The organism is Pseudomonas sp. RIT623, from assembly GCF_004519305.1.
GTDB lineage: Bacteria > Pseudomonadota > Gammaproteobacteria > Pseudomonadales > Pseudomonadaceae > Aquipseudomonas.
On the sequence record NZ_SOZA01000015.1, the window covers coordinates 1 to 56,483 of the forward strand.

50 protein-coding genes and 1 tRNA gene (1 of these 51 running past the window's edge) are annotated in these 56,483 nt (G+C 64.7%); 24 read left to right on the forward strand and 27 right to left on the reverse strand.

The window, feature by feature from the left end:
• Nucleotides 1–65 precede the first annotated feature (65 nt).
• The 3 genes from dusA to E3U47_RS12370 all read left to right on the forward strand — a co-directional run bounded on the left by dusA (nucleotide 66) and on the right by E3U47_RS12370 (nucleotide 4,183).
• On the forward strand, nucleotides 66–1,004 hold the full coding sequence (dusA, locus tag E3U47_RS12360) for a tRNA dihydrouridine(20/20a) synthase DusA (protein ID WP_256660268.1): 939 nt from the start codon (nucleotides 66–68) through the stop codon (nucleotides 1,002–1,004).
• A 213-nt stretch (nucleotides 1,005–1,217) separates the two neighbouring features.
• Nucleotides 1,218–2,138 carry a transaldolase gene (tal, locus tag E3U47_RS12365; protein WP_134691723.1) on the forward strand — a complete coding sequence of 307 codons (921 nt, stop codon included), beginning with the start codon at nucleotides 1,218–1,220 and terminating at the stop codon, nucleotides 2,136–2,138.
• A gap of 191 nt (nucleotides 2,139–2,329) precedes the next feature.
• On the forward strand, nucleotides 2,330–4,183 hold the full coding sequence (locus E3U47_RS12370) for an alkaline phosphatase D family protein (protein WP_134691724.1): 1,854 nt from the start codon (nucleotides 2,330–2,332) through the stop codon (nucleotides 4,181–4,183).
• Nucleotides 4,184–4,207: 24 nt separating this feature from the next.
• Here E3U47_RS12370 and rssC read toward each other — a convergent pair whose 3' ends face one another.
• On the reverse strand, nucleotides 4,208–4,690 hold the full coding sequence (rssC, locus tag E3U47_RS12375) for an anti-sigma factor antagonist RssC (RefSeq protein ID WP_134691725.1): 483 nt from the start codon (nucleotides 4,688–4,690) through the stop codon (nucleotides 4,208–4,210).
• Nucleotides 4,687–5,871 carry a two-component system response regulator RssB gene (gene rssB, locus E3U47_RS12380; RefSeq protein ID WP_134691726.1) on the reverse strand — a complete coding sequence of 395 codons (1,185 nt, stop codon included), beginning with the start codon at nucleotides 5,869–5,871 and terminating at the stop codon, nucleotides 4,687–4,689. Before rssB ends, rssC begins: the two co-directional genes overlap by 4 nt.
• 270 nt (nucleotides 5,872–6,141) lie before the next feature.
• Between rssB and E3U47_RS12385 the strand changes: the two genes are divergently transcribed.
• Complete coding sequence (locus E3U47_RS12385; protein WP_134691727.1) at nucleotides 6,142–6,441, forward strand: PilZ domain-containing protein; 300 nt, start codon at nucleotides 6,142–6,144, stop codon at nucleotides 6,439–6,441.
• 145 nt (nucleotides 6,442–6,586) lie between these two features.
• Here the strand turns inward: E3U47_RS12385 and E3U47_RS12390 are convergent, their stop codons facing one another.
• Entirely contained in the window at nucleotides 6,587–7,294 is a 708-nt protein-coding gene (locus tag E3U47_RS12390) for a VacJ family lipoprotein (RefSeq protein WP_134691728.1), read from the reverse strand.
• A 188-nt stretch (nucleotides 7,295–7,482) separates the two neighbouring features.
• On the opposite strand from E3U47_RS12390, the gene E3U47_RS12395 reads away from it, so the two are divergent.
• Nucleotides 7,483–8,034 carry a phosphonoacetaldehyde phosphonohydrolase-related protein gene (locus E3U47_RS12395; RefSeq protein ID WP_134691729.1) on the forward strand — a complete coding sequence of 184 codons (552 nt, stop codon included), beginning with the start codon at nucleotides 7,483–7,485 and terminating at the stop codon, nucleotides 8,032–8,034.
• A gap of 123 nt (nucleotides 8,035–8,157) precedes the next feature.
• On the forward strand, nucleotides 8,158–8,421 hold the full coding sequence (locus tag E3U47_RS12400; RefSeq protein ID WP_031315272.1) for a DUF4404 family protein: 264 nt from the start codon (nucleotides 8,158–8,160) through the stop codon (nucleotides 8,419–8,421).
• 32 nt (nucleotides 8,422–8,453) lie between these two features.
• Here E3U47_RS12400 and queF read toward each other — a convergent pair whose 3' ends face one another.
• Nucleotides 8,454–9,284 carry an NADPH-dependent 7-cyano-7-deazaguanine reductase QueF gene (queF, locus tag E3U47_RS12405; protein ID WP_134691730.1) on the reverse strand — a complete coding sequence of 277 codons (831 nt, stop codon included), beginning with the start codon at nucleotides 9,282–9,284 and terminating at the stop codon, nucleotides 8,454–8,456.
• 68 nt (nucleotides 9,285–9,352) lie between these two features.
• Nucleotides 9,353–9,871 carry a plastocyanin/azurin family copper-binding protein gene (locus E3U47_RS12410; RefSeq protein WP_134691731.1) on the reverse strand — a complete coding sequence of 173 codons (519 nt, stop codon included), beginning with the start codon at nucleotides 9,869–9,871 and terminating at the stop codon, nucleotides 9,353–9,355.
• 268 nt (nucleotides 9,872–10,139) lie between these two features.
• Here E3U47_RS12410 and E3U47_RS12415 point away from each other — a divergent pair, with 268 nt between their 5' ends.
• Both E3U47_RS12415 and E3U47_RS12420 read left to right on the forward strand, forming a co-directional pair.
• A complete protein-coding gene (locus E3U47_RS12415) occupies nucleotides 10,140–10,820 on the forward strand; it encodes a heavy metal response regulator transcription factor (protein ID WP_134691732.1) in 681 nt (226 codons plus the stop codon).
• Nucleotides 10,817–12,163, forward strand: a complete 1,347-nt coding sequence (locus tag E3U47_RS12420) for a heavy metal sensor histidine kinase (RefSeq protein WP_134691733.1) — start codon at nucleotides 10,817–10,819, stop codon at nucleotides 12,161–12,163. The genes E3U47_RS12415 and E3U47_RS12420 overlap by 4 nt, the downstream gene beginning before the upstream one ends.
• A 32-nt stretch (nucleotides 12,164–12,195) precedes the next feature.
• Here E3U47_RS12420 and E3U47_RS12425 read toward each other — a convergent pair whose 3' ends face one another.
• The 3 genes from E3U47_RS12425 to E3U47_RS12435 form a co-directional block, all read right to left on the reverse strand.
• Nucleotides 12,196–13,440, reverse strand: a complete 1,245-nt coding sequence (locus tag E3U47_RS12425; RefSeq protein ID WP_134691734.1) for a lipoprotein-releasing ABC transporter permease subunit — start codon at nucleotides 13,438–13,440, stop codon at nucleotides 12,196–12,198.
• A 62-nt stretch (nucleotides 13,441–13,502) separates the two neighbouring features.
• The gene (lolD, locus tag E3U47_RS12430; protein WP_177414226.1) at nucleotides 13,503–14,186 is read right to left on the reverse strand and encodes a lipoprotein-releasing ABC transporter ATP-binding protein LolD; all 684 of its coding nucleotides are present in this window, start codon (nucleotides 14,184–14,186) and stop codon (nucleotides 13,503–13,505) included.
• 7 nt (nucleotides 14,187–14,193) lie between these two features.
• On the reverse strand, nucleotides 14,194–15,444 hold the full coding sequence (locus E3U47_RS12435; RefSeq protein ID WP_134691736.1) for a lipoprotein-releasing ABC transporter permease subunit: 1,251 nt from the start codon (nucleotides 15,442–15,444) through the stop codon (nucleotides 14,194–14,196).
• Nucleotides 15,445–15,537: 93 nt separating this feature from the next.
• On the opposite strand from E3U47_RS12435, the gene E3U47_RS12440 reads away from it, so the two are divergent.
• Nucleotides 15,538–16,122, forward strand: coding sequence for a PilZ domain-containing protein (locus E3U47_RS12440; RefSeq protein ID WP_134691737.1), 585 nt, complete (start codon nucleotides 15,538–15,540; stop codon nucleotides 16,120–16,122).
• A gap of 31 nt (nucleotides 16,123–16,153) precedes the next feature.
• The gene (locus E3U47_RS12445) at nucleotides 16,154–16,870 is read left to right on the forward strand and encodes a glycerophosphodiester phosphodiesterase (RefSeq protein ID WP_134691738.1); all 717 of its coding nucleotides are present in this window, start codon (nucleotides 16,154–16,156) and stop codon (nucleotides 16,868–16,870) included.
• A gap of 48 nt (nucleotides 16,871–16,918) precedes the next feature.
• Here E3U47_RS12445 and sthA read toward each other — a convergent pair whose 3' ends face one another.
• From sthA to E3U47_RS12460, 3 genes are all read right to left on the reverse strand, one after another.
• Complete coding sequence (gene sthA / locus E3U47_RS12450) at nucleotides 16,919–18,313, reverse strand: Si-specific NAD(P)(+) transhydrogenase (protein WP_134691739.1); 1,395 nt, start codon at nucleotides 18,311–18,313, stop codon at nucleotides 16,919–16,921.
• 203 nt (nucleotides 18,314–18,516) lie between these two features.
• Complete coding sequence (locus E3U47_RS12455; RefSeq protein WP_134691800.1) at nucleotides 18,517–19,515, reverse strand: FAD:protein FMN transferase; 999 nt, start codon at nucleotides 19,513–19,515, stop codon at nucleotides 18,517–18,519.
• A 104-nt stretch (nucleotides 19,516–19,619) separates the two neighbouring features.
• Nucleotides 19,620–21,083 (reverse strand): glyceraldehyde-3-phosphate dehydrogenase, encoded by a 1,464-nt coding sequence (locus E3U47_RS12460; protein WP_134691740.1) that lies wholly within the window; start codon nucleotides 21,081–21,083, stop codon nucleotides 19,620–19,622.
• Nucleotides 21,084–21,251: 168 nt separating this feature from the next.
• On the opposite strand from E3U47_RS12460, the gene mfd reads away from it, so the two are divergent.
• From mfd to E3U47_RS12475, 3 genes are all read left to right on the forward strand, one after another.
• Nucleotides 21,252–24,701 (forward strand): transcription-repair coupling factor, encoded by a 3,450-nt coding sequence (gene mfd / locus E3U47_RS12465; RefSeq protein ID WP_134691741.1) that lies wholly within the window; start codon nucleotides 21,252–21,254, stop codon nucleotides 24,699–24,701.
• A 9-nt stretch (nucleotides 24,702–24,710) separates the two neighbouring features.
• A complete protein-coding gene (locus E3U47_RS12470) occupies nucleotides 24,711–25,271 on the forward strand; it encodes a CsiV family protein (RefSeq protein ID WP_134691742.1) in 561 nt (186 codons plus the stop codon).
• A 415-nt stretch (nucleotides 25,272–25,686) separates the two neighbouring features.
• Nucleotides 25,687–28,596, forward strand: coding sequence for a DEAD/DEAH box helicase (locus E3U47_RS12475; RefSeq protein ID WP_372239504.1), 2,910 nt, complete (start codon nucleotides 25,687–25,689; stop codon nucleotides 28,594–28,596).
• Nucleotides 28,597–28,657: 61 nt separating this feature from the next.
• Here E3U47_RS12475 and nagZ read toward each other — a convergent pair whose 3' ends face one another.
• Entirely contained in the window at nucleotides 28,658–29,656 is a 999-nt protein-coding gene (nagZ, locus tag E3U47_RS12480; RefSeq protein ID WP_177414228.1) for a beta-N-acetylhexosaminidase, read from the reverse strand.
• 170 nt (nucleotides 29,657–29,826) lie between these two features.
• Complete coding sequence (locus E3U47_RS12485; RefSeq protein WP_134691745.1) at nucleotides 29,827–30,531, reverse strand: TetR/AcrR family transcriptional regulator; 705 nt, start codon at nucleotides 30,529–30,531, stop codon at nucleotides 29,827–29,829.
• A 219-nt stretch (nucleotides 30,532–30,750) separates the two neighbouring features.
• Here E3U47_RS12485 and lexA point away from each other — a divergent pair, with 219 nt between their 5' ends.
• Together lexA and sulA are read left to right on the forward strand one after the other, a co-directional pair.
• Complete coding sequence (lexA, locus tag E3U47_RS12490; protein ID WP_134691746.1) at nucleotides 30,751–31,359, forward strand: transcriptional repressor LexA; 609 nt, start codon at nucleotides 30,751–30,753, stop codon at nucleotides 31,357–31,359.
• 13 nt (nucleotides 31,360–31,372) lie between these two features.
• Nucleotides 31,373–31,849 carry an SOS-induced cell division inhibitor SulA gene (gene sulA, locus E3U47_RS12495; protein WP_038705746.1) on the forward strand — a complete coding sequence of 159 codons (477 nt, stop codon included), beginning with the start codon at nucleotides 31,373–31,375 and terminating at the stop codon, nucleotides 31,847–31,849.
• 51 nt (nucleotides 31,850–31,900) lie between these two features.
• On the opposite strand, the gene E3U47_RS12500 is transcribed toward sulA, so the two are convergent.
• The 7 genes from E3U47_RS12500 to E3U47_RS12530 form a co-directional block, all read right to left on the reverse strand.
• The gene (locus E3U47_RS12500) at nucleotides 31,901–32,134 is read right to left on the reverse strand and encodes a hypothetical protein (protein WP_023630868.1); all 234 of its coding nucleotides are present in this window, start codon (nucleotides 32,132–32,134) and stop codon (nucleotides 31,901–31,903) included.
• 51 nt (nucleotides 32,135–32,185) lie between these two features.
• Complete coding sequence (locus E3U47_RS12505) at nucleotides 32,186–32,701, reverse strand: DUF6586 family protein (protein WP_134691747.1); 516 nt, start codon at nucleotides 32,699–32,701, stop codon at nucleotides 32,186–32,188.
• A 140-nt stretch (nucleotides 32,702–32,841) separates the two neighbouring features.
• On the reverse strand, nucleotides 32,842–35,451 hold the full coding sequence (gene topA, locus E3U47_RS12510) for a type I DNA topoisomerase (RefSeq protein ID WP_134691748.1): 2,610 nt from the start codon (nucleotides 35,449–35,451) through the stop codon (nucleotides 32,842–32,844).
• Nucleotides 35,452–35,551: 100 nt separating this feature from the next.
• The gene (locus E3U47_RS12515) at nucleotides 35,552–35,803 is read right to left on the reverse strand and encodes a DUF1653 domain-containing protein (RefSeq protein ID WP_134691749.1); all 252 of its coding nucleotides are present in this window, start codon (nucleotides 35,801–35,803) and stop codon (nucleotides 35,552–35,554) included.
• Between the two features lie 78 nt (nucleotides 35,804–35,881).
• Complete coding sequence (gene fadA, locus E3U47_RS12520; RefSeq protein WP_134691750.1) at nucleotides 35,882–37,057, reverse strand: acetyl-CoA C-acyltransferase FadA; 1,176 nt, start codon at nucleotides 37,055–37,057, stop codon at nucleotides 35,882–35,884.
• Nucleotides 37,058–37,088: 31 nt separating this feature from the next.
• A complete protein-coding gene (gene fadB, locus E3U47_RS12525; RefSeq protein WP_134691751.1) occupies nucleotides 37,089–39,236 on the reverse strand; it encodes a fatty acid oxidation complex subunit alpha FadB in 2,148 nt (715 codons plus the stop codon).
• Nucleotides 39,237–39,714: 478 nt separating this feature from the next.
• Complete coding sequence (locus E3U47_RS12530) at nucleotides 39,715–40,152, reverse strand: hypothetical protein (RefSeq protein WP_134691752.1); 438 nt, start codon at nucleotides 40,150–40,152, stop codon at nucleotides 39,715–39,717.
• Nucleotides 40,153–40,261: 109 nt separating this feature from the next.
• Here E3U47_RS12530 and E3U47_RS12535 point away from each other — a divergent pair, with 109 nt between their 5' ends.
• Entirely contained in the window at nucleotides 40,262–40,702 is a 441-nt protein-coding gene (locus tag E3U47_RS12535) for a universal stress protein (protein WP_134691753.1), read from the forward strand.
• A gap of 74 nt (nucleotides 40,703–40,776) precedes the next feature.
• On the opposite strand, the gene E3U47_RS12540 is transcribed toward E3U47_RS12535, so the two are convergent.
• The gene (locus tag E3U47_RS12540) at nucleotides 40,777–42,705 is read right to left on the reverse strand and encodes an ATP-binding cassette domain-containing protein (RefSeq protein WP_134691754.1); all 1,929 of its coding nucleotides are present in this window, start codon (nucleotides 42,703–42,705) and stop codon (nucleotides 40,777–40,779) included.
• A gap of 207 nt (nucleotides 42,706–42,912) precedes the next feature.
• Between E3U47_RS12540 and E3U47_RS12545 the strand changes: the two genes are divergently transcribed.
• The gene (locus E3U47_RS12545; protein ID WP_134691755.1) at nucleotides 42,913–44,841 is read left to right on the forward strand and encodes a transglycosylase SLT domain-containing protein; all 1,929 of its coding nucleotides are present in this window, start codon (nucleotides 42,913–42,915) and stop codon (nucleotides 44,839–44,841) included.
• A 107-nt stretch (nucleotides 44,842–44,948) separates the two neighbouring features.
• On the opposite strand, the gene E3U47_RS12550 is transcribed toward E3U47_RS12545, so the two are convergent.
• Entirely contained in the window at nucleotides 44,949–45,752 is an 804-nt protein-coding gene (locus tag E3U47_RS12550) for an MOSC domain-containing protein (RefSeq protein ID WP_134691756.1), read from the reverse strand.
• Nucleotides 45,753–45,807: 55 nt separating this feature from the next.
• Nucleotides 45,808–46,743 (reverse strand): chemotaxis protein CheV, encoded by a 936-nt coding sequence (locus E3U47_RS12555; RefSeq protein WP_134691757.1) that lies wholly within the window; start codon nucleotides 46,741–46,743, stop codon nucleotides 45,808–45,810.
• Nucleotides 46,744–47,081: 338 nt separating this feature from the next.
• On the opposite strand from E3U47_RS12555, the gene E3U47_RS12560 reads away from it, so the two are divergent.
• From E3U47_RS12560 to E3U47_RS12570, 3 genes are all read left to right on the forward strand, one after another.
• A complete protein-coding gene (locus E3U47_RS12560; RefSeq protein ID WP_134691758.1) occupies nucleotides 47,082–47,594 on the forward strand; it encodes a histidine kinase in 513 nt (170 codons plus the stop codon).
• Nucleotides 47,595–47,961: 367 nt separating this feature from the next.
• Nucleotides 47,962–48,858, forward strand: a complete 897-nt coding sequence (locus E3U47_RS12565) for a sensor histidine kinase (protein WP_134691759.1) — start codon at nucleotides 47,962–47,964, stop codon at nucleotides 48,856–48,858.
• Nucleotides 48,848–49,507 carry a response regulator transcription factor gene (locus tag E3U47_RS12570; RefSeq protein ID WP_134691760.1) on the forward strand — a complete coding sequence of 220 codons (660 nt, stop codon included), beginning with the start codon at nucleotides 48,848–48,850 and terminating at the stop codon, nucleotides 49,505–49,507. Before E3U47_RS12565 ends, E3U47_RS12570 begins: the two co-directional genes overlap by 11 nt.
• On the opposite strand, the gene yegS is transcribed toward E3U47_RS12570, so the two are convergent.
• Entirely contained in the window at nucleotides 49,491–50,378 is an 888-nt protein-coding gene (yegS, locus tag E3U47_RS12575; RefSeq protein WP_134691761.1) for a lipid kinase YegS, read from the reverse strand. The two genes, E3U47_RS12570 and yegS, sit on opposite strands and share 17 nt — an antisense overlap.
• Before the next feature lie 272 nt (nucleotides 50,379–50,650).
• Between yegS and E3U47_RS12580 the strand changes: the two genes are divergently transcribed.
• Complete coding sequence (locus E3U47_RS12580; protein WP_134691762.1) at nucleotides 50,651–52,105, forward strand: mannose-1-phosphate guanylyltransferase/mannose-6-phosphate isomerase; 1,455 nt, start codon at nucleotides 50,651–50,653, stop codon at nucleotides 52,103–52,105.
• Nucleotides 52,106–52,168: 63 nt separating this feature from the next.
• Nucleotides 52,169–53,404, forward strand: a complete 1,236-nt coding sequence (locus E3U47_RS12585) for a glycosyltransferase family 4 protein (RefSeq protein WP_134691763.1) — start codon at nucleotides 52,169–52,171, stop codon at nucleotides 53,402–53,404.
• Here the strand turns inward: E3U47_RS12585 and glp are convergent.
• Nucleotides 53,393–54,580 carry a gephyrin-like molybdotransferase Glp gene (glp, locus tag E3U47_RS12590; RefSeq protein ID WP_134691801.1) on the reverse strand — a complete coding sequence of 396 codons (1,188 nt, stop codon included), beginning with the start codon at nucleotides 54,578–54,580 and terminating at the stop codon, nucleotides 53,393–53,395. The genes E3U47_RS12585 and glp overlap by 12 nt on opposite strands.
• A gap of 22 nt (nucleotides 54,581–54,602) precedes the next feature.
• Nucleotides 54,603–55,142 carry a molybdenum cofactor biosynthesis protein B gene (gene moaB / locus E3U47_RS12595; RefSeq protein ID WP_134691764.1) on the reverse strand — a complete coding sequence of 180 codons (540 nt, stop codon included), beginning with the start codon at nucleotides 55,140–55,142 and terminating at the stop codon, nucleotides 54,603–54,605.
• A 177-nt stretch (nucleotides 55,143–55,319) separates the two neighbouring features.
• Here moaB and E3U47_RS12600 point away from each other — a divergent pair, with 177 nt between their 5' ends.
• Nucleotides 55,320–55,541, forward strand: coding sequence for a YgdI/YgdR family lipoprotein (locus E3U47_RS12600; RefSeq protein ID WP_134691765.1), 222 nt, complete (start codon nucleotides 55,320–55,322; stop codon nucleotides 55,539–55,541).
• Nucleotides 55,542–55,623: 82 nt separating this feature from the next.
• Nucleotides 55,624–55,700: transfer RNA gene (locus E3U47_RS12605), tRNA-Pro, on the forward strand.
• Between the two features lie 45 nt (nucleotides 55,701–55,745).
• On the opposite strand, the gene mqo is transcribed toward E3U47_RS12605, so the two are convergent.
• Nucleotides 55,746–56,483, reverse strand: partial view of a malate dehydrogenase (quinone) gene (mqo, locus tag E3U47_RS12610; RefSeq protein ID WP_134691766.1) — the 3' end only. The gene runs 837 nt beyond the window's last position; the window shows 738 of its 1,575 coding nt (coding positions 838–1,575); its start codon lies beyond the right edge, outside the window; it ends in the stop codon at nucleotides 55,746–55,748.

Sequence of the window (56,483 nt, forward strand, 5' to 3'; positions counted from 1 at the left end):
ATTCTCAAGCCGTTACACCCACAGCCCCGCGCCCCGAGCCCTCCCGCCGCTTCTCCGTGGCGCCGATGATGGACTGGACCGACCGCCACTGCCGGTTCTTCCTGCGCCTGCTCTCCCAGCACGCCCTGCTCTACACCGAAATGGTCACCACCGGCGCCTTGCTGCACAACGACGCCCAGCGCTTCCTGCGCCATGACCAAACCGAGCACCCGTTGGCCCTGCAACTGGGCGGCAGCGTGCCGGCGGACCTGGCCGCCTGCGCGCGCCTGGCCGAAGCGGCGGGCTACGACGAGGTCAACCTCAACGTCGGCTGCCCCAGCGACCGGGTGCAGAACAACATGATCGGCGCCTGCCTGATGGGCCACCCGGCGCTGGTGGCCGACTGCGTCAAGGCCATGCAGGACGCCGTGAGCATCCCTGTCACGGTCAAGCACCGCATCGGCATCAACGGCCGCGACAGCTATGCCGAGCTGCGCGACTTCGTCGGCCAGGTGCGCGACGCCGGGTGCCGTAGCTTCACCGTGCATGCGCGCATCGCCATCCTCGAGGGCCTGTCGCCCAAGGAAAACCGCGAAATCCCGCCACTGCGCTATGACGTCGCGGCGCAGTTGAAGGCCGACTTCCCCGAACTGGAACTGGTGCTCAACGGTGGCATCAAGACCCTCGACGAATGCCGCAACCACCTGCAGACCTTCGACGGCGTGATGCTGGGCCGCGAGGCCTACCACAACCCGTACCTGCTGGCCGAGGTGGACCAGCAGCTGTTCGCCAGCACCGCGCCGGTGGTCAGCCGCGCCGAGGCCATGGAGAAACTGCGCCCTTATATCGTCGAGCACATGCAAAGCGGTGGCGCGATGCATCACATTACCCGGCATATCCTCGGCCTGGGCCAGGGCTTCCCGGGGGCGCGGCGCTTCCGCCAGTTGCTGTCGGCGGATATTCACAAGGCCAGCGAGCCACTGCAGGTGCTGGACCAGGCCGCCGAGCTGCTGCAAGGGCGCTGAGGGAACCTGGACCGGGGTTGGCACTCGAAGGGAGAGCCTTTCACGGCAGGCCCGGCGTTATAGCCGGCCTGCTTTGCAGCCCATCGCGGGGCACGTCCGCTCCTAGCGGGGCGCGTTGCCCGCGGGGGGCTTTCCCGATCTGCCTGCGACGGGCCTTGAGTGGTCGTCGGGGCTCGGGTAATGTCGAGTCATTGCACAGGACAGAGCACGCCCATGACCTCCAAGCTGGAACAACTCAAGCAATTCACCACCGTGGTCGCCGACACCGGCGACCTCGACGCCATCACCCGCCTCAAGCCGGTCGACGCCACCACCAACCCTTCGCTGCTGCTCAAGGCGGCGGCCATCCCGGGTTACGCCGACCTGCTCAAGCAGGTCAAGGCCGACGCCAAGGGCAATGTCGACCTGGCCTGCGACAAGTTCGCCGTGGCGGTGGGTTCGGGCATTCTCAAGGTCATCCCGGGGCGCATCTCCACCGAGGTGGACGCACGGCTGTCGTTCGACGAGCCGGCGCTGCTGAAAAAGGCCCGCCAGTTGATCGAGCTGTACGACGCCGCAGGTATCAAACGCGACCGCGTGCTGATCAAGCTGGCCTCCACCTGGGAAGGCATCCGCGCCGCCGAGCAGCTGGAAAAGGAAGGCATCCAGACCAACCTGACCCTGCTGTTCTCCTTCGCCCAGGCCCAGGCCTGTGCCGACGCCGGGGTGTTCCTGATCTCGCCGTTCGTGGGGCGCATCTACGACTGGTACAAGAAGAGCAGCGGCAAGGACTACGTCGGCGCCGAGGATCCGGGCGTGCAGTCGGTCACCCGCATCTACGACTACTACAAGACCAACGGCTACGACACCGTGGTCATGGGCGCAAGCTTCCGCAACATCGGCCAGATCGAACAGCTTGCCGGCTGTGACCGCCTGACCATCAGCCCCGAGCTGTTGCAGCAGCTGGCCGAAGACCAAGGCGCGCTGCCGCGCATCCTCACCCCAGGCAATGCCGGGGAGGCCAAGCAGGTGCTGAGCGAAAGCCAGTTCCGCTGGGCGATGAACGAAGACGCCATGGCCACCGAGAAGCTGGCAGAAGGCATCCGCCAGTTCGCCCGCGACCAGGAGAAGCTGGAAGCGCTGATGGCTGGCTGACAAAACCTGATACATCTTCGGCTTGATCGACGGGCGGTTAATGCAGAGCATTTCCGCCCGTTTTCATTGGGTGGCCGATGATGCCATCGCAGGGCAAGCCCGCTGCCACAATGAACTTGCCGCATTCCCCATAACCTGTGGGAGCGGGCTTGCCCCGCGAGGGCGTAATAGCAGACAAAGCCGAGCCTTAGATGATCCCCAGCGCCACCCTCCCCCTTGTCCTTGCCGGCCCGCTGCTGCGCCGTCTGGAGCCACAACGCCTGGCGATCTGGCTGGTCGGCTCGCAACCGCTGCAAGCCGAATTTGTCCTGGATCAGGCCGGCATTTGCGCCACCGTGCAGTGCAAGGTAATCGCGGTCGGTACGCACGCCTTCATCCACCTGCTGGATATCCACTTCGATCAGCCGCTACCCTGCGACGTGGCCCTCAATTACGACCTGCGCCTGGCCAATGGCCAGGGCATCGCCGACTGGGCCTCGCACCTGCTCTACCCCGGCGCCAGCCGCCCCAGCTTCGTGCTGCGCGAGCGCCTCGACCAGGTGCTCCACGGCTCGTGCCGCAAGCCCCATCATCCGGCTGCCGACGGCCTGCTGTGCGCCGACCGCCTGCTGGCCGCCGGCCCGCGCCCCGAGGAGCGCCCCGCCGTGTTGTTGATGAGTGGCGATCAGGTGTATGCCGACGATGTCGCCGGCCCCATGCTGCGCGCCATCCACGGGTTGATCGAGCGTCTGGGCCTGTTCGACGAGGCACTGGAGGGCGCCCTGGTCGACAGCGGCGCCGCGCTCTACCAGCATCCGGCCTGCTATTACCACCGCGCCGACCTGCTGCCGGCGCAGGAAAGCAACGAAACCCTGCGCGAGCGCTTCTTCGGCGGCAAACGCAAGCCGATCTTCTCCTCCAGCAACGCCGACAACCACCTGGTGACCTTCGCCGAAGTCATGGCCATGTACCTGTTGGTCTGGTCACCGCTGCCCTGGTCGCTGGTGGGTATGCAGATGCCATCCGGCCTCACCGACAAGCGCCAGGCCCGCTACCGCCACGAACTGCCGCTGATCGAGGCCTTCCGCGACAGCCTCGGCCAGGTGGCGCGAGTCATGGCCCACCTGCCCTGCCTGATGATCTTCGATGACCACGACATCACCGACGACTGGAACCTGTCGGCGCAGTGGGAACAGACCGCCTATGGCCACCCGTTCTCACGGCGCATCATCGGCAACGCCCTGCTCGGCTACCTGCTGTGCCAGGGCTGGGGCAACGACCCGGACGGCTGCGCGGCGCTGGTCGAGCAATGCCTGCAGTTGAGCGATGAGCGGGACGTGCTGATCGGCGAACTGCTGCGTTTTCAAGGCTGGCAATACACACTACCGAGCAACCCGCCACTGCTGGTGCTGGACACCCGCACTCGCCGCTGGCGCAGCGAGAGCAACCTGGCCAAGCCCTCGGGCCTGCTCGACTGGGAAGCGCTGAGCGAGTTGCAGCAGGCACTGCTGGACCACCCTTCGGCAATCATCGTGTCACCGGCGCCGATCTTTGGGGTCAAGCTGATCGAGACCGTCCAGCGGGTGTTCAGCGCCCTGGGCTATCCACTGCTGGTGGATGCGGAGAACTGGATGGCACACCGCGGCGCGGCGCAGGTGATCCTCAACATCTTCCGCCATTCGCGCACGCCGGGGCATTACGTGGTGCTTTCGGGCGATGTGCACTACTCGTTCGTCTATCAGGTGCTGATCCGCCATCGCCAGCGCAGCCCACACCTGTGGCAGGTGACCAGCAGCGGTATCAAGAACGAGTTTCCGCGGCGCCTGCTGGATGTACTCGACCGGCTCAACCGCTGGCTGTATTCGCCGCGCTCGCCGCTGAACTGGTTCACCAAACGCCGGGAGATGGAGGTGGTGCCGCGCATACCGAGCCGCAGCATGGCCGGGGAACGGCTGTGGAACAGCGCCGGGTTGGGGCAGGTGTTCTTCGATGACCAGGGGCGACCGACGCGAGTGTATCAGTTGAATGCCGATGGTTCGCCGGCGACGGCGTTCATCCAGGACTGACGCCAGCGCCGGCCACGATGAGGATCAGGACCGCTCCAGCGCATGCACCAGGTCATGGAAGGCTTCGCGGTTGGAGTCGTTCAAGCCCATGAGGATCTTGTGCGCCTCCAGCACCTTGGAGCGCACCACGCTTTCGTCCTGGTCCTGCGAGGGCAGGTCGGTCAGGCACTCCGGGCATGGCACCGGGCGGTCGACAATGTTGAACACCTGGTCGAAACCCATGGACTGCAGCAGGCGGGAAATGTCGGGGTTGGTGGTCACCACGGTCGGCAGCAGGCCGACCTTCTGCCGGGACAGGATCGACAGCTTGGCCAGCAGGCCCAGGGTAGTGCTGTCGATGCTCTCGGTTTCGGTCAGGTCGATGACGATGGCCGAGAAGTTCAGCGCGGTGAAGATCTTCTCGATCGTCGCATCCAGCGCCGAACACAGGGTCAGGCGCACTTCACCGACAAATTTCAGAACGAAGGTCCCGCTTTGTTCGGCGAACTGGATTCTACCGGTACTCATTCAAGGTTCCTGCTCAACACCAATAGGGCGATATCATCCGGCATCTCCCCAAGCGTAGCCAATTCGAATCGTTGGCGCAGCCCCTCCAGGCTACCCCCCGCTGCCTTGACGATTTCCGGCAAGGTCGCTTCCTTATCTTTGAGTGTGTGCCCCGGCAAAAGGTCCAGAATGCCATCGGACATCAGGGTCAGGCTGAACTGCGGCGGCAGCTCCAGCACCTGGTCCTGGTAGCTGGCCTCGTCGAACAGCCCGACCGGCAAGCCGCGGCCTTCGAGGTAGCGGGCCTGGCCCGGGGTGTACAGCACCGGCAGCGGCAAATGGCCGCCGACGCTGTAGGTGAGCAGGCCGGTGTCCTCGTCGATGACCCCACCGACCATGGTCACATGCTTGCCCAGCTTGCAGTTGATCAGCCCGCGGTTGATGTGGCTGAGCACCTGCGAAGGCTTGAACTCGCGCATCTTGCCGCTGCGCTTGAATTCGAACAGCAGCCGCGTGGTCATGAACTTGAGCAGCACCGTGACGAACGCCGACGAGGCGCCGTGGCCGGACACGTCCGCCAGGTAGAACGCGATGCGTCGGTCATCCACTCGGAAATAATCGGCGAAGTCACCGGACAGGTACAGCGACGGGATGATCTGGTGCTCGAAGGCGAACTCGCCGGCCACCCAGGGGTTTTCCGGGAGCATGTTCATTTGCACCTGACGCCCTGCGGTCTGGTCTTCCTGCAACAGGTGCAGGCTGGCTTCCAGTTCGCGGTTGGCGGCCTCGAGTTTGTCGCGGTAACGCTGGTTTTCCAGCACCAGGCGCGAACGGTCGAGCGCGCGGCGCACCGAATGCTCGAGCACGGCGAGGTCTTCCAGAGGCTTGATCAGGTAATCCGCCGCGCCCAGGCGCAAGGCCTCGACCGCATCGCTCATCACCCCGGCACCAGATACCACGATCACCGGCAATTGCGGCGCCAGCTCGCTGATCCGACGGATCAGCTCGAGGCCGCCCATTTGCGGCATGCGCAGGTCGCAGATCACGAGGTCGGGCTGGTGTGCTTCGAAGACCTGGAGCCCCTGCTGGCCGTTACCGGCCTGGAGGACGCTGAAACCGCTGTCTTCCAGATAGGCGGCGAGGCTGGCACGGACCACGTCGTCGTCATCGATGATCAGCAGCGTTGCACTGGTTTTCTGCATGTGGGCGAACGGCGCCAGATTTGGGTTGGCGTAGCGGCTGCGGAACGACCGACAGACGGCTACTGGAATGCTCTCTAGCCACTCTCTATCTGAGTTGTAGGACAAGAAAACTGGTCCGGCAAATAGTGAGGTGCCCTGTAAGGCGCTGACGGTACTCCCATCCGCCTGGCGTTTCAAGCATGGGCAGGTAGACTTCCCTGCACTTTACAGGGCAAATCACCCGGCGTTATAAGAAAGCCGACCCGCGCAACCTGAAGAAAGGATGCAAGCATGTCCCAGCACCCCGTGGATTACAGCGAAAAACGCGATTTCATTCGCATGCGTGTCGATGCCGAGGTCCAGCTGCTGCAGGCCGACCAGGTGATCAGCGCCGTGTGCATCGACCTTTCCAGCAGCGGCATGCAGGTGCAGGCGCCGCAGCGTTTCCAGGTGGGTGAGCGCCTCGAAGTGCGCATCGACTCCGAGCACGCGGCCCTCGCCGGGCTGCATGCCAGCACCGAAGTGGTGTGGATCGCCGACCAGCCGGGCGGCGCGCAGCGCTTCGGCTTGCGCATCCTGGCGATGCATTAAGCCGTTACACATTCACCCAGAACAAATGGGGCCGCCCTGCGGCCCATCGCCGGCAAGCCGGCTCCTACAGGCGTAGACGACCCTCTGTAGGAGCCGGCTTGCCGGCGATGGGCTGCAAGGCAGCCCCATGACCCGACCGACGGGGTCAGAAGTCGTCTTCGACCTGCCCGTCCTTGACCTTGAACTCACGGTTCTGCAAGTAGGCGTTGCGCAGGAAGATGTACTTGTCGCCCTGCACCAGTTTCTCCGCCGACAGCAGGCTGGCGCGGGTGTCGATCACGTCCAGGGCGAAGATCGAGTTGCGCGTCGGCACGTGGTCGATGTAGCGGTAGGGTTCGGTGTAGGTGTCCGGGTACTTGGCCAGGCCGTCACGCACGGTGCTGGGGCCCAGGAGCGGGATGACCACGTACGGCCCGCTGGGCACCCCCCAGTAGCCGAGGGTCTGGCCGAAATCTTCGTCATTGCGCTGCAGGCCCATCTTGGTGCCGACATCGAAGAAGCCGCCCAGGCCGAAGGTGGTGTTGACGATCAACCGCGCGGTGTCGACGCCCGCCGCGTGCGGTTTTAGCTGCAGCACATTGTTGGCCAGGTTGGTGACATCGCCGAGGTTGCGGAAGATGTTGTGGATGCCGTCCTCGAGAAACTGCGGGGTGATCGCCTGGTAACCCTGTGCCAGCGGCTTGAGGGCATAGGTGTCGAGGGTATCGTTGAACTTGAAGATCGGTCGATTGACCGACTCCCAGGGGTCTTCCTCGCTGGCCGCCTGGGTGGCCGCCACGGGCGCCAGCAACAAGCTGGCGCAGACACAGGCCTGGGTGACTCGCTCGAGCACTCCGGCACCGAACCTACGCATAGATGTTTCTCCATCGGATTTCACGGTGCAACGGCCGTTGGCGCGTTGCTGAATTGGGCGCAAGTATAATGGCTTACTGGCTGGAGCGTAGTTTTACATATCTCGGTCAAGATTATGTGAACAAGTGTTGCGGTCATCTGCCGGTAACAATCGCCGGCTAGCGTGGAAGCTATTTCAGGGACGCTGCCATGCAAGAAGCACCCGCCTTCACCGCCGTGCTGTTCGGCCTGCGCGGCTGCCTGGTCCAGGCCGCGAACGGCACGGCCCTGCCCACACCGGGCGCCCTCGACTTACTGGCGCGCCTGCGCACCCGGCAAATTCCGTGCATCTGGCTCGACGACCTGAATGCCGCCCAGGGCAAGCGTTTGACCCGTGTGCTGCCCGACTGGCTGCCGGGGCATCCGCTCAATGGCAGCAAAGGGCCTGCGCCCGATGCCTGCTGGCAGGCGCTGATGAGCCTGCAAAGCCAGCGCCTGGATGGCTGCGTGCTGGTTAGCGGCGAACCCCTGCTGCTGCAATCGGCCTTGAACGCCGGCTTGTGGACCGTGGGCCTGGCGGCCTGCGAGCAGGCTTCACCGCACTGGCAGGCACTGAACCAACAGGAACGGGAGCGAGCCCGCGGCAAGGCGACCTTGGCGTTGTTCGGGCTGGGCGTGCACTCGGTGATCGATCACCTCGAAGCTCTCGACGCCTGCCTGGCGGACATCGCCCAGCGCCGGTACAAGGGCGAGAAACCCTGATACATCCAGCTTGATGCGGATCATGCAAAGCGCCGACAGGTGGATTACGCTTGAAGGCAGGCCAGAACCTTTGCCGTTTCGCTGAGGTCCATGGTTTGCCAAGCCATTGATGGAGTACGAACAATGCCTGCCCGCGAACTGCAAGAGCGCCTGAATAGCCTGCGCGAGCAACTGGATCGCAATGTGCCGCTGTCGGAAGAGGAGCTGGCCAGCCTGCATGAAGAAGCCCGGCAGATCGAAGCCCAGCTCAAGCTCGAGGAAGCCACCCCGGACAACAACCTGGTCGATGGCGTGAACCTGGCCATCGAACGCTTCGAGGCCGAGCACCCCGACCTCACCGCCACCCTGCGCAGCATCGCCAACTCGCTGCACAGCATGGGGATCTGAACCCGACGGGGCTGTGTTGCAGCCCCGTTACATTACTGCCGCACCAACCGCAGGTTCTGCGGGCTGATCGCCCCGGTGCTGCGATACGGGTTGATATCCAACCCACCCCGGCGCACATACCGTGCATACACCGTCAGGTGCTCAGGCTTGAGCAGGTTCTTCAGGTCCAGGTAGATCCGCTCCACGCATTGCTCGTGGAAGTCGGCATGCTGGCGGAAGCTGATCAGATAGGTCAGCAGGCTGGCAGGGTCCAGCGCCGGCCCCTTGTAGGCAACCACCACGCTACCCCAGTCTGGCTGGCCGGTGACCGGGCAGTTGGATTTGAGCAGGTGGCTATGCAGCGTCTCTTCTACCACGCGCTCCGAGGAGCAACGCAGCAGCTCCGGTTGCGGCTGCTCGTAGTTGCTGATGGTCACATCCAGCGCGTCGATGCACTGGCCCGGCAAGGCGGTCACGCCTTGGCCTTCGACCTCGGCCAGGGTGCTGACCTTGACCGCGACTGCCTTACCCGCGGCGGCGGACAGGTCTTTTACCAGGCACGCCTGCAACTCGGCCAGCGAGGCGAACACGGTCTGGTTCAGCGAGTTGAGGTACAGCTTGAAGGACTTGGACTCGATGATGTTCGGCGAATCGCAAGGGATGGCGAACTCGCCGATGGCCACCACCGGCTTGCCTGAAGGCAGCAGCCACGACAGCTCGAAGCAGTTCCAGAAATCCACGCCCTGCCACGGCAGCGCCTCGCCACTGACGCCCAGCTCGGCCCACTTGGCCAGGCGTGGGATGGGGAACAACAGCGCGGGGGTGTAGGTGGCAATGTATTCGCTGGACTTGCCCAGCGGGGAGTGTTCGGCGGCGGGATGCATGGAAACTGACCTGAAGGTTCGAAATTGCCCCTAGTCTACCGGTTTTGCACCCCGCCTTGGAGCCGATGTCACTCGATGGTCAACGGCCCGACCATGCCGGCCTGGTAATGGCCCGGCACGTTGCAGGCGAACTCGATGGGTGCTGACTTGCGGAAGGTCCAGGTCAGCTCCGCGCGCTGGCCAGGCTGCACCAGCACGGTGTTGCCGGCATCGTGGCCATGGCCGCCGTCCATCATCTGGCTGTGGTCCATCTGGCCATGGTCCATGCCTTCGTGATTCATGCCGGCGGTGAAGATCTTGCCTTGCATGGCGACCATTTCCTTTTGATGCTCGGCGTGCATGGCTTTGTCGCCCAGGTTGAACTCGTGGGGCAGCTTGCCTTCATTGACCAGCACGAAACGTACGGTTTCGCCGGCCTTGACCTTGATGCTCTTGGGTTCGAAGGCAATGTCCTTGAGCACCACCTCGACGGTGCGGGTGGCCTTGGCTGCCGGCGCCGGTTCGCCAAAAGCGAAGGGTTTGGCTTCGCCAGCGAAGGCGGGCAGGCTGGTCAGGGCAAGCGCGGCGGTGAGGAACAGGTGTTTCATGGGTGACTCCAGATCAATACAGCGAAGATGGCGCCATTGTCGAAAAGGCAGGCTGGCAGCTGGCTGACGGGAAGATTACAACTTTGTCAGCTTGGGCAGGCCGCCAGATCGTCACGTATCATTTCCTCGACGTATGGGGGCAGGCTTTGGGAGAGCGGGCTTGCCCCGCGATTGCACTCGCCCAGGCGACCCTCTCGCGGGGCATGCCCGCTCCCACGAAAACCGTTCCACAGCGCACGCCACAAGCCACATCACTACAAGGACTGTCATGAAACTGCTGATCGTCGAAGACCAGGCCAAGACCGGCCAGTACCTGAGCCAGGGCCTGAGCGAGGCCGGCTTCGCCACCGAGCTGGCCAGCGACGGCGACAGCGGCCAGCACCTGGCGCTGACCGGCGACCACGACCTGCTGATCCTCGACGTGATGCTGCCGGGGCGCAACGGCTGGCAGATCCTCCAGGCGGTGCGCCAGGCCGGGCTGGACACACCGGTGCTGTTCCTCACCGCCCGCGACGCCGTCGAGGACCGCGTGCACGGCCTGGAGTTGGGCGCCGACGACTACCTGGTCAAGCCCTTCGCCTTCTCCGAGCTGCTGGCCCGAGTGCGCAGCCTGCTGCGCCGGGGTGCCAGCGCCAGCCAGGACACCAGCCTGGGCTTGGCCGACCTGCGCCTGGACCTGATCCGTCGCCGCGCCGAACGCGGCGGGGCACGCATCGACCTGACCGCCAAGGAGTTCGCCCTGCTCGAACTGCTGCTGCGCCGCCAGGGCGAGGTGTTGCCCAAGTCGCTGATCGCCTCGCAGGTGTGGGACATGAACTTCGACAGCGACACCAACGTCATCGAGGTGGCGATCCGCCGCCTGCGCCTGAAGATCGACGACAGCCACCCGGCCAAGCTGATCCATACCGTGCGCGGCATGGGTTACGTGCTTGAAGAGCGCCAGGACTGATGCGCCGTCTGTCCCTTGGCAGTCGCCTGGCCCTGCTGTTCGCCGCCTGCACCGCCGCCGTGTCGCTGGGCGCCGGCTTGCTGTTCAGCCGCGCCAGCGAGCAGCATTTCGTCGAGCTCGACCAGCAACTGCTCAGCGGTCGGCTGTCGCTGATGCGCAGCCTGCTCGACGGCGTAGACAGCCAGGCGCAGCTGGCCACGCGCCTGCCGGCGCTGCTCAACGAATTGAGCCACCAGTCCGACCTGGCCTTGCGCGTGCGCGGCGCCGACGGCACGCCCTGGTTCGCCAGCCGTGGCGAGTTGCCGCAGACATCAGGACACGGCGCACTGGCCACGTTGCATAGCCAGGGCGTGGATTACCGCAGCCTGAGCACCCCGCTGGCCGACAATCAACCCACCTCGCCACAGCTGACGCTGTTTCTCGATATCACCCACCACCAGCACTTTCTGCAAGGCATGCAGCGCCTGATCTGGTTCACCGTCGGGTTGTCGGCGCTGGTCACCGCGCTGCTTGGCGCCTGGGCCGCGCGCCGCGGCCTGCAACCGTTGCGACAGATGGGCAAGATCGCCGCCAGCGTCAACGCCCGTTCGCTGACCACCCGTCTACCGGCCGCCGAAATGCCCGAGGAGCTAGCCGAGCTGGCCGCCACGGTCAACGCCATGCTGCAACGCTTGGACGATGCCTTCCAGCGTCTGTCGGCATTCTCCGCCGATATCGCCCACGAATTGCGCACGCCGTTGTCCAACCTGCTCACCCACACCCAGGTCACCCTCACCCGCCCGCGCAGCCTGGAGGAGTACCGCGAAGCCCTGCACGGCAATCTCGAAGAGCTGCAATGGATGGCCCAGCTGGTCAACGACATGCTCTACCTGGCCAAGGCCGATCACGGCCTGCTGATGCCCAGCCGCCAGTCGCTGGACCTGGCCACGGAGGCCGATGCGTTGCTGGAGTACTACGCGCCGCTGGCCGAGGACGCCGAGGTGCGCTTGCTGCGTGAGGGCCAGGCCCATACCGAAGGCGACCGACACATGCTGCGCCGGGCGCTATCCAACTTGCTGGACAACGCCCTGCGCTTCACCCCCGCCGGGGGTGAGATTAGGATAAACCTGGAGCCTGGGCTGCGCATCGTGGTGGCCAACACCGGGCCGGCGATTGCGCCGCAACTGCTTGAGCGATTGTTCGACCGCTTCTACCGGGCGGATCCGTCGCGCCAGGAAGGCAGCAGCGAGCATGCGGGGCTGGGGCTGGCGATCACCCGCTCGATCGTGCAGGCACACGGTGGGAAAATTCGGGCGGAGCGTGAAGATGGCTGGACGCGGTTCGTGATCGAGTTGCCCGCGTAGGGGCGCAAAGCGCCCCCCGGTGTTGCAATGTCTTACTCGTAACGCAAGGCCATCGCCGGTTCGATCTGCGAAGCGCGGTAGGCCGGGTAGATCGTCGCCAGGAAGCTCATCACCAGCCCCGCCACACAGATGATCGCCACGTCGCCCCACTGCAGCTCCGACGGCAGGCTGCTGATGAAGTAGATGTCGGAGGTGAAGATGTGCTGCCCGCTGACCCGCTCGAGCCAGCCGACCACCGCGCTCACGTTCAGCGCCAGGACCACACCCAGCACACCGCCAAGCAAGGTGCCGACGATGCCGATCAGGCTGCCCTGGACCATGAACGTGCCCATGATCTGCGCCGGCGTGGCGCCGATGGTGCGCAGGATGGCGATGTCGGCGCCCTTGTCGTTCACCACCATCACCAGGGTGGCGATGATGTTGAAGGCCGCTACCGCGATGATCATCATCAGCAGCAGGCCGATCATGGTCTTTTCCATCTTCATGGCGCTGAACAGGCTGCCCTGGGTGTGCGACCAGTCATCGGCGCGGTAGCCCTGGCCAAGGCCCGCGGCGATCGCCTTGGATACCTGCGGCGCGGCGTACAGGTCGTGCAGCTTCAGGCGCACGCCCTGTACCTGGCCTGGCGCCCAGCGCTGCATCTGGCCAGCGTCGGCGACATGGATATAGGCCTGCGAGCCATCCAGCTCGGCACCGACCTTGAAGATACCGACCACCGTCAGGCGCTGCATGCGCGGGGTAATGCCCCCCGGCTCCTTGCTGATTTCCGGCACGATCAGGGTCAGCTTGTCGCCGGTGTTCAGGCGAAAACGCCGGGCCGTCAGCTCGCCGATGACCACGCCGAACTCGCCCGGCACCAGTGCTTGCAGACTGCCCTGAACGATGTGCTGGGTAACGATGGAGACCTTGCCCTCCTCGACCGGATCGATGCCGGCGACCTGGATCGGCTGCATCGCCCCCTTGTACGAGAGCATGCCTTCCATTTCGGTGAGCGGCGCGGCGGCGATCACCGCCGGGTTGCCCTCGGCGGCGCTGGCGACCTGGCGCCAGTCGTCCAGCGGCTGCTCGCCGAGGATCGCGGCATGCGGCACCAGGCCGAGCACGCGCGAGCTCATCTCGCGCTGGAAGCCGTTCATCACCGACAACACCGTGATCATCGCCAGCACGCCCAGCGACAGGCCGATCATCGAGGTCATGGAGATGAACGAGATGAAGTGATTGCGGCGCTTGGCACGGGTGTAGCGAGCACCGATGAACAAGGGCAAGGGTCTGAACATGTACAGGTACACCCAACAGAGAAGTGAACCGGGGCGCCCTCACGGCGCCCCGCGCAGGCGATTCAGATCGCCACCAGATGCCCGTCTTCCAGGCGCAGCACACGGTCCATCTGCTGCGCCAGGTTGAGGTCGTGGGTCACCACCAGGAACGCCGTCTGCGAGTGGCTGGACAGCTCCTGCATCAGCTCCTGGATACCCTGGGCAGTGTGGTGGTCGAGGTTGCCGGTGGGCTCGTCGAGCATCACCAGGCCCGGGCGGTTGACCAGGGCGCGGGCAATCGCCACGCGCTGGCGCTCACCACCGGACAGCTCGGCCGGCTTGTGATTGAGGCGATGGCCCAGGCCGACGCGCTTGAGCAGCGCCTCGGCGCGCTCGCGGGCTTCGCTGATCGGCGTCTTGCCGATCAGCAGCGGCATGCAGGCGTTCTCCAGGGCGGTGAACTCCGCCAGCAGGTGGTGGAACTGGTAGACGAAGCCCAGCGCGCGGTTGCGCAGCAGGCCGCGGGCCCGCTCGCCCAGCGCCGACAACTCTTCGCCGGCCAGCCAGACGCTGCCCTCGGTGGGCGTGTCCAGGCCGCCGAGCAGGTTGAGCAAGGTACTCTTGCCCGAGCCGGAACTGCCGACGATGGCCACCCGCTCGCCTGGCTGCAGTTCGAGGTTCAACCCCGCCAGCACCTGCACCGACTCCGGGCCTTCCTCGTAGCTCTTGCCCAGGTTGCGGCAACTCAACACGGCTTTATCACTCATGCGCGACTCACTCATAACGTAGCGCCTCTGCCGGCTGGGTGCGCGAGGCGCGCCAGGCCGGGTACAGGGTGGCGAAGAAACTCAGGACCAGCGCCGCGCCACAGACCATGTAGACGTCCTGGGCCTGCAGCTGCGAGGGCAGATAATCGATGAAATACACGTCGGCATTGAGGAACTTGTGCCCGATCAGGGTCTCGATGCCGGCGATCGCCGCGCTCACGTTGAGCGCGCCGAGAATACCCAGCGCGGCGCCGATCAGGGTGCCGACCACGCCGATCACCGTGCCCTGGACCATGAAGATGGCCATGATCTGCGCCGGCGTGGCGCCCAGGGTACGGAGGATGGCAATGTCGCCGCGCTTGTCGTTGACCACCATCACCAAGGTGGAAATGATGTTGAACGCCGCCACCGCCACGATCAGCAGCAGCAGCAGGCCGATCATGGATTTCTCCATGCGGATGGCCTGGTACAGGTTGCCGTGGGTGCGGGTCCAGTCTCGTGGATAGAACTCCTGCTCGCCCAGCTGCTGGGCGATGTCCCAGGCGGCGCGCGGGGCCTGGAACAGGTCGTCGAACTTGAGACGGATGCCTTGTACCTGGTCGGCCTTCCAGCGGTGCAGGCGCGACAGATCGGCGATGTTGGTGATGCCCAGGTAGCCGTCGATCTCGCCAGCGCCAACGTGGAAGGTGCCGACCACGGTGAAGCGCTTCATGCGCGGGAACATGCCTGCCGGGGTGACGCTCACCTCGGGGGCGACGAAGGTCAGCTTGTCGCCGATAGCGACGCCGAGCTTGGTCGCCGCCTTGTCGCCGATCATGATGCCCCACTCGCCCGGCGCCAGCTTGTCGAGGCTGCCCTGCTGGACGAAGTGGTCGATGATCGACACCTCGCGCTCGCGCGCCGGGTCGACGCCGTTGAGCAGCACCTTCTGCACCTTGCCATCGTGGGTCAGCAAGCCCTGCATCTGGGTGAAAGGCGCAACCGCCAGTACCTGCGGATTCTGCTTTACTTTAGAGGCAAGGGCCTGCCAGTCGTCGATCGGCTGGCCGGTCTCGAGCGTGGCGTGGGGGATCATCCCCAGCACACGGGTGCGCATCTCGTGGTCGAAACCGTTCATCACCGAGAGCACCACGATCATCACCACCACGCCCAGGGCGAGGCCGATCATCGAGGTGAGCGAAATGAACGATACGAAGTGATTGCGACGCTTGGCACGGGTGTAACGCGTACCAATGAATACGAATAGAGGTCTGAACATGTCGGGGCTTGTTCGGATGAAAGGGAACGTCCTTGTGGCGAGGCGCCTACGGCGGCTTTACACTCGGACCACCGCCGTAACCTTGGGTTCGCCATGACGACATTAGACGAAGAAGATCGCCGCGAATACTACCGCATCGAAGATCGGATCGCACTCCAAATCAGCCCCCTCAGCGCGGCCGAAGCCCTTGAAACAGAACTGTTGCAGGATGATTCCGAGCTGTTCAACCTGCTCAGCGAACTGCACCTGTCCGACTTCGAGTCACAACACCTGTTGCGCCAGCTGAGCGAGAAAGACCGCACCCTCGCCGCCTTTTTACGCGCACAGAACAAACGCCTCGACCTGCTCAGCGCGGTGGTCGCGCAGACGCTGATCGGCGAGATCGGCCAGCCGCAACCGGTAATCATCTCCGAAGGCGGCATCGAGTTCGCCCAGCACCAGCAGATCGCCCCGGGCACCCGGGTGAAAGTGAAGATGGTGCTGATGCCTCGCGCCCACGGCCTGCTGCTGCGCGGCCGGGTCACCCACTGCGATCCGCGCCCCGACGGCAGCTTCGAGGTGGGCACCGAGTTCACCGAGATGACCGACGCCCAGCGCCAGCTGCTGGCGCGCTATATCCTGCAGCGCCAGCAACAGCAGCGGCGCCAGGCACTGGAACAGAACGACCCCGCGCCTTGAGCCCTTTTCACCTGAATCTGAAGGAACGAACGTGACCCTTATCTACGGCCACCGCGGCGCCAAGGGCGAAGCGCCCGAGAATACCCTGCAGAGCTTCCGCCAGTGCCTGGCGCACGGCGTCAACCGCTGCGAACTCGACCTGCACCTGTCGGCCGACAACGAGCTGATGGTGATCCACGACCCGACCCTCAAGCGCACCACCGGCCGACGTGGCAAGGTGGTCGAGCACAGCGCCGCCGACCTGGTCACCTACGACGCGCGCAAGGGCGGCCCAGGCCATGTGCAGCCCTGCCCCATCCCGCGGCTGGAGGAACTGTTCCAGAAGTGCCCGTTCGAGCATTGGCAACTGGAGGTCAAGAGCGCCTCGCGCACCCGCGCCGCCAGCACCGTGCTGGCGATCCGCGAACTGGCCCAGCAATACGCCCTGCTGGACAAGGTGACCATCACCTCGAGCTCACGGGAAGTGCTCGGCGCCGCCCAGGAGCTGGTGCCGGACGTCAAGCGCGGACTGGTGGCCGAATACGCCTGGCTCGACCCACTGAAGGTCGCGCAGAACTACGGCTGCGAAATGCTGGCGTTGAACTGGACGCTGTGCACCCCCGAGCGCCTGATCAAGGCGCAGCGCCAGGGCTTGCACGTGTCGGTGTGGACGGTCAACGAACCGGCGCTGATGCGCCGGCTCGCCGACTTTGGCGTGGACAGCCTGATTACAGACTTTCCCGGTTTGGCCAAGACCACCCTCGGGTAGGGCTGAAATCGGTCTCCCCGACCGGCTCAGGCCACCGGCCGGAGCCGCTCAAAAAAGCCGGTTCAGGCCGTCGTAGGCAGCTACCCGATAGGCTTCGGCCATGGTCGGGTAGTTGAAGGTGGTGTTGACGAAGTACTTGAGGTTGTTCTGCTCGCCCGGCTGGTTCATCACCGCCTGGCCGATATGCACGATCTCCGAGGCCTGGTAGCCGAAGCAGTGCACGCCGAGGACCTCGAGGGTCTCGCGGTGGAACAGGATCTTCAGCATGCCTTGCGGCTCGCCGGCGATCTGCGCGCGAGCCATGCTCTTGAAGAACGCCTTGCCCACTTCGTACGGCACCTTGGCCTGGGTCAGCTCCTGCTCGTTCTTGCCGATCGAGCTGATCTCCGGGATGGTGTAGATGCCGGTCGGCACGTCGTTGACGAAGCGCCAGCTGCCGTTGTCGACAATGCTGCCGGCCGCCGAACGGCCCTGGTCGTGGGCGGCACTGGCCAGGCTCGGCCAGCCGATCACGTCACCGGCGCCATAGATGTTCGCCACACTGGTGCGGTAGGTCTCGTCGACCTCGATCTGGCCACGGCTGTTGACCTTGATGCCAATGTTCTCCAGACCCAGCTTGTCGGTGTTGCCGGTACGACCGTTGCACCACAGCAAGGCGTCGGCCTTGATCTTCTTGCCCGACTTCAGGTGCAGGATCACGCCATTGTCCAGGCCTTCGACGCGGTCGTAGTCCTCGTTGTGGCGCACGGTGATGTTGTTGTTGCTGAAGTGGTAGCTCAGCGCCTGGGAGATTTCCGAATCCAGGAAGCTCAACAGTTGGCCACGGTTGTCGACCAGCTCCACCAGCACGCCCAGGCCGCTGAAGATCGAGGCATATTCGCAACCGATCACTCCGGCACCGTAGACGATCAGCTTGCGCGGGGTGTGGCTGAGGCTGAGGATGGTGTCGCTGTCGTAGACGCGCGGGTGGTTGAAGTCGATGTCGGCCGGGCGGTACGGGCGCGAGCCGGTGGCGATGATGATGTGCTTGGCGTTGAGCTTCTCGACCACGCCATTGGGGCAGACCACTTCGATGGTCTGCTCGTCGGCGAAACTGCCGGTGCCGACGAACACGTCGACGCGGTTGCGCGCATAGTAGCCGGTACGCGAGGCGACTTGCTTGCTGATGACCTTCTCGGCGCTCTTGAGCACGTCGGGGAAGGAGAACCAGCGCGGCTCGCCGATGGCGCGGAACATCGGGTTGGTGTTGAACTGCATGATCTGCCGCACGGAGTGACGCAGCGCCTTGGACGGGATGGTGCCCAGGTGGGTGCAGTTGCCTCCGACCTGACGACGGCTGTCGACCATCGCCACCTTGCGCCCTGCTTTGGCGGCGTTCATTGCCGCGCCCTCACCGGCCGGGCCGGAACCCAGCACCACTACGTCGTAGTTGTAGACAGCCATGCGTACTCCTTCAGAACTGGCCCGCCGGCCGGGTGGCCGCGGGGCGCGATCATGCCGCCTGAGCGCCATGAGAAAATTCGGGTGCAGTCTAATCAAGCGGGAACGCCGCGCACATTAACCCTTGGTCGCGTCGTAGGCCACTGTTGCTTGCACTACATGTGGTTCCACCGGGTCCCTGGCGGCGATCATCCGTGGCTTGCCTTTCACTCGCCTTTCAGCGCCCGCTCGAACGCAGGCGTGCCACGGGAGACGAATCCACCTCCACTGCGGGTCACCAGCACGGCGGCAATCCCATGGGCCATGGCGAAGTCCCAGCCCTGTTGCGGCCCGAGGATCAACAACAGGGTCGAATAACCATCGGCCCGCAGCGCGCTGGCGTCGAGCACCGTCACTGCCGCCAGGTCATGCGCGACCGGGCGCCCGAGGCGGGCATCGAAGGTGTGCGAATAGCGCCGGCCATTGTCCTCGAAATAATGCCGATAGTCACCCGAGGTCGACACGGCCAGGTCCTGCACGTCGATGACCTGGCGGGCGATCTGGCGATCCTCGCGCGGCAGCTCCAGCGCTACCCGCCAGGCACTGCCGTCGGGCTTGCGGCCCACGGCCTTGAGCTCACCGGTGGCCTCGGCAAGGAAGTTGTCGATACCCAGGGCCTGCAGGCGCGCGGCGATCAGGTCGACGGCATGGCCGGCGGCGATGCTGTTGAAGTCCAGCTCGATGGCCGCGTCCTTGCACAGGGTGTCGCCCTCCAGGCGCAGGTGGCGGTAGCCGACACGCTGACGCACCCGGGCCAGGGCCTGCGGTTCAGGCACGTGCAGTTCGCGGGCCTGTGGGCCGAAGCCCCAGAGGTCGAGCAGCGGCTCGACGGTAAGGTCGAAAGCGCCCTGGCTCTGTTCGGCCAACAGCTGACCGAAACTGACCAGCGCGCGCATGTCGCTGTCGATGGCCAGGCACTGGTTGGCTGGCAACTGGTTGAATCGGCTGACGGTGGAGTCGCCGCGGTAGGTGGAATACTGGACATCGACGACCTGGAGGATAGCCTCGACCTCGGCTTGCACCTGCTCCGGCGCCGGGCCACCGGGTTGGCGCACGTACTGGATGCTGTAGCTGCTGCCCATGGTCGGGCCGCCGAAGCGTTCGAGGGTCGAGGTTGGCTCGCAGGCTGAGAGCAACAGCAGGCAAAGCAGAAGAACTGTGCGCAACATGGATTTCTCGATTGGCCGCTCCCACATCGATAGCAGTGAAGCAGGAAGCAAAAAAAACGGGAACCCGAAGGTTCCCGTTTTTTCAACGCATTACAACTGGATCAGCGTGGAAACGCTGGCGGGTTCACACCGGCCATGTCTTCCATCACGCGCACCACCTGGCAGCTGTAACCGAACTCGTTGTCGTACCAGACGTACAGGACAACGCGATTGTCGTTGCAGATGGTCGCCTCGGCGTCGACCACACCGGCGTGGCGCGAACCGACGAAGTCGGTCGATACCACTTCCTGGGAGCTGACGTAGTCGATCTGCTTGTGCAGCTCGGAGTGCATGGCGGTCTGGCGCAGGTACTCGTTCAGCTCTTCGCGGTTGGTGGCCTTCTCGAGGTTCAGGTTGAGAATGGCCATCGACACGTTCGGCGTCGGAACTCGGATCGCGTTACCGGTCAGCTTGCCCTTGAGCACTGGCAGCGCCTTGGCGGCGGCAGTGGCGGCACCGGTCTCGGTGATGACCATGTTCAGCGGCGCGGCGCGACCACGGCGGCTGCCCTTGTGGAAGTTGTCGATCAGGTTCTGGTCGTTGGTGAACGAGTGAACGGTTTCGACGTGACCGTTGACGATGCCGTACTGGTCGTTGATGGCCTTGAGCACCGGCACGATGGCGTTGGTGGTGCAGGACGCCGCCGAGATGATCTTGTCGTCGGCGCTGATATCGCCGTGGTTGATGCCGTGCACGATGTTCTTCAGCGCGCCCTTGCCCGGCGCGGTGAGGATCACGCGGGCGGCGCCTGGGCAGGCCAGGTGCTGGCCGAGGCCGTCGGCGTCACGCCAGACACCGGTGTTGTCGACGATCAGCGCATCGTTGATGCCGTACTGGGTGTAGTCGACTTCGCTCGGGCTCTTGGCGTAGATCACCTGGATCAGGTTGCCGTTGGCGGTGATGGTGTTGTTGGCTTCATCGATGACGATGGTGCCGTCGAACGGACCGTGCACCGAGTCGCGACGCAGCAGGCTGGCGCGCTTGACCAGGTCGTTCTCGGCGCCCTTGCGCACGACGATGGCGCGCAGGCGCAGGCCGTCGCCGCCACCGGTCTTCTCGATGAGGATGCGCGCCAGCAGGCGGCCGATGCGGCCGAAACCGTACAGGACGACATCAGTGCCCTTGCGTGCGTTGGCGTTCTGCTGCCCCACCACGTCGGCCAGCTCGTCACGGACGAACTGCTCGGCGCTGCGGCCGTTGCCTTCGGCCTTGAACTTGTTGGCCAGCTTGCCCAGGTCGACCGAAGCGGCGCCCAGCTTCAGCTCGCTCATGGCCTTGAGCAGCGGGAATGTCTCGTGGACCGACAGCTCGGTCTCGTCGGTTTGACGGTGACGGGCAAAGCGGTGGGCTTTGAGGATCGAGATAACCGAACGGTTGATCAGGCTACGGCCATAGATCGAGCTCACCACGTTGTTGTTGCGGTAGAGCTGACCGATAAGCGGGATCATCGCTTCAGCCAGGGCTTCACGATCGATCCACTCACCAAGACACTGGTCGGGCTTCTGAGTCACGGTAACCTTCCACATGTAGGGGAACAAAAAAGGGGCTACATTATGACGCCCCGCAGCGTATCGGGCAATGAGCGCCTGTCGCCGGCGCCAGAGGCGACCGCCACGCCCTTCACAAGCCTGACAGCGCGCCCGCTCACCGGTACAATCGATCTCTTTGCCGCAACGCTTGGAGTCCGATCTCCCGTGTCAGTTCTGCGCCTACCGAAACTGTCGGCCACGGCCGGCAAACAAACCTGGGGCAACCTGCCCGGCGCGGCCTTGAGCCTGGCCGTCGCCGAGGCGGCCAGTACCGCTGGTCGCTTCACCCTGTTGCTGACCGCCGACAGCCAGGCCGCCGACCGCCTGGAGCAGGAGCTGCGCTTCTTCGCGCCCGAGCTGCCGGTGCTGCCGTTTCCCGACTGGGAAACCCTGCCCTACGACCTGTTCTCGCCGCACCAGGACATCATCTCGCAGCGCATCGCCAGCCTCTACCGGCTGCCGGAGCTGGACCACGGCATTCTCGTGGTGCCGATCACCACCGCCCTGCACCGCCTGGCGCCGACGCGCTTCTTGCTGGGCAGCAGCCTGGTGCTGGACGTCGGCCAGAAGATCGACGTCGAGCAGATGCGCGGCCGCCTGGAAGCCAGCGGCTATCGCTGCGTCGACACGGTGTACGAGCATGGCGAATTCGCCGTGCGCGGCGCGCTGATCGACCTGTTCCCCATGGGCAGCAAGCAGCCGTACCGTATAGACCTGTTCGACGACGAGATCGAAACCCTGCGCACCTTCGACCCAGAGAGCCAGCGTTCGATCGACAAGGTCGACTCGGTGCGCCTGCTGCCGGCCCGCGAGTTCCCCATGCAGAAGGACGAGGTGACCCGCTTCAAGGCGCGGTTCCGCGAACGCTTCGACGTCGACTTCCGACGCAGCGCGATCTTCCAGGACCTCACCAGCGGCATCATCCCGGCCGGTATCGAGTATTACCTGCCGCTGTTTTTCGAAGAAACCGCGACCCTGTTCGACTACTTGCCGGCAGACACCCAGGTGTTCTCACTGCCTGGCGTGGAACAAGCCGCCGAACATTTCTGGAACGATGTGCGCGGGCGCTATGAAGAGCGCCGCGGCGACCTGACCCGCCCCCTGCTGCCGCCGGCCGAGCTGTTCATGCCGGTGGAGGACTGCTTCGCCCGCCTCAAGCAGTGGCCGCGAGTGGTGGTCAGCAGCGAGGAACTGGAGGCCGGCGCCGGCCGCGAGCGCTTCCCGGCCCGCGCGCTGCCCGACCTGGCGATCGAGGCCAAGGCCAACCAGCCGCTGGCGGCGCTGGCGAACTTCCTCGACCAGTTCGCTGGCCGGGTGCTGTTCACCGCCGAGTCGGCCGGTCGGCGCGAAGTGCTGCTGGAGCTGCTCGAACGCCTCAAGGTACGCCCGCAGACGGTCGAGAACTGGGCCGATTTCGTCACCGGCAAGGCACGCCTGGCGATCACCATCGCGCCGTTGGACGACGGCCTGCTGCTGGACGACCCGGCCATCGCCCTGGTCGCCGAAAGCCCACTGTTCGGCCAGCGCGTGATGCAGCGCCGGCGCCGCGAGAAACGCGGCGAGGCGGCCAACGACGCGGTGATCAAGAACCTCACCGAGCTGCGCGAAGGCGCGCCGGTGGTGCACATCGACCACGGTGTCGGCCGCTACCTGGGCCTGGCCACGCTGGAGATCGACGGCCAGGCCGCCGAATTCCTCACCCTCGAATACGCAGAGAACGCCAAGCTCTATGTGCCGGTGGCCAACCTGCACCTGATCGCCCGCTACACCGGCAGCGACGACGCCCTGGCGCCGCTGCACCGGCTCGGTTCGGAAGCCTGGCAAAAAGCCAAGCGCAAGGCCGCCGAGCAAGTGCGCGACGTCGCCGCCGAGCTGCTCGACATCTACGCTCGCCGCGCCGCGCGCAAGGGCTACGCCTTCGCCGACCCGGCCGCCGACTATGCTACCTTCAGCGCCGGCTTCCCGTTCGAGGAAACCCCGGACCAGCAGGCCGCCATCGAAGCCGTGCGCGCCGACATGCTCGCCGGCCAGCCGATGGACCGCCTGGTCTGCGGCGACGTCGGCTTCGGCAAGACCGAGGTGGCCATGCGCGCCGCCTTCATCGCCGTGCACAGCGGCCGCCAGGTGGCGGTGCTGGTGCCCACCACCCTGCTCGCCCAGCAGCACTACAACAGCTTCCGCGACCGCTTCGCCGACTGGCCGGTGAAGGTCGAGGTGATGAGCCGCTTCAAGTCGGCCAAGGAAGTCGCCAGCGCCGCGGCGGAGCTGGCCGAAGGCAAGATCGACATCCTCATCGGCACCCACAAGCTGCTGCAGGACGATGTGCGCTTCAAGGACCTGGGCCTGGCCATCATCGACGAGGAACACCGCTTCGGCGTGCGCCAGAAGGAGCAGCTCAAGGCCCTGCGTAGCGAGGTGGACATCCTCACCCTGACCGCCACGCCGATTCCGCGCACGCTGAACATGGCGGTGGCGGGCATGCGCGACCTGTCGATCATCGCCACCCCGCCGGCACGGCGTCTGTCGGTGCGCACCTTCGTCATGGAGCAGAACAAGAGCACGGTCAAGGAGGCGCTGCTGCGCGAGCTGCTGCGCGGCGGCCAGGTGTATTACCTGCACAACGATGTCAAGACCATAGAGAAGTGCGCCGCGGACCTTGCCGAGCTGGTACCCGAGGCGCGCATCGGCATCGGCCACGGGCAGATGCGCGAACGCGAACTCGAACAGGTGATGAGCGACTTCTACCACAAGCGCTTCAACGTGCTGATCGCCTCGACCATCATCGAGACCGGCATCGACGTGCCCAGCGCCAACACCATCGTCATCGAGCGCGCCGACAAGTTCGGCCTGGCCCAACTGCACCAACTGCGCGGCCGGGTCGGACGCAGCCACCACCAGGCCTACGCCTACTTGCTGACGCCACCGCGCCAGCAGATCAGCAGCGATGCCGAAAAACGCCTGGAGGCCATCGCCAACACCCAGGACCTGGGCGCAGGCTTCGTGCTGGCCACCAACGACCTGGAGATCCGCGGTGCCGGCGAACTGCTCGGCGAGGGCCAGAGCGGGCAGATCCAGGCCGTCGGTTTCACCCTGTACATGGAAATGCTCGAGCGCGCGGTCAAGGCCATTCGCAAGGGCGCCCAGCCGAACCTCGAGCAGCCGCTGGGCGGCGGCCCGGAGATCAACCTGCGTCTGCCGGCGCTGATCCCCGAGGACTACCTGCCCGACGTGCACGCGCGGCTGATCCTGTACAAGCGCATCGCCTCGGCGGCCGACGAAGAGGGCCTCAAGGACCTGCAGGTCGAGATGATCGACCGCTTCGGCCTGCTGCCGGAGCCGACCAAGAACCTGATGCGCCTGACCCTGCTCAAGCTGCAGGCGGAAAAGCTCGGCATCAAGAAGGTCGACGCCGGCCCCAACGGCGGCAAGCTGGAGTTCGAGGCCGAAACGCCGGTCGACCCGCTGACCCTGATCAAGCTTATCCAGGGCCAGCCCAAACGCTACAAGTTCGAAGGCGCGACCCAGTTCCGCTTCCTGGTGCCGATGGAACGCCCCGAAGAACGCTTCAACACCCTGGAGGCGCTGTTCGAGCGTCTCGCCCCACAACCGAACTAAGGAAGCTCCATGCGTGCCATCCGTTGCCTGCCCCTGCTGCTGGCGTTGCTCACCCCGGCAGCCTTCGCCGCAGGCCCTTATCAGGTGGAAATGCTCCTGGTGCGGCAGAACGCCGTGCCGGCCATCACCAGCCCGTTCGCCCCGGAAAACTGGAGCGCCGGCGCGCCGCGCCTGGAACAGGGCGCCGAGCGCCCGACCGCCCTTGGCGACGAGGCCACCCGCCTGCAGGCCACCGCGGACTACACCGTGCTGTTGCACAAGGCCTGGCAACAGGACGGCGACAGCGTCGCGCTGAGCGCCGGTGAAGAGCAGTTCGGCCATTTTCCCATCGAAGGCAACCTGACCATCAAGGAAAACCGCTTCATCGCCGTCGACGCCAACCTCTGGGTCAATCAGCTCGACAGCAACGGCAGCGTGCTGCGCAGCGAGCAATTCAAGCAGAGCAACAGCAACATGAAGGCCGGCCAGCTGACCTTCCTCGACGGCGGGCACCTGGCCGTGCTGCTCAAGGTGTCGCCGGCCGGCGCGCGCAAGATACCGCTGCCGGACCCGGAAATGATGGAGCCGTGACGCCGTGAACGCCGACGTGCAGAAACTGGCCGCCGAGAATCCAAGCTGGAAGCGCGACTTTTCCGCTGCCACCCTGCAACGGGGCGAGCGCTACGCCGAGCAGGGGCTGGTGAAGATCCAGTCCCACGGCGACTCGCGCATCGTGGCCAGTTGCCTGGGCAGCGGCGGCAATGTCTACAGCCAACGGATCATCATGACCGCCGGCCCTTCTGGACAGTGCCATGTGCGCGGCAGCTGCTCCTGCCCGGTCGGCCACAACTGCAAGCATTGCGCCGCCGCGCTCTTCACCGTGGCCAACAGCTACCAGGGCGCCCCACCGGCCAGCGATCAACTGCCCCATCATCTGCAACAGTGGCTGCAGGGCCTGGAGCGTCCAGAGCCGGCACAGGAAGCCGCGCAAGACAAGCGCGGGCGCATGGTCTGCTATCAACTGCAGCTCGACGAGGACCACAACAGTTGCGTGCTGCGCGTGCGCAAGGGCACCCGCGAAGAACACGGCATCCGCTACAGCCGGGTGCAGTCGCTCTACGAACTGCTCTACGAGCCGCCGAAGTTCGTCAAGGAAGAAGATCTGCGCATCCTGCGCCAACTGTCTGCGCAGAACGCCCCCTACGGCCAGGAGCGTGGCTACACCCTCAAGGGACATGAAGGGGGCGAGCTGTTGCAACGGGTGCTGGATACCGGGCGCCTGATGTTCGTCGACGAACTGCCACTGCTGCGCCAGGGCCCTGAGCGCCAGGCGCAGTTCCGCTGGGTGCGCCTGGACAGCGGTGACTACCGGGGCAGGTGGTACAGCGCCGAGCAGCCGCTGGAGTGCATACTGGCGCTGATACCGCTGTTCTATTTCGATATCGAGACCCAACAGATCGGCACCGTCAGCCATGACCTGGACCCGCACACTGCCCTGCAGCTGTCCCTCGCACCCGTTGTACCGGAACACCTCATCGTGCCCCTCAGCCACAAGCTCAACGCCCTGAATCACCAGTTGCCAACACCCACCAGCGTGCAGCAGGAACAGCTCGAGGGCATCGAGCCAGTGCCCCACCTGGCGCTGGGCAGCCTCGAATTCAGCGCCTACACGCCCAAGACCGGGCGCATGCAACGGCAGATGCAACACCGCGCGGCGCTGTCGTTCGACTACGACGGCCTGCGCGCCAGCGGCGCCGACGACAAGGCGCTGAGCCGCCTGGTCGGCACCACCAGCCAACGCATCCGCCGCCAGCCCCAAGCCGAACAGGCGCTGCGCAAGGCGTTGCGCGAGCATGGCTTCAAGCCGGCCACCCGCCAGAGCAAGGCCTTGCCCGACAGCGCCGGCGAGATGTACCAACTGCCCGACGACGAGGCCTGGCTGCGCTTCGCCCGCGAGGGTCTGCCACGCCTGCGCGAGGCCGGCTGGATAATCGACACGCACCGCGACTTCGCCTTCAACCTGCACGAGGTCGACGACTGGTACGCCACCATCGAAGAGGCGCCGGGGCATGAGTGGTTCGACCTGGAGCTGGGCATCGTCGTCGACGGCCAGCGCCACAGCCTGCTGCCGATCGTGCTGCAACTGCTGCGCGCCAGCCCCGAGCTGCTGCGCCCCAGCGAGCTGGCGCGGCGCAGTGACGGCGAGCACCTGCTGATCGACCTCAACCGCGCCCGCCACGACAGCCCGGCGCTGCGCGTGGCCCTGCCCTATGGGCGGATCAAGGCCCTGATGGGCACCCTCGGCGAACTGTACCTGCAAGAAGACGCGGTCGGCCCCAGCGTGCGCCTGGAGCGCGCCGATGCCGCGCGCCTGAATGATATAGACCAACTGCCCCTGCACTGGGAAGGCGGTAGCCATGTACGAGACCTGGGCCGCCGCCTGCGTGACGCCCGCGACCTGCAGGTGGCGCCACCCAAAGGGCTCAACGCCACCCTGCGCCCCTACCAGCAGCAGGGTTTGAACTGGCTGCAGGCACTGCGCGAGATGGGCACCGGCGGCATCCTCGGCGACGACATGGGCCTGGGCAAGACCCTGCAGACCCTGGCCCACCTGCTACTGGAAAAGCAAGCCGGGCGCCTGACCCAGCCAGCGCTGGCGGTGATGCCCACCAGCCTGGTGCCCAACTGGCTCGATGAAGCCCAGCGCTTCGCCCCTGACCTGCGCGTGCTGGCCCTGCACGGCCCCGGCCGGGCCAAGCACTTCGCCAAGCTGGCCGACTACGACCTGGTGCTGACCACCTATGCCCTCGCCCCACGCGACCTCGAGCACCTCAAGGCGCAAGCCTGGCACCTGCTGGTGCTGGACGAGGCACAGAACATCAAGAGCAGCACCAGCAAGGCCGCCCAGGCCGTGCGCGAGTTGCAGGCCAACCAGCGCCTGTGCCTGACCGGCACGCCGATGGAAAACAACCTCGGCGAACTCTGGTCGATCTTCCACTTCCTGTTGCCCGGCTGGCTCGGCGACAGCAAGCGCTTCAGCCACGACTACCGCACGCCGATCGAGCGCCACGGCGACACCGAGCGCATGGCCCACCTGGCCAGCCGTATCCGTCCGTTCCTGCTGCGCCGTACCAAGGAACAGGTGGCCACCGAACTGCCACCCAAGACCGAGATGGTCCACTGGGTCGAGCTCAGCGACGCCCAGCGCGACACCTACGAGGCGGTGCGAGTGGCGATGGACAAGAAGGTCCGTGACGAGATCACCCGCAATGGCGCCGCGCGCAGCCAGATCATCATCCTCGACGCCCTGCTCAAACTGCGCCAGGTGTGCTGCGACCTGCGCCTGGTCAAGGGCAGCGCCGAGGCCAAGGGCAGCTTCGCCGACAAGGGCAAGCTGGGCAGCCTGTTGGAGATGCTCGAGGAGCTGCTCAGCGAAGGGCGCAAGGTCCTGCTGTTCTCACAGTTCACCTCGATGCTCGCGCTGATCGAGCTGGAGCTGGAAAAACGCGGCATCCGCTACAGCCTGCTGACCGGTGACACCCGCGACCGACGCACCCCGGTGCAGCAGTTCCAGAACGGTGACAGCGACGTGTTCCTGATCAGCCTCAAGGCCGGTGGCACCGGGCTGAACCTGACCGCCGCCGATACCGTGATCCACTACGACCCCTGGTGGAACCCTGCGAGCGAGAACCAGGCCACCGACCGTGCCTACCGTATTGGCCAGGACAAGCCGGTGTTCGTCTTCAAGCTGATCACCCGCGGCACCGTGGAGGAGAAGATCCAGTTATTGCAACAGGAAAAGGCCGCGTTGGCCGCGGGCCTGCTCGATGGCGGGGAGGCCGGGCAATGGCGGTTGGGCGACGAGGAAATCGAGGCGCTGTTCGCGCCGTTGCCAAGCAAGCGAAGCAGCAAATAACAGCCCGCCCCCACGAGCCCCAGGACTTCGTGGGAGCGGGCTCGCGATGAAGGCGGCCAGGTCAATCGACCAGTTGCGCTTCCTGCAACGCCCCCAGCGCCTCCAGCCAACGTGGCTGCTGGCGGTAGTCGGTGCGGGCAAAGCCTTGTCCACGCATCCGCGCGATCCGCGGCGACGGCTTGACCTTCAGGCGCTGCGCCGCGCTCAATGCCAGCTCGGCCGCCGCCCGGTCGTTGCACACCAGGCCCATGTCGCAGCCCGCGCTCAGCGCCGCCTCTATACGGCTGGCAGCATCTCCCACCACATGCGCGCCAGCCATCGACAGGTCGTCGCTGAAGATCACCCCGTCGAAACCCAGCTCGCCGCGCAGGATGTCCTGCAGCCAGCGCCGCGAGAAGCCCGCGGGCTGGTTGTCCACCTGCGGGTAGATGACATGCGCCGGCATCACCGCCGCCAACTGCCCGCTGAGGCGGCTGAACGGCACCAGGTCCACGGCGCGCAGCTGCTCCAGGCTGCGCTCGTCCACCGGGATCGCCACGTGCGAGTCGGCCTCGGCCCAGCCATGCCCTGGGAAATGCTTGCCACAAGCGGCCATGCCGGCGGCATTCATGCCGCGAATGAACGCGCCGGCCAGCGCGGTGGCACGCTGCGGATCACCCTCGAAGGCGCGGCTGCCGACCACGGCGCTGCGCTGGTGATCGAGGTCCAGCACCGGGGCGAAGCTCAGGTCCAGGCCCACCGCCAGCACTTCGGTCGCCATCAGCCAGCCGCACTGCTCGGCCAGGTACTCGGCGTTGGCGTTGTCGGCGAGCGCGCGCATGGCTGGCAGGCGCACGAAACCCTGGCGCAGGCGCTGGACCCGCCCACCCTCCTGGTCGACCGCCAGGATCAGCTCGGGACGGATGGCGCGGATCGACGCGCACAGCTCGCGCACCTGGCGCGGGCTGTCGATGTTGCGGGCAAAGATGATCAAGCCGGCCACTTCGGGCTGGCGCAGCAGATGGCGATCTTCGGCGGTCAGCCATTTACCGGCGATATCCACCATCAGGGAGCCTTGCAGGCTGGCAGTCATAGGGAGTCCTTCATTGGAAATCCAGGGCGCACACTACCATCGGACCGCTTCGGGCCCGATGGTTCAGTGTGGCGGGAAGCGCGCCGGCAGGTCGCGCGGCGCGAGGCGTTTCAGGCATGGACGCTAGCTTAGCCGAAGCGCCCTGCCCCGCCCAGTGCTCAGACCTTGGCGGGGGCGCTGGACTTGCTGCGCGGGCGCAGCTGCGCCGAGGCCATGGCCTCGTCGGTGACGCCGGTATCGGCGCGCATGCCAGCGGCGAGGAACGGCACCATCAGGCGCATCACCTGCTCGATCGAGGTGTTGATGCCAAAATCGGTCTCGGCGATGGCGCGCAGGGCCTTGATGCCGGACATGCTGAACGCCGCCGCGCCGAGCATGAAATGCACACGCCAGAACAGCTCCAGTGGCGGGATACGCGGGGCGGCCTCGTTGACCAGCAGCATGTAGCGGCGGAACACCTTGCCGTACATGTCTTCGAGGTAACGCCGCAGGTGGCCCTGGCTCTGGCTGAAGGCCAAGCCCAGCAGGCGCATGAAGATCGACAGGTCGTTGTTGCTGCGTGGCTGCACGGCAAGCGCCTGCTCGACCAGCATTTCCAGCAGCTCTTCCAGGCTGGCTTTTTGCTCCGGACGCGCCTGGCGGCGCTCCAGCTCACGCTCCAGGCTGGCGCAGAACGGGCCGAGGAAACGCGAGAAGACCGCCTGGATCAGGGCCTTCTTGGAGCCGAAGTGGTAGTTCACCGCCGCCAGGTTGACCCCGGCCTTGCTGGTGATCAGGCGCAACGAGGTTTCCGCGAACCCGCGCTCCGCGAACAGCTGCTCCGCCGCATCGAGGATGCGCTCTACGGTTTCCGATTGGGCCATGACTACTCCGCCTGACAAACAGTTGTTTGAAACATACGTTTCAGGGCTGCCCCTGTCAAGGCGGGATGACCGGCCGGTCGCCATTTAAAAGCGCCAAGCTACAAGCTGCAAGCGACAAGATGCGCCCTGTGCAGACTATTTCTTGCAGTTGGTGGCTTGCAGCGAGCACGGCACTGTATATAATCCCAGTCACTGTATAAAAAGACAGAGCCCTCGCCCATGCTGAAACTGACGCCACGCCAAGCCGAGATTCTGGCTTTCATCAAACGCTGCCTCGAAGCCAACGGTTTCCCGCCAACCCGCGCCGAGATCGCCCAGGAGCTGGGCTTCAAATCGCCCAATGCCGCCGAGGAGCACCTCAAGGCCCTGGCCCGCAAGGGCGCCATCGAGATGACCCCTGGCGCTTCGCGTGGTATCCGCATCCCCGGCCTGGAAACGAAAGACGAAGACAGCGGCCTGCCGATCATCGGCCGGGTCGCCGCCGGTGCGCCGATCCTCGCCGAACAGCACATCGAGGAGTCCTGCAACATCAACCCGGCCTTCTTCCATCCGCGCGCCGACTACCTGTTGCGCGTACACGGCATGAGCATGAAGGACATCGGCATCTTCGACGGCGACCTGCTCGCCGTGCACACCACCCGCGAAGCCCGCAACGGCCAGGTAGTGGTGGCCCGTATCGGCGATGAAGTGACCGTCAAGCGTTTCAAGCGCGAAGGCAACAAGGTCTGGCTGATCGCCGAAAATCCCGAATTCGCCCCCATCGAAGTCGACCTGAAGGAACAGGAGCTGGTGATCGAGGGCTTGAGCGTCGGCGTTCTGCGCCGCTGATCCAGGAGGCGTCATGCAGCCGTTCACCCATGCACCCCAGCAAGCCCAGTTGCCGCTGTTCGAGGCCTTCCTTGCCCAGCCGGTGCTGCCAGGCCTCAAGCCCAGCGAGGCGCCGCGCAAGAGCAGCCAGCCAGAGCTGTTCAGCGAGCTGGCCCTGCGCGGCGCGCCAGGGCATTGCCAGAGCCTGCTGGCGCCGATCCTGCGCGAACTCAGCGAAGAAGACGACAGCCGTTGGCTGACGCTCATCGCCCCACCTGGCAGCCTCACCCAGGCCTGGTTGCGTGATGCCGGCCTGAACCGCGAACGCATCCTGTTGCTGCAACCCGGCGGCAGGCAGACGGCCCTGCAACTGGCCTGCGAGGCGCTGCGCCTCGGGCACAGCCATACCGTGGTCAGCTGGCTGGGCACCATCAACAGCAACGCCCGACAACAGCTGCAACGCGCAGCGGCCAGCGGAAACGCACAAAGCCTGAACATCCGCCTCGGCTGACGTTCAGGCTTTGCCTGTCAAACGCTTGAAACCCTGGGCCGCTACCGTGGCTCAGTGAAGGACGCGCGGCCCCTCTTCACGCTCGAAGTCGCCCTCAACCAGGCGGCCGGCCATTTGTACGCCAACGCTAAGCATGGCCTTGGCCACTTCCACATGCTGTCCTTGCAGGAATGCCTTGGCATCCTCGGAGAAATCCAGGGTTACCAGGGAGCCTTCATCTTCGGCACGGCGCAGCTCGATCCGGCCATCAGGCAACTCGACAATTTCTAGAAAGGACGTTGACATATAGGGCCTGCTTTTCACGAAAGGCCAGCATTGTACCAGCCATGGAAGCTATCAGCACTCACTGAGCGCGTCGCGGAATCGCCTTACCAAGTCCTTGAGGTCCTGCCGCCAGGCCTGCAACGCTTCCCGGGAAAGCGCGATCGGCTCGGGCTCGTCCAAGCTGACGGCCTGGATCAGCGGCTGGGTGACGTCGGTTTTGACGGTTTTCTTCACGACCGGTGGTCGGAACAAATCGGCATAAGCCGCCAACAGTTGCGTCAGCCAGGTTTCCCGGTGGCTCACCAGTTCGAGCATTTCACCTACCTCGGGAATGGCGATGTTATTGAGCGCTTCCTCGGCAAGCGCCTGCTCGACAGTGGCCGCCACTGGCAAACGGTAGAAACCCGCGATCTCATGGCACAGGCCCAACAGCGCGCCGTACAGGTGGAACAGCGCCGACTCGCGCTCGGCCTGGATCAGGCCCTGGGCATTCAGCGCCTGGCTCTGTTCGGCCCTGGCCATGGCTTCCAGGGCCAGGCCGGCAAAAAACAGTTTCTGGTTGGTGCGGGTGTAACGTTCCTGGGCCATGTTCGATGACCTCCCATGAGCAGCAAGGCGACATCGCAGTGTCAGGGATTGGCCCGCCCTGCCGCAAGCACAAACGCTCGCGGGGCAAGTCGCATCGGTGCGCCGATGCGACTTGCCCCGCGATAAGCCAGAAGCTCGGATCAGCGCTTGTCTTCGACCTTCCACGCCTTGCCGTCGTAGAACGCCTTCCAGCCGGTAGGCTTGCCGTCAACCTCGGACTGCACGTACTGCTCCTTGGTCTTGCGGCTGTAGCGGATCACCGCCGGGCGTCCTTCCGGGTCCTTCTGTGGCGCTTCGCAGAGGAAGTGATACTTCGGATCGATCTCGTGCTTGTGCGGGACGATCTCCAGCACCAGCGGCGCGCGGGTTTCGCGGTTTTTCGGGAACTGGCTTGCAGCCAGGAACAAGCCCGAAGCACCGTCACGCAGCACGTAGGTATCGTCGACCTTCTCGCATTTGAGCTCGGGCATGTCCACCTTGTCCATCTTCGGTGGCGCCGCCTCGCCGCTCTTGAGCAGCTTGCGGGTGTTCTTGCAGCTTGGATTGGTGCAGCCGAAGAACTTGCCGAAACGGCCGGTCTTGAGCTGCATCTCGCTGCCGCACTTGTCGCATTCCAGGCTCGGACCTTCGTAGCCCTTGATGCGGTAGTTGCCTTCCTCGATCTCGTAGCCGACGCAGTCCGGGTTGTTACCGCAGATGTGCAGCTTGCGCTTCTCGTCGAGCAGGTAGGCGTCCATCGCCGTGGCGCAGATCGGGCAACGGTGCTTGCCACGCAATACCAGCGACTCCGACTCACCTTCGTCGTCAGCAGCGATTTCGTCGCCCGGCACCAGGTTGACGGTGGCCTTGCAACGCTCCTTCGGCGGCAGGCTGTAGCCCGAGCAGCCAAGGAACACACCGGTGGAAGCGGTGCGGATCATCATCGGCCGCCCGCATTCCTTGCACGCAATGTTGGTCAGGGTCGGCTGGTTGGCACGCATGCCGTGCTCGCTGGACTCGGCTGTCAGCAGTTTCTTGCTGAAATCGCCGTAGAACTCGTCGAGGACGTTCTTCCAGTCACGCTCGCCCTGGGCCACATCGTCGAGGTTCTCTTCCATGCCGGCGGTGAAGCCGTAGTCCATCAGGTTGGCGAAGCTCTCCGACAAGCGCTCGGTGACGATATCGCCCATCTTCTCGGAGTAGAAACGACGGTTGTGCAGCGTTACGTAGCCGCGGTCCTGGATGGTCGAGATGATCGCCGCGTAGGTCGACGGGCGCCCGATACCGCGCTTTTCCATCTCCTTGACCAGGCTGGCTTCGGTGAAGCGCGCCGGCGGCTTGGTGAAGTGCTGGCTCGGGTCGAGTTGAATCAGCTTGAGCACCTCGCCCTGGGCCATTTCCGGCAGCACGTCGTCCTCGCCCGGCTTGCTCTGCTGCGGCAGTACACGGGTATAACCGTCAAACTTGAGGATACGGCCCTTGGCGCGCAGCTCGAAGTCGCCGGCCACCACGGTGACGCTGGTCGACAGGTATTGCGCAGGCGGCATCTGGCAGGCCAGGAACTGGCGCCAGATCAGCTCGTACAGGCGCTCGGCATCACGCTCCATGCCGCTGAGCTTGGTCGGGTGGGTGTTGACGTCGGACGGGCGAATCGCCTCGTGCGCCTCCTGTGCCCCTTCCTTGCTACCGTAGACGATCGGCGCGGCCGGCAGGTACTGCTTGCCGAATTCGTTCTCGATGTAGCTGCGGGCCATCTCCACCGCGTCGGTCGACAGGTTGGTCGAGTCGGTACGCATATAGGTGATGTAGCCGGCTTCGTACAGACGCTGGGCCATCATCATGGTCTTCTTCACCCCGAAGCCCAGGCGATTGCTGGCGGCCTGCTGCAGGGTGGAGGTGATGAACGGCGCTGAAGGCTTGCTGCTGGTCGGCCGGTCTTCACGCTTGCTGACGCTGTAGCTGGAGGACTTGAGTTTCTCCAGCGCGGCCATGGCCTGGGCTTCGTTCAGCGGCTTGAAGGCTTCGCCTTTCTCGCGCGCCACTTCGAAACGCACCTTGGCGCTCTTCGCGGTACCCAGGTCGGCGTGAACTTCCCAGTACTCTTCCGGATTGAACGCGCGGATCTCGCGCTCACGCTCGACCACCAGCTTAACCGCCACGGATTGCACACGGCCAGCCGACAGCCCGCGGGCGATCTTGGCCCACAGCAGCGGCGAGACCATATAGCCCACCACGCGGTCAAGGAAGCGCCGTGCTTGCTGGGCATTGACCCGATCGATATCGAGTTCGCCCGGCTGGGAAAACGCTTCCTGGATGGCTTTCTTGGTGATCTCGTTGAACACCACGCGCTTGTAGCGGCTGTCGTCACCACCAATGGCTTCGCGCAGGTGCCAGGCAATGGCTTCCCCCTCGCGATCCAAGTCGGTTGCGAGATAGATGGTGTCGGCATCCTTGGCCAGGCGGCGCAGTTCCTCGATGACCTTCTCCTTGCCGGGAAGGATCTCGTACTTGGCCTTCCAGCCCGACTCGGGGTCGACGCCCATGCGTGCGACCAGGGTGCGGCGCGCCTTCTCCTTCGGCGACAAGGCCGGAGCCTCGGCCGCGGCCTTGCCGCGCTTGGCCGCCGGTTCCTTGCTCGCACTGGCGGAACCGCTGGTGGGAAGGTCTCGGATATGGCCGATACTCGACTTCACCACGTACTGGCTGCCCAGGTACTTGTTGATGGTCTTGGCCTTGGCCGGGGATTCCACAATGACCAGCGATTTGCCCATGGATCGGAGTATTCCTGAATCTGAAGATGAAAAACGCGTCAGGTGCCAGACGCGGCACCGCTATATATAGTGGCAAAAGAGTGAGGTCAAGCGCGGTCTATCACTCACGCGCCTTGCCATGCAGCTCAGGCAAGCCTTCTTCGGCCTTGACCAAAGCAAAGCGTGGCACCTGCTCGCCGTCAACCTCGACGGACTCCTGGAACATCGAAAGCGGCCTGACCCAGAAGCTGTAGTCACCATACAGGCACTGGTAGAACACCATCCACTCTTCGCTCTCGGAATGGCGTGCCACGCTGAACACGCGATATTCAGGGCCTTTGTAATGCCGGTACACACCAGGTTGTATCTGCATGTCGCTCGCCCTCTTGAACAAATCCTGTAAAAAACAAAAGCCGGGGCACGAGGCCCCGGCTGCTGTCCCGCAACGCGATCAGACGCGTTCGAAGACAGTGGTGATGCCTTGACCCAGGCCGACACACATGGTCGCAACGCCCAGGGTACCGCCATTTTGCTTCATGACGTTGAGCAGGGTGCCGGAAATCCGCGCACCAGAGCAACCGAACGGGTGGCCCAGGGCGATGGCGCCGCCGTGCAGGTTAACCTTCTCATCCAGCTTGTCGAGCACTTTCAAGTCCTTGAGCACCGGCAGGGCCTGTGCGGCAAAGGCTTCGTTGAGCTCGAAGAAGTCGATGTCAGCGATGCTCAAGCCCGCGCGCTTGAGGGCTTTCTGCGTTGCCGGCACCGGGCCGTAGCCCATGATCGCCGGGTCGACACCCGCCACGGCCATCGAACGGATCACCGCCAACGGCTGAATCCCCAGGTCCATGGCGCGCTGGCCGGACATGACGATCATGCACGAAGCACCGTCGGTGATCTGCGACGAAGTACCGGCAGTGACGGTACCGCCTTTGGGGTTGAACGCCGGTTTCAGCGACGCCAGGCCCTCGAGGGTGGTTTCCGGGCGAATGGTCTCGTCGTAGTCGAAGACCTTCAGGAAGCCGTTCTCATCGTAGCCCTGGATCGGGATGATCTCGTCCTTGAACTTGCCTTCGACCGTCGCCTTGTGGGCGAGCTGGTGCGAACGCAGGCCGAACAGATCCTGTTGCTCACGGGTGATGCCGTGCATCTTGCCGAGCATCTCGGCGGTGAGCCCCATCATCCCGGAAGCCTTGGCGGCGTGCAAGGACAGGTGCGGGTTGGGGTCGACGCCATGCATCATGCTGACGTGGCCCATGTGCTCCACGCCGCCAACCACGAACACGTCGCCGTTGCCAGTCATGATCGCCTGGGCGGCGGTGTGCAGCGCGCTCATCGACGAGCCGCACAGGCGGCTGACGGTCTGCGCCGCGGCGGTGTGCGGGATCTGGGTCATCAGCGAGGCCATGCGCGCGACGTTCCAGCCCTGCTCCAGGGTCTGGTTGACGCAGCCCCAGATCACGTCCTCGACTTCTTTCGGATCGACCTTGTCGTTGCGTTCCAGCAGCTTGCTGATCAGGTGCGCGGACAGGTCCTCGGCACGGGTGTTGCGGTGCATGCCACCCTTGGAGCGGCCCATCGGCGTGCGACCGAAGTCGACAATCACCACGTCTCTTGGATTCAGGCTCATATCAGTATTCTCGCTCTAGCTCGTTGGGCGCTCAGTTGAAGAAGCGCTGGCCGTTCTTGGCCATTTCGCGCAGCTTCGCAGTGGGGTGGTACAGCGGCCCCAGATCGGCGTACTTGTCGGCCAGCGCGACGAACTCGGCGACCCCGATCGCATCGATGTAGCGCAGCGCGCCACCGCGGAAGGGAGGGAAGCCAATGCCGTAGACCAGGCCCATGTCGGCTTCGGCGGCGGTGGCGACGATGCCGTCTTCCAGGCAGCGCACGGTCTCCAGGCACAGCGGGATCATCATCCAGTTGATGATGTCTTCGTCGCTGACTTCGCGCTGTTCGAAGACGATCGGCTTGAGCACGTCGAGCACCGTGGCGTCGGCGACCTTCTTCGGCTTGCCGCGCTTGTCGGTCTCGTAGGCATAGAAGCCCTTGCCGTTCTTCTGGCCCAGGCGATTGGCCTCGTACAGGGCGTCGACGGCCGAGCGGCGCTCGTCCTTCATGCGGTCCGGGAAGCCTTCAGCCATCACGTCGCGGCCATGGTGGCCGGTGTCGATGCCGACCACGTCCATCAGGTAGGCCGGGCCCATTGGCCAGCCGAACTTCTCCATGACCTTGTCGATGCGCACGAAGTCGACACCAGCGCTGACCAGCTTGGCGAAGCCGCCGAAGTACGGGAACAGCACACGGTTGACCAAAAAGCCCGGGCAGTCGTTGACCACGATCGGGTTCTTGCCCATCTTCTTGGCGTAGGCCACGGTGGTGGCGACCGCCACGTCACTGGACTTCTCGCCACGAATCACTTCCACCAGCGGCATCATGTGCACCGGGTTGAAGAAGTGCATGCCGACGAAGTTTTCCGGGCGCTTGAGCGCCTTGGCCAGCAGGTTGATGGAGATGGTCGAGGTGTTGGACGCGAGGATGGCGTCTTCCTTCACCTGCCCTTCCACCTCGGCCAGCACAGCCTGCTTGACCTTCGGGTTCTCGACCACGGCTTCGACGACGATGTCGACATTGGCGAAGTCGCCGTAGGACAGGGTCGGACGGATGGCATTGAGCGCCTCGGCCATCTTCGCCGGGGTCAGGCGACCCTTCTCGACGCGCTTGCCGAGCAGCTTGGAGGCTTCGTTCAGGCCCAGCTGGATGGCATCCTCGCGGATGTCCTTCATCAGGATCGGGGTGCCCTTGACCGCCGACTGGTAGGCGATGCCGCCACCCATGATGCCGGCGCCGAGCACGGCGGCCTGCTTCACTTCGTGGGCGATCTCGTCATGGGCCTTGGCCTTGCGCTTGAGTTCCTGGTCATTGAGGAACAGGCCGATCAGGCTTTCGGCGACCGAGGTCTTGGCCAGCTTGGCGAAGCCGGCGGCCTCGACTTCCAGGGCCTTGTCGCGACCGAAATTGGCGGCTTTCTGGATGCTCTTGATGGCTTCGACCGGGGCCGGGTAGTTCGGGCCGGCCTGGCCGGCGACGAAGCCCTTGGCGGTCTCGAAGGCCATCATCTGTTCGATGGCGTTGAGCTTGAGTTTTTCCAGTTTCGGCTGGCGCTTGGCCTTGTAGTCCAGCTCGCCGCTGATGGCGCGCTTGACCAGGTCCAGGGCGCCGGCCTGCAGCAGTTCAGGGGTCACCACGGCATCGACGGCGCCGACCTTCAGGGCGTCTTCGGCGCGGTTTTCCTTGCCCGAGGCGATCCACTCGATGGCGTTGTCCGAGCCGATCAGGCGCGGCAGGCGCACGGTGCCGCCAAAGCCTGGGTAGATGCCCAGCTTGACTTCCGGCAGGCCGATCTTGGCGGTGCTGGACATGACCCGGTAGTCGGCGGCCAGACACATCTCCAGGCCGCCACCCAGGGCGATACCGTTGATGGCGACGACGGTCGGCACCTGCAGGTCTTCGAAGTCACTGAAAATGCGGTTGGCTTCCAGGTTGCCGGCGACCAGTTCGGCCTCGGGCAGCTTGAAGTTGTCGACGAACTCGGTGATGTCGGCGCCGACGATGAACACGTCCTTGCCACTGCTGACGATCACGCCCTTGACCGACGCATCGGCCTTGATCGCGTCCACTGCCTGGCGCAGCTCGTTCAGAGTGAGGCGGTTGAACTTGTTGACGGACTCACCCTTGAGGTCGAACTGCAGTTCGACGATGCCGCTTTCAAGAGCCTTAACCGTGATGGCTTTACCTTCGTAAATCATCAACTGATCTCCACGATATGGAAGCTGAACTGTACACGCCGATCACTGGCGAAAGGGCCGGTGGATCCGATCCCCTCCCCCAGGCACACCCGCCGGCGCGCTAATCGGGATTCGTAAGAGCCGTCTGACATACAAACGCTCAATTCATACGCCCGTTTGATTTGGGTGTGCACACATTCTCCGAAAAGATCGACGTTGTCAAATGCTCCCGCGCACCTTGAAAACGCGACTTTCCAGTCATCTTCTACCCGCCGGGCAGGAAACATGATGACAGTGATTGCCGATCATTCATGTCAGCGATAGACCATCAGCGAACGACGGCAGCCGCAATTATTCAAACGCGCAGAGCGGCACTGACTACACTGCCTGTGATTGCAAGTGTTTCCGGCCTGCCTGGCCTTTTTCTGCGCAGCAGAACGCACCGCGCCGCGCCAAGGCTGTTCAGCTCTGGCGCGGCGCGGTGCGCTTAAGGGCGGGGTCAGGCGAGGCTGTCGAAGAACCGGGCAATATCCTGCAAAACAGATTTATCGCCCCGCTCGCTCCAGTACAGGACGATCATGCGGCTGTCGGCCTCGACCTTGTACACCGTGGCGGGCAAGCGCGCGAAGACCTCGGCCAGGCGCGCGTCCTCGCACGGTTCACGCCACTGGTTCCACCACACACCCGGGGTGATCTGCCAGTAGCACCAGCTGTCCGCGTGCCCGCGGCGGCGCGCCCGGTGGTACTGCGGGCAGGGGCTTGGCGGCTGGTTTTCCAGCCAGTGCGGCCACTGCTGCGGCGCCAGTTGCATGGCCAGGCCCATGCGCCGAGCCTCAAGGCGCAGGCTCATCTGCTCGCCCTGCTTGCGCGACTGGCGCAGCCAGGCAAGCGGGCTGAGCATCACCGCAAGGATTGACACCACCAGCCATACCGTCATATCTGTAGACCTTATAAAGCGTTGCAAATGAGCGGGTTATCCAGGTTTCACCAACGCCCCGCACGAAAGCGACCATACTTCTACTATCGCGATTGTCAGGAGTACTCACATGTCCTACGAACATCTTCTGGTCGCTGTCGACCTGACCGAAGAATGCGACCCGGTGATCAAGCGTGCCATGAAGCTCGCCGAACCCACCGGCGCCAAGGTTTCCCTGGTGCATATCGTCGAGCCCATGGCCATGGCCTTCGGCGGCGACGTGCCGATGGACCTGTCGCAGTTGCAGCAGCAACAGTTCGACCAGGCCAAGGAACGCATGGAGCGCCTGTATAACAAGTACCCGGATATCAATCGCGGCGACTCGCACCTGGTCTACGGCCAGCCGCGCCAGGAAATCCATCAGCTGGCCAAGGATCAGAAGTGCGACCTGATCGTGGTCGGCAGCCATGGCCGCCACGGCCTGGCGCTGCTGCTGGGCTCCACCGCCAACGACGTGCTGCACGGCGCACCTTGCGATGTGCTGGCAGTACGCCTACTGAAGAAAGAATAAGCTGCGCCGGCAAGCCGGCTCCCACGAGGTTTGTGTAGGAGCCGGCTTGCCGGCCAACGGGCCGAAAGCATTACTCAACCTTCGAGCTCAGCCCAGCGCTCCACCAGCGTGTCCAACTCACCCTGCAGTTTTTCGAGCTTGGCCAGTACCGCCGAAGTTTCGGCAATCGGTCGCTGATAGAAATCGGCAGCGCTCACTTCTTCCTGCACCTCGGCCATGCGCTGCTCCACCTCGTCGATCTGCCCCGGCAGCATTTCCAGCTCACGCTGCAACTTGTAGCTGAGCTTCTTCTTCGACGCGTCGGGCGCCGCGGCGACCGCAGCCGGCGCAACCGGCTCGGCCACCTTCTCGACCACCGCGCTGTTGAGCTCGGACTTGCCGCCCTTGCTCTCGGTCACGCCCAGCAGCTTGGGCGAACCACCTTGGCGGATCCAGTCCTCGTAGCCACCGACATACTCACGCACCCGCCCTTCGCCTTCGAACACCAGGGTGCTGGTGACCACGTTGTCGAGGAAGGCCCGGTCGTGGCTGACCATCAGCACGGTGCCCTTGTAGTTGGACAACACCTCTTCGAGCAGCTCGAGGGTCTCGACATCCAGGTCATTGGTCGGTTCGTCCAGCACCAGCAGGTTGGCCGGCTTGCTGAACAGCTTGGCCAGCAGCAGACGCGCGCGCTCGCCACCGGACAGCGCCTTGACCGGGGTACGGGCACGCTGCGGGCTGAACAGGAAATCGCCGAGATAGCTGAGCACGTGGCGGTTCTGCCCATCGATCTCGATGAAGTCACGCCCCTCGGCAAGGTTGTCGATGACGGTCTTTTCCAGGTCGAGCTGGTGGCGCATCTGATCGAAATACGCCACTTCCAGCTTGGTGCCGCGCTCGACCTTGCCGCTGGTCGGTTCCAGATCGCCGAGCATCAGCTTGAGCAAGGTGGTCTTGCCAGTGCCGTTGGCGCCGAGCAGGCCAATGCGGTCCTGGCGCTGCAGCACCATGGAGAAGTCCTTGACCAGTTTCGGCCCGCCGGCATGGGCGAAGCTGACATCCTCGAGCAGCATCACCTGCTTGCCGGACTTGTCCGCCACCTCGATCTGGATGTTGGCCTTGCCCTGGCGCTCACGGCGCTCGCCGCGCTCGACGCGCAACGCCTTGAGCGCACGCACGCGGCCTTCGTTGCGGGTACGCCGGGCCTTGATGCCCTGGCGGATCCACACCTCTTCCTGGGCCAGGCGCTTATCGAACAGCGCATTGGCGGTGGCCTCGGCGGCCAGCTCGGCCTCCTTGTGCACCAGGAAGCTGGCGTAGTCGCCGTTCCAGTCGATCAGCCCGCCACGGTCCAGTTCGAGGATGCGCGTGGCCAGGTTCTGCAGGAAGGAACGGTCGTGGGTGATGAACAGCACGGCGCCGTTGAAACCGCTCAGGGCCTCTTCGAGCCAGGCGATGGCACCGATGTCCAGGTGGTTGGTCGGCTCGTCGAGCAGCAGCAGATCGGGCTCGGACACCAGCGCCTGGGCCAGCAGCACACGGCGGCGCCAGCCACCGGACAGCTCGGCAAGGGTCTTGTCGGCTGGCAGTTGCAGGCGGCTCAGGGTGCTCTCGACCACCTGCTGCAAACGCCAGCCGTCACGGGCTTCCAGTTCGTGCTGGACATGCATGAGCTTGTCCAGGTCTTCATCGCCGTGGATGTTCTGGCTCAGGTGGTGGTATTGCGCTAGCAGCTCGCCGACGCCGTCCAACCCCGCCGCCACCACGTCGAACACGGAACGCTCGTCGGCTACCGGCAGTTCCTGCGGCAACTCGCCGATCTTCAGCCCTGGGGCACGCCAGATATCGCCATCGTCAGGCTTCTGCTCGCCCTTGACCAGGCGCAGCATGCTCGACTTGCCCGTGCCGTTGCGGCCGATGATGCACACCCGCTCGCCTCGGGCGATCTGCCAGGAAACCTTGTCCAGCAGCGGCATGGCGCCGAATGCGAGGGACACATCGCTTAATTTGAGCAGGGTCATGATCTTCTCCAAAAACCGGGCGCGCATTCTACCTGACTTGCCCCGCCACGGCATCAGCGACACGTTTCCCGCTGCCCGGCGTCGGATAACAACTCGATACAAGCACAGTGCTTTCACCGCTCCCCGGCAACCGGCTAAGCTAGGCAGTAATACCCAACAGTGCTGGCTCCGCCGTCACTCTCACTGGTTCAACTGCCCGGACGTATCATGCGCAGCCGCCTGTTACAACTTGCTTCCGCCCTGCTGCTCACCGCCACCGCCGCGAGTGCCGCACAGGCCGCCGACCTCAGCCAACAACGCCAGTACTACGACGAAGCCAAGCGCGCCCTGGCCAAGGGCGACAAGGGCCCGTACCTGCGCTACGCCCAGGCGCTGCGCGACTATCCACTGACGCCGTACCTGACCTACGACGAACTGACCGCGCGCCTGAAAAGCGCCAGCAACCAGGAGATCGAAGGCTTCCTCGCCGCCCATGGCGACCTGCCCCAGGCCAACTGGATGAAGCTGCGCTGGCTGCGCTGGCTGGCCGAGCGCGGCGAATGGACCACCTTCACCAAGTACTATGACGCCAAGCTTAACTTCACCGAACTGGACTGCCTCAATGGCCAGTACCAGCTCAGCCATGGCCTGCGCGCCGAAGGCTTCGCCACGGCGGAAAAACTGTGGAACGTCGGCAAGTCGCAGCCTGCTGCCTGCGACACCCTGTTCGCCCTGTGGGCCGCCGAAGGCCAGCTGACCGAGGCCAAGCGCTGGCAGCGCGCCAAGCTGGCGGCCCAGGCGCGCAATTACGGCCTGGCCAACAACCTGGTGAAAACCCTCACCACCCTCGGCCCGCAAGGCAAGCTGCTGCTCGACGTGGCGCAAAAGCCAGAGCTGCTCAACCAGCCCTCGCGCTTCACCCCGGTCAACGAGGCCATGTCGGACGTGGTCAGCCTCGGCTTGCGCCGCCTGGCCCGACAAAACCCTGAACAGGCCATGGCGCTGCTCGATGACTACGCCCAGCGCATGCACTTCTCCCGCGACGAGAAAGTCGCCATCGCCCGCGAGATCGGCCTGACCCTGGCCCGCCGCTACGACCCGCGCGCCCTCGAGCTGATGACCCGTTACGACCCCGAGTTGCGCGACAACACCGTCAGTGAATGGCGCATGCGTCTGCTGCTGCGCCTGGGCCGCTGGGAGGACGCCTACGAGCTGACCAAGCGCCTGCCCCAGGACCTGGCCAGCAGCAACCGCTGGAAATACTGGCAGGCGCGCAGCCTGGAGCTGGCGCAACCGAACAACCCGCAAATTCCGCTGTTGTACAAGACCGTGGCCCGCGAGCGCGACTTCTACGGCTTCCTCGCCGCCGACCGGGCGCAAACCCCTTACCAGCTGAACAACAAGCCGCTGGTGCTGAGCCAGGCGGTGATCAACAAGGTGCGCAATACCCCCGGTGTGCGCCGCGCTCTGGAGTTCCATGCCCGCGGCCAGATCGTCGAGGGCCGCCGCGAGTGGTACCACGTCAGCCGCCACTTCAACCGTGACGAGATGGTCGCCCAGGCACGCCTGGCCTATGACATGCGCTGGTACTTCCCGGCCATTCGCACCATCAGCCAGGCGCAGTACTGGGACGACCTGGATATCCGCTTCCCCATGGCCCACCGCGACACCCTGGTGCGCGAGGCCAAGGTTCGCGGCCTGCATTCGAGCTGGGTATTCGCCATCACCCGCCAGGAGAGCGCCTTCATGGAAGATGCCCGCTCCAGCGTCGGCGCCAGTGGCCTGATGCAACTGATGCCAGGCACCGCCAAGGAGACCGCGCGCAAGTTCAGTATTCCTCTGGCCTCGCCGGCCCAGGTGCTCAATCCGGACAAGAACATCCAACTCGGCGCCGCCTACCTGAGCCAGGTGCACAGCCAGTTCAACGGCAACCGGGTACTGGCCTCGGCGGCCTACAATGCCGGCCCCGGCCGCGTGCGCCAGTGGCTCAAGGGCGCCAAGCACCTGAGCTTCGATGTGTGGGTGGAGTCGATTCCGTTCGACGAGACCCGCCAATACGTGCAGAACGTGCTGTCGTACTCGGTCATCTATGGGCAGAAGCTCAATTCACCGCAACCGCTGGTGGATTGGCATGAGCGGTATTTCGACGATATGTGATCGTCCGCCGAAGGCGCTCCAGCGCCTATGCGATCGAGCGCCGCCCGCGCGGGCGGCGTTCGATTTCAGCAGCGCGGCAAGACTATCGCCCAACGCCTCACCGCGCCTTACTCGACAACCTCAACCGCCATTCCCACCTTCAGTTCACCCTCGCCATCCACCGCCAGGTTCTGGCCAAATAGCACATCCCCTTCCCGCTCGCGGAATGTCTTGAGGGTAGTCAAGGGTTCCCGGTCGGCGCTGCGTTCGCCAGTGGCGGGGTCGAGGGTGGTGAGAATGCAGCGTACACTGGGCTTTAGCACACGGAAGGTCATGTCGCCGATGCGGATGCGTTTCCAACCGTCTTCGGCAAATGGCTCGGCGCCCTGGACCACCAGGTTCGGGCGAAAACGCAACATCTCCATGGAGCGCCCGACCCGGCGACTCAGCTCATCCAGCGAGGCCTGGCCGATCAGCAACAGCGGAAAACCGTCAGGAAAGGCTGCCCGATCACTGTTCAAGCCATAGCCGCTGGGCAGGTACCGGGCCCGCTGCTCAGGGCAATGCACCAGCCTTACCGATTTACCCAGCAGCTCACTGAGCCAGGCCGCAGCGGCATCGCCGGCATCGGGGACGCGCAAGGTGTCACGCCAGATGGTGACGCCCCGCAGCTCATCATCGGCGGCCGGCACCGGCACTTCCAGCGCTGGCCGCCCCGGCGCGGCCAGCAGCAACTGGCCCTGGGCGCCATAATCGGCACTGATCTGCCCGAGCCGCGGCCAGGCCCGCTGCGTGAGAAAACGGCCATTCTCCGCCTCCACCACCAACCAGCGCCGGTCCCCCTGCAATCCCAGGTTGCCCACAGGCGACACCGATAGACTCTGGGCCTGCGCCGACTTCACCGGATAACGATACAACGCACTCAGAAACATCCTTGCCCGCCTTGCGCCAGTTGAAACGCCAAGCTTATACGTAGGCGGGCGATGATTACACTGCCGCGTGATCCAGGCTCAAGCGCTGGCGCACCACCTCCACCAGACGATCCGGCTGGAATTTGGAGAGGAAGTTGTCGCAACCGACTTTCTTCACCATCGATTCGTTGAAGCTGCCCGACAGCGAGGTGTGCAGCACCACGTACAGGCCACGCAGGCGCGGATCGTTGCGGATCTCGGTGGTCAGCCGGTAGCCGTCCATCTCGGGCATTTCGGCATCGGTGAAGACCATCAGCAGTTTTTCGCAGACATCCTCCCCGGCATCGGCCCAACCCTTGAGCAAGCGCAGCGCCTTGAGACCATCGCTGGCCGTATGCAGCTTCACGCCCAATTGCGACAGGGTTTCACGCAACTGCGCCAGGGCCACGCTGGAGTCGTCCACCAGCAACACTTCGCGGCCGCGAGCGCGGGCCAGCAGCGGGTCCTCGAGCTTGTCGCGCGAGACCTTGGCACTGTAAGGCACGATCTCGGCCAGCACCTTTTCCACGTCGATGATTTCCACCAGCTTCTCGTCGACCTTGGTGATCGCCGTAAGGTAGTGTTGGCGGCCGGCGCTGGTTGGCGGCGGCATGATGGCTTCCCAGTTCATGTTGACGATGCGGTCGACGCCACCGACCAGGAAGGCCTGCACCGAGCGATTGTACTCGGTGACGATGATGGTACTGTCCGGCCCCGGCTGCAGCGGGCGCATGCCGATCGCCTGGGACAGGTCGATCACCGGCAGGGTCTGGCCACGCAGGTTGACCACCCCGCAGACGAAGGCGTGACGCTGTGGCATCAGGGTCAGCTTGGGCAGCTGCAGCACCTCCTGGACCTTGAAGACGTTGATGGCGAACAACTGGCGGCCGGCCAGGCGGAACATGAGAATTTCCAGGCGGTTCTCACCCACCAGTTGCGTACGTTGGTCTACCGTGTCGAGAATGCCTGCCATTGCACAGCCCCCAGGCTTGAGTCGGAAAAAGTGGTTGCATCAGCCCTGTATCGGCGGATGCCGCCCCAGCTTAACCCCTGATGGAAAAAGCCATGCAGGGTGATTGATATCACTTTACCATCATGCTTTACTGCTGCCACGCCACCCCTTCGTGCCTCCCCCGACGAACAGCCCCCCTGAATCTGCATCAGGGAAACCCTTAGTAGCAATCGGGTGCAACCTGATGTTCGCGATATCCATTAGCCATTAATGTGACGCCATTCTCAATGCATGAACGGAGTCAGGCTTTTGCTAGCGATCATCTTGGTGTGGCCAATCCCTGACACCGGGGAGCCATGATGGATAGCACGCCACTGCACAACGGCGCCGTGCCGGACTTCCTGCAAGATGCGCAGGTCCTGCTGGCCAGGGCCCAGGAGTGCCTGCAGCACCTGGAACTGATCGACAACGACGCCGACGCCTGCCACTGCCTCACCGAAACCCTCGACACCCTGGCCTTGCGCGCCGACGCACTTGGCCTGGTCGAAATCGCCCACTACACGCGCACCCTGCAGCAAGTGCTGGCCCCTGCCTGTGCCCAGCAGCATCTGCACGGTCCAGCCCTGCCGGCGCTGACGGCCTGCCTGACCCTGCTGGCCTGGCAACTGGAACTGGTCGACCCGCACTGCGGTCGCCTCGACCTGGATACCGAGGAACAGCAACAGCTGCTCGGCGAGCTGGCCAGCCTGCTTGGGCAACCAAGTGGACAACTGTGCGCGCCGTGCCATGCAGCGGGTAGCCTTTGCACCCACCCGCATCCCGGCGACCGACAGACCACACACGGCCTGGTCATACCTGAGCGTGCGCACTAAACGGGTGGGCGGCGACAAGTAAGTCGCCACAACTTGCCAAGTTGATCAAGTTTTACCAAATATTTTCCCGCAGATGATTCTTAGTTGATTCAGACGCTTTGGAAACATCATTTAATAATGGCACTCTGCTAGCTGCGCGCCCACCGGCTCGATCCGCCACAGCCCGGAAACTCCGAGGTTTCAAGCGGTTATCCCCGCGCGACCAAATTCAATCAAAGTGCTAACATGCGCACTTTCGAACATGCGCACCGTTGAACAGCGGGCGATTGGCCGCAGCCCCAGTGCTTGATGCAAAACGGGACGCCGATAACCCGGGTTGGGCATGTGCAATGCTTTCATCAGCAATAACTCAGTGGCTTCCCTATCTATGCTCCCACGCTTGAAGTTTCTCCAGCGTTGCCGCTCCAGAGTTGCCCTGCTGCGCTGGACGACGGTGTTGCTGTGCGTCGCCTCGCTGGCAGCGAACCTGGTGTGCTACCTGCAAACCCAGCCGCTCTCGGCCAGCCTGTTGCTGCTGCAGTTGGCGGCCATGATCGGCGCGGGCTGGCACCTGCGGCACTGGGCACGCTCGATCAGCCTGCGCCCGGCGGAACTGGCAACCCGCATGCTCCAGGTTCAGGAGAGTGAACGCCAGCGCCTGAGCCGCGAACTGCACGACGACATCGGCCAGTTGCTTACCGCCGCCAAGCTTCAGCTCGACTGGCTGCAACGCCGGGTACCGACAGAGCTGCAAGCGCATTGCGGCACCTTGCGCAGCACCCTGGAGCAGACCCTGGGCAACGTCCGTGACGTCTCGGCCATCCTCAACCCACGCCAGCTGGCCAGCCTCGGCCTGGAAGCGAGCCTGCGCGCGCACCTGCTGCGCACCCTGGAAAACACCGAGGTGCACTGGAGCCTGGAGTGCCAGCAACGCCTGGGCGGGATCAACGACGACGTGGCCATGGCCGCGTTCCGCATCACCCAGGAAGCGGTCACCAACATGCTGCGCCACGCCAGCGCGCGCAACCTGGTGGTCCGCCTGCAGCGCACACCGGCAGGCCTGGCCCTGTCGATCCAGGATGATGGCGACGGTTTCGTGCCCGAGCCGGCCCCGGCCGATGCCGGCCAGCGCGGCATGGCCGGCATGCAGGAACGGGTGACCGCCCTGCAAGGCAGCCTGAGCATCACCAGCCAGCCCGGCCAAGGCACCCGAATCGATGCACTTTTCCCCTGGCCGCCACGCAGCCAGGAACGCGCCAGGACCCCTGCCCCCGATGACCTGTAGATTACTGCTGGTGGACGACCACTCCCTGATCCGCGCAGGCGTACGAGCATTGGTCTCGGACATCCCCGGCTACACCGTGATTGGCGAGGCCGATGATGGTGGCCAGTTGCTCGAGCATGTTCTGCGCCTGGACCCGGACATCGTCCTGCTGGATATTTCCATGCGCACCACCAGCGGCCTGGACGCCCTCACGCAACTGCGCGCAAACGGTTGCCTGTGCAAGGTGCTGATCCTGTCGATGCACACCGACCCGGACCTGATCATGCGCGCCCTGGAAAGCGGCGCCCACGGCTACCTGCTCAAGGACACCACCGCCACCGAGCTGGAGCAGGCTCTGGCGGCATTGCGCAGCGACGAGCGCTACCTGAGCCCGGCCATCGCCCACACCGTGATCAACCAGGCGCTGCTGCGCGCGCACAGCGGCAAGCAGCCCAGCGACGACCGCCACAACCTGACGGCGCGCCAGCTGGAGATCCTGCGCCTGATCGTGCGCGGCAAATCCACCCGCGAGATCGCCAGCGGCCTGGGGCTGTCGATCAAGACCGTGGAAACCCATCGCTCGCAGATCATGAAGCGCCTGCAGATCTACGACGTGGCGGGCTTGGTGCTGTTCGCCGTGCGTGAACGGATCATCAGCCTCGACGACTGAGCAGCGGCGAATCCGCCGGCAAGTGCACGCGCAAGGCGCGAGGCACCGCCTCGAAGCGCAGACTGTCGGCCTGCAAGGGCTCGCCATCGAGGTTTATATCCAGGCCCTGGGCGCTCTTGATCTCCACCCAAGGCAGCCGGGCCCGCACGAACAGGCCATCGCCGGCCAGCAGGTCGCGCAGCGCGCCGGCCATCTCTTGCGGCGCCGGCAGGATGCCGATATCCAGCAAGCCATCATCGGCCTTGGCCTCCGGGCACAGCACATGACCGCCTCCGGCCTGACGGCCGTTACCGATACCCAACGCCAGCAACTCCCCCTGCCAGTGGAAATCCGGCCCTTGCAGCTCCACCGCGGCGGCCTGCAGTTCGCTGAAGCGTGACAAACCGGTGAACAGATAGGCCGCCGCGCCCAGGACCTTCTTCAGGTCTTCCGAGGTATTGGCGGTCACCTGGCTGCCGAAACCGCCGGTAGCCATGTTCAGGAACAACTGGTTCCCCACCCGCCCCAGGTCAATGGCCTGCGCCGGCTGCTCCAGCAAGTCCAGCGCCGCCTGTGGTGTCAGCGGCACGCCAGCGGCCTTGGCGAAGTCATTGGCCGTGCCCAGCGGCAACAACGCCAGGCTGGCCTGGGTCGCCGCCTGCCCCATGGCTTCGGCGACATCACGCAAGGTACCGTCGCCACCACCCGCAACCAGGTGAGCGTAACCGGCGGCCAGGGCCTCCTCGACCAGGCGCTGGGCATCACCGGCCTCCCAGGTCAGGCGCACATCCAGGGTCCAGCCTCGCTCGCGCAACTGGCCCACCGCCAGGCGTACTTCGTCGTTGCCGGCCTGTTTGCCATGCAGGATCAGCAGTGCCTTGGAATGCTGCATCGTCGTGCTCCCTGTTGATTGAAAAGCCCTACCGCAATCTCGACAACTCAAGCGTGCAGATTGCTCCACAGCCCACACCCAACAGGACGAATTCCTGCAGCCACCATTGAAAGGTAGCGGCTACAGGTGCATCATTCGACAAATATTTGGCCTTCATGGACGATGCCGCTCGTAAAAGTCATTTTATTGACTTTCTGTCATCGAATACCTGGCAGGTCGTGATTCCCTTGTTTTCGCGCTGTGCGACAGCGCCCTGATTCGAGGCTGTGACTATGAGCGTTCTGATCCCCTGCATCATCGCTGGCGGCGCCGGCACCCGATTGTGGCCGGTGTCCCGCGAGGCCATGCCCAAGCCGTTCATGCGCCTGCCCGACGGCATGAGCCTGCTGCAGAAAACCTTCAGCCGGGCCCGCGCCCTGCCTGGCGTGGAACGCGTGCTCACGGTGACCAACCGCGAGGTCTACTTCCGCACCCAGGACGAATATCGCCAGCTTGGCACCCAGGGCCTGGCGCTGGACTTCATCCTCGAACCCTTCGGCCGCAACACCGCCCCCGCCATCGCCGCGGCAGCCCTGCACTGTGCCCGGCTGTATGGCGAGGACAGCCTGCTGTTGGTACTGCCCGCCGATCACCTGGTGCAGGACCAGGACGCCTTCCAGCAGGCCGTCGAGCATGCCCGCCAACTGGCCTCCCAGGGCTGGCTGACCACCTTTGGCCTGCTGCCGACCCGCGCCGAGACCGGCTTTGGCTACATAGAACAGGGCCAGCCGCTCGACGAGCAGGCCTATCGGGTTGCCCGCTTCGTCGAAAAACCCGACGCAGACACGGCACTGGGTTATCTGAAGGACGGCCGATACCTGTGGAATGCCGGCATGTTCTGCCTGCGCGTCGACACCCTGCTGGCCGAACTGCAGGCCCACGCCCCCGAAGTCTTGCTCAACATGGGCCAATGCCTGGAGGCCAGCCAGGTCAAGGCAGGCGCTGGCGACCTGCAGGTGGAGCTGGACGGCGAGCACTTCGCCCAGGCCCCCGACCTGTCCATCGACTACGCGCTGATGGAGCGCTCCAGCCAAGTGGCCGTGGTGCCCTGCGACATCGGCTGGCGCGATATCGGCAGCTGGGAAGCGGTGCGCGAGCTGCGCCCGGCTGACGACCAAGGCAACCATTGCAACGGCGAAACCGTGCTGCACGATGTCAGCAACTGCTACATCGACGCGCCCCGGCGCCTGGTCGGCGCCGTGGGGCTGGACAACCTGATCGTCATCGACACCCCCGACGCGCTGCTGATCGCCGACGCCGCGCGCAGCCAGGAGGTCAAGCTGATCGCCCAGCGGCTCAAGCGCCAGGGCCATGATGCCTATCGCCTGCACCGTACCGTGACCCGTCCCTGGGGCCTGTTCACCGTGCTCGAGGAAGGGCCTCGGTTCAAGATCAAGCGCATCATGGTGCGCCCCGGTGAATCCTTGTCGCTGCAGATGCATCACCACCGCAGCGAGCACTGGATCGTGGTCAGCGGCATGGCCTGCGTGACCAACGGCGAGGAGGAGTTCTTGCTCGACACCAACGAGTCCACCTTCATCAAGCCCGGCCGCAGCCATCGCCTGACCAACCCCGGGGTGATCGACCTGGTGATGATCGAAGTACAGAGCGGCGAGTACCTGGGCGAAGACGACATCGTACGCTTTACTGATATCTATGGACGCGCCCCGGCCGCCGCCCTCGGGTGACGGCCAGTGGGCGCGTCTTGCCATCCTGGGCCGACAACCGGCCAACCGCGAGGAATCCGGCTCATGCGCATACTCTGGACCCTGCCCTACCTGCCCTGGCCAACCACCAGCGGCAGCAAGACCCGGCAATACCACCTGCTGCGCGCCCTGGCCCAGCACGGCCACCGGATCACCTTGCTGGTGCAGTCCAAAGTACCCTTGGGCGAGGCTGCGCGCGAGGCCCTGGTGCCATTCGTCGAACGCTTGATCGTGCTGCCCCGGCGGGCACTGCACAGCCCGCTCAACCTGCTGGCCTCGCCGATCATCGACTACCCGATGCGCGCCATCATCAACGGCCTGGCGCCCTGCCTGCGGCACCGCTTCGAGCAACTGCTGGACGAACCCTGGGACGTGATCCAGATCGAGCACAGCTACAGCTTCCAGCCGTTCGAGAAGGCCTTGCAGGCCCGCGGCTTGCCCTACATGCTCAGCGAGCACTACCTGGAATCGGTGATGGGCGCCGCCTGCCACGACCGCCTACCCCTGTGGCTGCGGCCGCTGAACGCCTTCGACCGCTGGCGCTACCGGCGCTGGGAGCAACGAGTGCTACGCCAGCCCACCGAGGTAGTGGCGGTCAGCGCCCACGACGCCGAGCTGATCGGCCAGATCAGCGGGCGCCCGGTGAACGTGGTGGTCAATGGCGTAGACTGCGACCACTACCAGGATGTGCGCCCCACCCCGCATAGCCAACGCCTGCTGTTCGTCGGCAACTTCGAGTACGGCGCCAACCTGGAGGCCATCGAATGGGCACTGGAGGAGATCCTGCCCCAGGTATGGATGAGCAACCCAGCGGTGCGCCTGGCCATTGCCGGGCACGCCCTGCCGGCCAGTTGGAAGCTGCACTGGAACGACCCGCGCATCGAGTGGGTTGGCTATCGACCCGACCTGCGCGAGCTGCAACGCCGCTCGGCGCTATTCTTCGCGCCATTGCGCCATGCTGGCGGCTCCAAGGTGAAAATCCTCGAGGCCATGGCCGCGGGATTGCCAGTGATCACCACCAGCAAGGGGGTTTCGGGGCTGACCGTGAACACAGGCGAGCACTACCTGGGCAGCGACGATGGCGGCCAACTGGCGCTGCTTATCACGCAACTGCTCAATCAGCCCGCGCGCATGAGCCAGCTCGGCGAGGCCGGCCGGGCATTCGTGCGCCAACGCCATGACTGGAGCGTCGCCGCCCAGCAACTGGAGAACGTGCACATGCGCCTGACCCAGCTGGCCCCCGCAGGCAACAGCCCCCTGGGCGGCGTGCTAGCCAAGTAGCTCGCTGAACGGAATGAACGTCACCAGCTCGCCTTGGCGCGGCGTTGTGCCTTCACGCACCTCCACCACCCCGTCGGCCCAGGCCGCGCTGCGCAGCACCCCGGAACTCTGGTTCTTGTAGATGCGCGCCTGGCCGTCCTCGATGCGCGCGCGCAGGTATTCGCGACGATTGCCCGGCCTGGGCCAGTCGAACCCGGCTGGCACGCTGAAGCACAGCGGCGCGACCTTGCTCACGCCTTGCCGGCGCAGCAGGTAGGGACGAGCCAGCAAACCAAAGGTCACCAGGGTCGAGGCCGGGTTGCCCGGCAGGCCGATCACCGGCACTCCCTGGTAGTGACCAAAGGTCAACGGCTTGCCCGGCTTGATCGCCAGCTTCCACAGCGCCAGCTCGCCAGCTTCGCGCAGGGCCAGGCCAAGGTAGTCGGCTTCGCCCACCGAGACGCCACCGGTGGAGAGGATCAGGTCGACATCACCCAGGCCACCCAGGCAGTGCCGGGTACGCTCGAGGTCGTCCGGCAGGATGCCGGCGTCCAGTACCTCGCAGCCCAGACGCTGCAACCAGCTGACCAGCAGGCGGCGGTTGCTGTTGTAGATCTGCCCCGGGCCAAGCGACAGGCCGGGCTCGACCAGTTCGTCACCGGTCGACAGCACCGCCACCCGCGGCCGGCGTACCACCTCCAGCTCCGCGAACCCCAAGGTCGCTGCCAACCCGAGCTGGATCGGGCCCAGGCGCGTGCCAGCAGCGATCACCAACTCGCCGACACGGGTTTCCTGCCCCTTGGGGCGCACGTTCTGGCCCAGGGCCAATGGCTCGACAAAGCGCACCCGGCCGTCCTCGAGTACCTCGGCGTTTTCTTGCATCTCGACGCAATCGGCGCCCTCAGGCAACGGCGCCCCGGTGAAGATCCGCGCGCAGGTGCCTGGCTGCAGCGGCTCCGGCGCATGACCGGCGAAGATGCGCTGGGTCACTGCCAGCGGCTCGCCCTGCCAGTCCGCCAGGCGCAGGGCGTAGCCGTCCATGGCGCTGTTGGGCCAGGGCGGCAAATCGAGCCCGGCAAGCAGATCGCAGGCCAGCACCCGACCTTCGGCAGCGCCCAGGGCCACGCGCTCGGTCGTCGTGATAGGTGCGGCCTCGGCCAGCGCCAACAAGCGTTCGAGAGCCTCTTCCAGCGGCATCAATGGCCGCGCCGGGGCCACCTCAACCACGGCTGTCACAGGCCGCTGCCTGCTTCAGGTGCGGGACGAAGTTGCACGGCCGGTGACGGGCGTCCAACTGCTCGGCGAGGATGCCATCCCAGCCGGTACGCACGGCGTTGGTCGAGCCCGGCAGGCAGCAGACCAGCGTCCCGTTGGCCAGGCCAGCCAGGGCGCGGGACTGCACAGTGGAGGTGCCAATGTCGGCCACCGAGATCTGCCGGAACAATTCGCCGAAGCCTTCGACCTGCTTGTCCAGCAGGCAGGCCACGGCTTCCGGGGTGCTGTCGCGCCCGGTGAAACCGGTGCCGCCGGTGATCAGCACCACTTGCACGTGCTCGTCGGCGATCCAGGTGGCGACCTGGGCGCGGATCTTGTACAGGTCGTCCTTGAGCAGCACCCGCGCCGCCAGGCGATGGCCCGCGGCACTCAGGCGGTCGACGAACAGTTGGCCGGAGGTGTCGGTGTCGAAGGTACGGGTATCGCTGACCGTGAGCACGGCGATGTTCAGCGGCACGAAGGGGGTATCAGCCTTGGCTTTCATGGGGGTCCGTCACGCGGGAGGGGAATGTGCGCTGTTATATCACAGGTCACCGACAACGAACGCAGCCTTGTTCTTGGTCAATGCCCCGACGATGGCGCTATGCTGCACTTTGCAAGGAACTTGCGTGGACGCCCTGCGTCTTAATGTCATCTAGCACCATTGCACTGGAGAAACACGATGATCCAACGGACCCTTCCCGCCTTCCTGCTTGCCCTGGGCCTGGGCGCCCTCGCCGGCTGCGCCTCGCCTACCGTCATCACCCTGAACGACGGTCGCGAAATCCAGGCGGTGGACACGCCGAAGTACGATGACGACTCCGGTTTCTACGAGTTCGAGCAGCTCGACGGCAAGCGCGCGCGCATCAACAAGGACCAGATCCGTACCGTCAAGGAGCTGTGATCCAGCCCCTGTTTTTCAGCGCAACTCCTTTTTGCAACAAGGGGTTGCGTTGAAAAAATCGATGCAGTAGCATTTCGGACATCGGAGTGTAGCGCAGCCAGGTAGCGCGTCTCGTTCGGGACGAGAAGGCCGCAGGTTCGAATCCTGTCTCTCCGACCATATCCGACAAAAAGCCCGCCGCGCGCGGGCTTTTTGTTGCCTGCGCTAAACCCCAGGAGCCGGCAGCACCGGCACGTGCAGCAGCTGCAGCCGCGCGCTGCTCCATTCGCGGGTTTTGTTGATCAGTTCAAGGTCGTTATTCAGCTTCTGGCCGTAGCTTGGCAGGATCTCCTTGAGCTTGGTCTGCCATGCAGGGGTATCGATACGCTCCTTGAAGGCCTTCTCCAGCACACCCAGCATGATCGGCGCGGCAGTCGAGGCACCAGGGGACGCGCCCAGCAGCGCGACGATGCTGCCATCCTGCGCGGCCACCACTTCGGTACCGAACTGCAGCACACCGCCGTGCATGGGGTCTCTCCTGACCACCTGCACCCGCTGGCCGGCCTGCAGCAGTTTCCAGTCCTCGCCCTTGGCGTTGGGGAAGTACTCGCGCAGCATCGCCATGCGCTCATCGAAACCAAGCATCGACTGGCCCATCAGGTAGGTGCCGAGCTCAGTATTGTCGAGGCCGGCATGCAGCAGCGGGCTGATGTTGTCGGTGGTCAGCACGGCGAACCAGTCCAGCAGCGAACCATGCTTGAGGTACTGGATGGAGAAGCTCGCGAAAGGGCCGAACAACAGCACTTGCCTGCCATCGATCATCCGCGTGTCGAGATGCGGCACCGACATCGGCGGCGCACTCACCGACGCCTTGCCGTACAGCTTGGCCTGATGCCGGGCCACCAGGTCCGGGTTGTCGCTCATCAGGAACTGGCCGCCGACCGGGAAGCCGGCATAACCTTC

Coding starts and splice junctions, on each gene's coding strand:
- E3U47_RS12390 (WP_134691728.1), bottom strand. CDS start 7,294: ATGCGTAGGTTCGGTGCCGGAGTGCTCGAGCGAGTCACCCAGGCCTGT.
- lexA (WP_134691746.1), top strand. CDS start 30,751: ATGCTGAAACTGACGCCACGCCAAGCCGAGATTCTGGCTTTCATCAAA.
- E3U47_RS12410 (WP_134691731.1), bottom strand. CDS start 9,871: ATGAAACACCTGTTCCTCACCGCCGCGCTTGCCCTGACCAGCCTGCCC.
- E3U47_RS12415 (WP_134691732.1), top strand. CDS start 10,140: ATGAAACTGCTGATCGTCGAAGACCAGGCCAAGACCGGCCAGTACCTG.
- E3U47_RS12580 (WP_134691762.1), top strand. CDS start 50,651: ATGAGCGTTCTGATCCCCTGCATCATCGCTGGCGGCGCCGGCACCCGA.
- lolD (WP_177414226.1), bottom strand. CDS start 14,186: ATGAGTGATAAAGCCGTGTTGAGTTGCCGCAACCTGGGCAAGAGCTAC.
- E3U47_RS12530 (WP_134691752.1), bottom strand. CDS start 40,152: ATGACGGTATGGCTGGTGGTGTCAATCCTTGCGGTGATGCTCAGCCCG.
- E3U47_RS12515 (WP_134691749.1), bottom strand. CDS start 35,803: ATGCAGATACAACCTGGTGTGTACCGGCATTACAAAGGCCCTGAATAT.
- fadA (WP_134691750.1), bottom strand. CDS start 37,057: ATGAGCCTGAATCCAAGAGACGTGGTGATTGTCGACTTCGGTCGCACG.
- E3U47_RS12425 (WP_134691734.1), bottom strand. CDS start 13,440: ATGTTCAGACCCTTGCCCTTGTTCATCGGTGCTCGCTACACCCGTGCC.
- E3U47_RS12460 (WP_134691740.1), bottom strand. CDS start 21,083: ATGTGGAAGGTTACCGTGACTCAGAAGCCCGACCAGTGTCTTGGTGAG.
- moaB (WP_134691764.1), bottom strand. CDS start 55,142: ATGAAAGCCAAGGCTGATACCCCCTTCGTGCCGCTGAACATCGCCGTG.
- dusA (WP_256660268.1), top strand. CDS start 66: ATGATGGACTGGACCGACCGCCACTGCCGGTTCTTCCTGCGCCTGCTC.
- E3U47_RS12545 (WP_134691755.1), top strand. CDS start 42,913: ATGCGCAGCCGCCTGTTACAACTTGCTTCCGCCCTGCTGCTCACCGCC.
- glp (WP_134691801.1), bottom strand. CDS start 54,580: ATGCCGCTGGAAGAGGCTCTCGAACGCTTGTTGGCGCTGGCCGAGGCC.
- fadB (WP_134691751.1), bottom strand. CDS start 39,236: ATGATTTACGAAGGTAAAGCCATCACGGTTAAGGCTCTTGAAAGCGGC.
- sthA (WP_134691739.1), bottom strand. CDS start 18,313: ATGGCTGTCTACAACTACGACGTAGTGGTGCTGGGTTCCGGCCCGGCC.
- yegS (WP_134691761.1), bottom strand. CDS start 50,378: ATGCAGCATTCCAAGGCACTGCTGATCCTGCATGGCAAACAGGCCGGC.
- E3U47_RS12540 (WP_134691754.1), bottom strand. CDS start 42,705: ATGACCCTGCTCAAATTAAGCGATGTGTCCCTCGCATTCGGCGCCATG.
- E3U47_RS12440 (WP_134691737.1), top strand. CDS start 15,538: ATGACGACATTAGACGAAGAAGATCGCCGCGAATACTACCGCATCGAA.
- E3U47_RS12505 (WP_134691747.1), bottom strand. CDS start 32,701: ATGGCCCAGGAACGTTACACCCGCACCAACCAGAAACTGTTTTTTGCC.
- rssB (WP_134691726.1), bottom strand. CDS start 5,871: ATGCAGAAAACCAGTGCAACGCTGCTGATCATCGATGACGACGACGTG.
- E3U47_RS12435 (WP_134691736.1), bottom strand. CDS start 15,444: ATGTTCAGACCTCTATTCGTATTCATTGGTACGCGTTACACCCGTGCC.
- E3U47_RS12385 (WP_134691727.1), top strand. CDS start 6,142: ATGTCCCAGCACCCCGTGGATTACAGCGAAAAACGCGATTTCATTCGC.
- E3U47_RS12400 (WP_031315272.1), top strand. CDS start 8,158: ATGCCTGCCCGCGAACTGCAAGAGCGCCTGAATAGCCTGCGCGAGCAA.
- E3U47_RS12555 (WP_134691757.1), bottom strand. CDS start 46,743: ATGGCAGGCATTCTCGACACGGTAGACCAACGTACGCAACTGGTGGGT.
- E3U47_RS12395 (WP_134691729.1), top strand. CDS start 7,483: ATGCAAGAAGCACCCGCCTTCACCGCCGTGCTGTTCGGCCTGCGCGGC.
- E3U47_RS12500 (WP_023630868.1), bottom strand. CDS start 32,134: ATGTCAACGTCCTTTCTAGAAATTGTCGAGTTGCCTGATGGCCGGATC.
- E3U47_RS12570 (WP_134691760.1), top strand. CDS start 48,848: ATGACCTGTAGATTACTGCTGGTGGACGACCACTCCCTGATCCGCGCA.
- queF (WP_134691730.1), bottom strand. CDS start 9,284: ATGCATCCCGCCGCCGAACACTCCCCGCTGGGCAAGTCCAGCGAATAC.
- E3U47_RS12600 (WP_134691765.1), top strand. CDS start 55,320: ATGATCCAACGGACCCTTCCCGCCTTCCTGCTTGCCCTGGGCCTGGGC.
- E3U47_RS12370 (WP_134691724.1), top strand. CDS start 2,330: ATGATCCCCAGCGCCACCCTCCCCCTTGTCCTTGCCGGCCCGCTGCTG.
- E3U47_RS12550 (WP_134691756.1), bottom strand. CDS start 45,752: ATGTTTCTGAGTGCGTTGTATCGTTATCCGGTGAAGTCGGCGCAGGCC.
- E3U47_RS12560 (WP_134691758.1), top strand. CDS start 47,082: ATGGATAGCACGCCACTGCACAACGGCGCCGTGCCGGACTTCCTGCAA.
- E3U47_RS12475 (WP_372239504.1), top strand. CDS start 25,687: ATGGTCTGCTATCAACTGCAGCTCGACGAGGACCACAACAGTTGCGTG.
- sulA (WP_038705746.1), top strand. CDS start 31,373: ATGCAGCCGTTCACCCATGCACCCCAGCAAGCCCAGTTGCCGCTGTTC.
- E3U47_RS12470 (WP_134691742.1), top strand. CDS start 24,711: ATGCGTGCCATCCGTTGCCTGCCCCTGCTGCTGGCGTTGCTCACCCCG.
- E3U47_RS12485 (WP_134691745.1), bottom strand. CDS start 30,531: ATGGCCCAATCGGAAACCGTAGAGCGCATCCTCGATGCGGCGGAGCAG.
- rssC (WP_134691725.1), bottom strand. CDS start 4,690: ATGAGTACCGGTAGAATCCAGTTCGCCGAACAAAGCGGGACCTTCGTT.
- topA (WP_134691748.1), bottom strand. CDS start 35,451: ATGGGCAAATCGCTGGTCATTGTGGAATCCCCGGCCAAGGCCAAGACC.
- E3U47_RS12535 (WP_134691753.1), top strand. CDS start 40,262: ATGTCCTACGAACATCTTCTGGTCGCTGTCGACCTGACCGAAGAATGC.
- E3U47_RS12585 (WP_134691763.1), top strand. CDS start 52,169: ATGCGCATACTCTGGACCCTGCCCTACCTGCCCTGGCCAACCACCAGC.
- E3U47_RS12565 (WP_134691759.1), top strand. CDS start 47,962: ATGCTCCCACGCTTGAAGTTTCTCCAGCGTTGCCGCTCCAGAGTTGCC.
- tal (WP_134691723.1), top strand. CDS start 1,218: ATGACCTCCAAGCTGGAACAACTCAAGCAATTCACCACCGTGGTCGCC.